Below are 52,947 nucleotides of genomic sequence, written 5' to 3' on the forward strand. Positions count from 1 at the left end.
AGTATACTGTTGCTATTTTAAAATGATAAAAAGGTGACAATTTTATGATTATCGCGCTTTTAAAAAACAAAAATGACAATTCGCATATTACGATTCAGCAAAAGCAAATCTTAAAATATGCCCATCACAACGATCTCAAAATCGATACGACCGAGATTGAAAATTCGAATCCGAATTTGGATTTGGAGGAACGCAAAGAGTTTAAGGGCTTTTTACGCTCTTTATCCCCCAATGATCATTTGATTATCTTTGACCTTTCAACGTTTTCGAGCAACGTCGAAGAACTCGTCAAAGTGTTAGAATGCCTTCTTACGCGCTCTATTTCGGTTCATATCGCCGATGAAAGTATGCGTATCGACCTCCAATCCAGTCCTTTAGCCTTATTACAGCTTTTGGTCAAACAACGAGAGCTCAACAAAAAGCTTGAAAAAGAAAAAATGCAAGGTCGCCCTAAAGGCAGGATGTCCAAATCCAAGTTCGATATGCATCGCCCGTATATTATCGAACTTTTAGAACAAAAAACCTCTATTAGCGAAATCTCAAAAATCTTACATGTAAGCCGTACCTCTTTAAAAGACTATGTCAATTCCAGAGGACTGAAAGATCTTGTAAAAGCTAAAATTTCATTGCTTAAAACACCCAAAAAGGAGACTCCGCCTTTAAAAAACACGCCGCTTAAAGAGTGTTCTTTGATTCAACAATCTGAATCTTAAAATATTTACTATAAGGAATTACATAATGAATTGCGATACGAATTCTTCCGTACAACCTGTTTATTACAGGTATAAACGCTATGTTGTTTTTGCCGTTATTACGCTGGTAGCGTTATCGTTACCGTTTATTCGCATTGACGGCAATCACTTTTTTCTACTCAGCTTTGATAAAAAGCAATTGCATCTCTTTTTTACGACGTTTGACATGCAAGAGCTTTATTTGATGCCTTTCGTCTTAATGCTCTTTTTCTTGAGTATTTTCTTTATTACGACGCTCGGAGGCCGTGTTTGGTGCGGTTGGTCCTGTCCGCAAACGATTTTTAGAATTATCTTTCGCGACTTTATCCAAACCAAACTACTCGGTATTCGTAAAAGTATCTCCAATAAACAAAAAGCACCTGAGGGCGATTTCTTCAAACGTTTTATCGCTGTTTTGATTTGGGCGTGTTTAGCACTTTTAGCCGCATCGAATTTTATGTGGTATTTCATTCCTCCGGAAGATTTTTTCGTCTACATACAAAATCCTGCGGAACATACCGTATTGTACGGTTTTCTTATTTGTGTTACGGCGTTTCTCGTTTACGACATCACTTCCTTAAAAGAGAACTTTTGTGTTTACATTTGTCCGTACTCTCGTATTCAATCCGCACTTTTTGACGAAAATACGATTCAAACCATTTACGATGAAAAACGCGGCGGTCAAATTTACGATAAAAAAGGCACTAAACTCGGAAGTAAACCGCCTTTGGCAACCGACGATTGTACCGGATGCGAAGCATGTGTTCGCGTCTGTCCGACACATATCGATATTCGTAAAGGTATGCAATTAGAGTGTATTAACTGTTTGGAATGTGCCGATGCTTGTACGCCGATTATGGCAAAACTCGGAAAACCTTCTCTGATTACGTGGACCAGTGCCAATGCAGTGGAAAAAGGCGATAGAACGCATTATTTCCGCTTTCGAACGATTGCCTATATGGTTGCATTGACGATCGTCTTAATCGGATTGTTTGTCATGGGCAGTAAAAAAGAGTATATGCTCTTAAACATTAACCGAACAAGCCAACTCTATAAGATGGCCGACGACGGTAAAACGGTTGAAAACGTTTATACGTTTCTTTTCCAAAACACCGATACCAAAGACCATGAATATTATTTCGATATTTCCAATAAAGAGATCAAAATCGATCAACCGAGCGAACCTTTTATGCTCAAAGCCGGTGCAAAGCTGAAAAAAGTCGTTATTCTTTCGTCTGCTCCGAAAGAACTCAAAGTGGAAGGAGAAGATTTACCGATTACGGTTAAAGCATACGCACTTGACGAAAAGAACAGAATCGTCGTTGATCGCAAAACTATCTTTATCTATCCTAAAAAAGGCGATATTCAGCCTTAATCTATCACCGTTATTCTCGGGTGCTACGCAACTTTTTTTGGTTGCGTAGCCTCTTTCTTAAGGAGCTTCACCGATGATTTTATCGGATCGTATCAAAAATTTTCCTATTATGATGTTTGCAATCGTGATGGGACTTTCGGGTTTGACTATCGTCTACCAAAAAGCCGCTTTATGGCTAGGATTTCCAGCATCGATCGCTACGTTATCGGTTGTAATCGTTACGGCTGTTTTTGCCGTTATCGTTACGCTGTACGGCCTTAAATGCCTCTTCTTTTTCGAAGAAGTCAAACACGAGTTTGCACATCCTATTCGAATTAATTTCTTTGCCGCTTTTTCGATCTCTTTATTGCTTCTTTCCATTGTGTATCACGATATACAGATCGAAGTAGCCCAAGACTTATGGTATGCGGGTGCGCTGATTCAAACGTTTCTGACATTTTATACGATTAGTTTTTGGATCACGAAAAATATGGAGATTACCCATTCCAATCCGGCATGGTTTATTCCTATCGTCGGTAATGTTATCGTTCCTATCGGAGGATTTGGATTTGTCGATTTGCATATCTTGATTTATTTCTTTTCGGTGGGAATTTTCTTTTGGATCATTTTACTACCGATTATCGTCAATCGTATTATTTTCCACCATCAATTGGCACAAAAGTTTCTACCGACGCTGTTTATTTTGATCGCGCCTCCCGCCGTCGGCGTTATTTCGTATCTCAAAATTACCGAGACATTTGATCTTTTCGCAAGTTTTCTTTACAGTATTGCCCTCTTTTTTTCATTTTTACTGCTTTTTATGATCAAAAATTTTCTCAAATTGCAATTTTTTATATCATGGTGGGCTTTTACTTTTCCGCTAGCCGCTATGACCATCGCTTCTTTGGCAGTTTTTCATACGACGCACATACCGTTCTACGGTATCATTGCTTCGTTTTTACTGATCGCTACGACGTTGGTTATTGCTTTTGTCGGCTACAAAACGCTCTATTATGTTTCCAAAAAAGAGATCTGTATTGCAGAATAATTTTCTGCAATACGTTTCGCTTGTGTTGATCTTTTCTTTCCTTATTGCTTGCGACGGTTCGCAACACTCTTTTTCCCGTAAAAACGATCCTGATTTCTACATGTCGCTCCATACGCCTTTGGCATTACAAAATCATACCGTCTTTTGCAAAACGATCGACGTTCAAAGGCTTTTCGAACAAGCAGGATTTATCCTAGACGCTTCTAAAAGAACCGGCATCATGCTTGAAAGCAATTTAGATGCAAATCTTACATGTACGCTCTCAAACATGCCGAAAGAATCTTATATTCGCCTCACGCTATATCAAGACCGACAAGAATTCTATAAACTTCAACTTAACAAAACCGGAACGATGAACTGCGAGGATATAGAAACATTAATTGCAAAATTGAAAAAGGAAGTATTTCAAAAAAAGTAGTGGCATTAAGACGGTTGTTTTTTAACCGTCTTAATGTTAAAAAAGTCTATTAAAGAGCTGCTTTTGCTTGTTTTACGACAACGGCAAACGCTTCAGGGTCATTCATAGCCATGTCGGCAAGAATTTTACGATCTAACTCGATATTGGCTTTATTAAGTGCATTGATAAAACGAGAATAACTAATATCGTTTAAGCGGCATGCCGCATTAATTCTAGTAATCCAAAGTCTTCTAAAATCTCTTTTTTTCTGTTTTCTATCGCGAAACGCGTATACGAGACTTCTTTCTAATTGCTCTTTCGCTTTTCTAAAGTGTTTTCTTCTTGCACTGTAGAAACCTCTCGCCATTTTTAAAATTTTCTTATGACGTCTTCTTCGGACAATACCTGTTTTTACTCTTGCCATTGTGTCTCCTTGACCAATATATTAATGTCGGTGTCTTGTATCAATACAAGAACTTGCCCTTGTTAGAGGGGTACGCTGCATATAAACGATGAATGACTTTTTGTCAAAAACTTTAGCTGTAAATTATGCTTGGCAAAGCATTAATTTAACGGATTTTTCGTCGCGAGCATCTACGGTTTTAGCCACTTTCAACCCACGCATTCTTTTGGTAGGTTTTTTCGTAAGAATATGACTTCTAAAAGCTGCGCCTCTTTTAATCTTATTTTTACTTGCTCTAAAACGTTTTGCGGCACCGCGTACCGTTTTCATTTTCGGCATGCTATCTCCTTAATATTGACTCTAAAAACGAGGAAAACCCCTCTATTTTCTAGAAACCGGCTATTTTAGCAAAAAATTTCTTAGAGGGGATTAAAATGGAAGAGAAAACGCTATTTCTTAGGAGCTTTCGGTGTTACCAACATATTAATATATCGACCTTCAAGCTTCGGTGTTTTTTCACGCTCGGCAATATCTTCAAGCAACGGCCAAAGGGTTTCTAAAACGTGCTCGCCGATTTCTGGATTGGACATTTCACGACCTTTAAGAAAAACTCTAAAACGTACGTGTTTACCTTCTTCAAGAAACTCCCTTGCATGTTTCACTTTATAGCTAATATCATTAGGAGCAATCTTGACCGAAAGCTTAATCTCTTTGATCTCAATGATCTTTTGATTCTTACGTGCTTCTTTAAGTTTTTTCTCTTGCTGGTATTTGAACTTACCGTAATTCATAATCTTGCAGACCGGCGGTTTCGCATCCGGTGCAATCAGAACCAGATCGAGTCCCAGTTCATCGGCTTTTGCAAGAGCCTCTTTACGAGAGATGATACCGTATTGCATACCATCGTCTCCAATACATCTAACCTCTGCTGCTCTTATCTCCTCGTTTAGTATAACCTCTTTGTCTTTACTCAAAAGTGTACCTCACTCAGTTTCTCCTTTAGGGTTTTAATCAATTCAACTTTGCTCATATTATACTGTGTTCTTTCTCTTCTGTCACGTACGGCTACACTTTGCGCTTCTACCTCCGCATCTCCGAGAACTAGAATCATCGGAACGCGCATTGTTTCCGCATTGCGAATACGTTTATTAAGGCTTTCGTTTTTTGATGAAATTTCCACATCGATTCCTTCATCGATCAACTCATTTGCCAAAGCTTTTGCGTAAGCGACATGTTGATCGGAAATCGGTACGATTACCACTTGTGTCGGTGCAACAAAAAACGGTAATTCACCGGACGTATGCTCAATTAAAATACCGATAAAGCGTTCAAACGAACCTAAAATCGCTCGGTGTAACATCACGGGGCGTGCATGCTCGTTGTTTGCATCGACATACGAAATATCAAAGCGCTCCGGCAAGTTAAAGTCAACTTGAATCGTTCCGCACTGCCATTTACGCTTTAGGGCATCGGTGATTTTAATATCGATTTTAGGGCCGTAGAATGCTCCGCCGCCTTCATCAATACCGTATTTGATACCGTTTTCATCCAATGCATTTTTTAAACCTTGCGTTGCCGCTTCCCAATATCGCTCATCGCCGATTGATTTTTCGGGACGTGTCGAAATTTCCATTTCGTAATGAAACCCAAACGTTTTCATAATAGAATCGACAAAACTCAAAATTTCTAAAACGTTTTCTTTAATTTGATCCGGTGTACAGAAAATATGCGCATCATCTTGCGTAAATTCACGCACGCGAAATAGTCCGTGTAATACACCGCTTTTTTCATGGCGGTGCACGACGCCGTATTCAAAAAATTTCAGCGGTAAGTCACGATAACTTCGAACTTCACTTTGAAAAACTTTAATATGGCCTAAACAGTTCATCGGCTTAATGCCGTATTCTGCTTCGTCAATCACGGTAAAATACATATTTTCGCCGTAATTTTGATAGTGACCGCTTATTTTCCATGCATCCGATTTCAAAATTTCAGGACCGCGTACGGGCTGATAACCGCGTTTTCGATGTGCCGTAAACAACAATTTCTCGAGTTTTGAACGAAGTCGTCCGCCGTTTGGCAACCAAATCGGAAGTCCTGCACCAACCTCATCATCAAAGGTAAAAAGTTTAAGTTCGTTACCGATTTTTCGATGATCCCGCTTCTTTGCCTCTTCGATCATGGTGACATAATCTTTAAGACTCTCTTTATCTGCAAACGCTATTCCGTAGATACGCGTTAACATTTCGCGTTTCTCATCACCGCCTAAATAGGCACCCGCTACTTTGATTAATTTGAAAAAACGTAAATATTTAGTATTGGGAACGTGAGGTCCGCGACAAAGGTCTTCAAAATCCCCTTGTTTATAGATGGAAACTTCACCCTCAGGGATACGAAGCAAGACTTCTTGCTTTAAGTCGTCATGGCTAAAATGCTTGAGTGCTTCCGTTTTGGTCGTATAAATCTTCTCTATCGGAAGTTTAGCATTGGCAAGTTCTGCCATTTTTTTCTCGATCTCTTTTAAATCGGCATCGCCGATCTTTTCATTGACGCGAAAATCGTAATAAAAGCCGTCTTCAATCACAGGTCCGACAAAAAATTGGGCATCTTTATAGAGTGCTTTAATCGCTTGTGCCATTAAATGCGCACAAGAGTGACGAATCACTTCGATTGCCTCTTTAGAGTTGTCAAATACGATTTTGTTTTCGTAGATTTTAGAAGAATTAGCAGCGGTTTGCGTGTCGATGATGAGAGCACCTTCTTTGTAGGCTATAACATCATTCATCATAGTAGATCCTTTACTTGTATGAACTCCCAAACCAACGGGAGAACAAAAAAATGGTGGCCACGAAAGGATTCGAACCTTCGACCACTACCATGTCAAGGTAGTGCTCTACCAACTGAGCTACGCGACCGACTCATTTAAGAGCTGAGATTATACCAAAAAAAATTAAAAATGCAACTCTTTTTTGAAAAAATCTTTTGAAACCTTATTATTTCGTAGAATTAGGGTGTTTCCACGTACGATACAAAATGCAAAGTACGCCCACGTCTATCATCACGTCGGCAAAATTAAAAACGGCAAAATTAAATCCGTAGTGCCAAAAAAAATAATCCACGACACCGCCGTGAATAAAACGATCGTAAATATTACTCAACGCCGCACCCGCGATCATACCGATCGCCGACGCATGCCCAAGGAGAACGTCACGGTGCATGGACAGATAGATTCCCAATACCGCGATTAATACGATTTGAAGGTATTTTAAATACTCCTCTAAAAAAGCAAACATCGAAAAAGCAACTCCCTTGTTAAACGTTAAGATGAGTGAAAAAAAATTGCCTTCCCAGCGAAAACCCTCCAAAAAAAGAAGCTTAATTGCCTGATCAACTCCAAAAACAAGGAGTCCCGCAGCACATAAAAAAATCCACGCTTTATTCATTTAATGCACTTTTGAAAAAGGCAACGGCTTTTTCCATGGATGCTTCCAAGACCTGTTCGTCTTTGCCTTCCAAAAGAATGCGCAAAAGATTTTCCGTTCCGGAATAACGAATCAATACCCGAAGTTGCTTACTTTGGAATTCTCGAATCAATGCATCATAGCCTTGGAGTTCTAAAAGCGGTATTTTGTTGTCGACTTTAAGATTGTGTTGTAACTGAGGATAGAGAATAAAAGGGTTGAAAAGTCGGCTGACTTTTTGTTTTTCCGTTAAAACACAGTGCATCACGGCAAGCGATGCGACGAGTGCATCGCCCGTTTTTGCAAAATCGGAAACGATAATATGCCCGCTTTGTTCACCGCCGAAGTTAATGTTTTGTCGATACAGACACTCTAAAACGTTTTTATCTCCCACATCGCAGCGATACGTTTTGATGTTCGATTTAGCCAAATAATCTTCTAACGCCTGATTACTCATAACGGTAACGCAAACACCGTGATTCGTCAACCTGTTTTGGCTTTGTAAAAATGTTGCCAGTTTGCCGAGTAGCATATCGCCGTGGATCGGATTGCCGTTTTCGTCTACGACGACCAAACGATCTGCATCGCCGTCAAACGCAAACCCGATGTCGGCACGAAGTCTACGTACTTCCTCGCCGAGTTCTTCAGGATGCAACGCACCGCAATTGAGATTGATATTGCTCCCGTTGGGGTCGTCGTTAATCATAATAACATCAGCCCCAAGCTCGCTAAAAACGGTCGGAGCGACTTTGTAAGCGGCTCCGTTGGCAGGATCTAGGACGATACGAAATCCTTTGAGCGTCAAGTGTTTTGGAAAAGAGTTTTTGATTTGAACGATGTAGCGTCCGATCACGTCATCGATCCGTTTGGATCTACCAATTTCAAATTCCGTTTTTTGGTTCTTTTCAATCAATTCGTCGTCAAAATAGATTTTTTCGATTTCTGCTTCTTCCGCCTCACCGAGTTTATTGCCGAGACTATCGAAAAATTTAATTCCGTTATCGGAAAACGGATTATGCGACGCACTAATCATGATACCCGCGTCACACCGCATATCTTCCGTTAAAAACGCGATCGCGGGCGTTGGCATCGGCCCGATTTGTCTTACGTCGTATCCCACTGCGGTCAGTCCGGACACAATCGCATTTTCGATCATATATCCACTACGTCTGGTATCTTTACCGACTAGGATTTTATTGGTAATCGAATTTTTACGAAAATAGATACCCGCCGCCATCGCTAAACGCATTGCTAAAAAAGCACTCAGTTTTTTTCCCGCTTTTCCCCGAACGCCGTCGGTTCCGAATAATTTCATAATGGATTCACCTTATACGATAAACTCTTAGGCGAATTGTAACAAAACTTTTTTAATCTTGACATGTAAACGGTATAATAACCCTATTACATTGGGAGAATAGGACACCACATGAACTTGGACAAAGTAATTTCCGGATTTTTTTTCATTCTGGCGATGACGCTCAATTTCGGATTTTTCTACGGCGATTTGTCGGATTTAGAACTGCATAGCAAATACGAACTCTTTGCGGCATTGGTCGTGAACATCATTGCGACAACGCTCAAAATCGGTGATAAAACGCAATTGGGTTCGGTAATGCTCGCTACGAGTCTGGTCGCGGATATTCAGCTGATTGCCTCGGCAACCGTTTGGACCATCGCGGTGTATGCGTATACGATCGATCGAGAAATCACTTCGATTATCGTCAGCTTAAGCGGCGGAGCTTTACTGGCCAACATAACCAGTGTTTTACTCTATATCGGCGATACGCTTAAATCCAAACGTTAAAGGGCTCTTTTTGAGAACCAGCTCCTTATGGCTTATTTTACAGCGTATGCGTACCCCTTTCCTCATTATTATTTTAACGTATACGATTTCTATTATCGGATTACTACTGATTGAGGGCGTCGACGCAGAGGGAAGAGCTTATCGGCTCTCTATTTTTGACGCATTTTATTTTATTAGCTATACCGCAACAACAATTGGGTTTGGCGAAACACCTTTCACGTTTACCTACCCTCAACGCATCTGGGTCTCAATGTCTATTTTTTTTACCGTCACGGGTTGGTTCTACAGTCTTGGATCCTTAGTCGCCCTCCTTCAAGACAAACTCTTTTTGGAAGAATTTGCGCGCGCAAAATTTAGGCGTAACATTGCTTATTTAAAAGAAAAATATATCATTATTCTCGGCTACAACTCCATTACCAGCGAAATTATTAAAAAAGCCAACGAATACGGATTGCGCTCCGTAGTGATCGAAAAAGACGAAAGTAAACGCAACCATCTTTTGTTGGAAAACTTCACGCCGCCCGTTTATTGTCTTAATGCGGACGTTCATAATCCCGAGGCACTGGAAACGGCAGGAATTAAATCCATTTATTGTCGTGCTATCGTGAGCCTCTTTGAAAACGACGCACTCAATCTTCGCATCGCGTTAACGTCTAAAATTCTCAATTCCAATATTACGATGGCGATTAAAGCGACGACGAAAAACCAAGCCGAAAATCTCCAAGATTTAGGCGTTCAAATTATTGAAAATCCGTTTGAAATTATCGCAACGCATATTCATTTAGCGATTAATGCCCCGCACTCTTTACGTCTGATTCGATGGCTATACGGTCTAGGGCATTTGCACGATCCTCTTCTACGCTTGCCGCGCGGGAAATACCTTGTATGCGGATACGGTCGTATGGGAAAAAGTATTTACGAAGTGCTTAAAGAGAACCATTTCGAAACCGTTTTTGCCGAAATCGATTCGCAGAAAAAAGAAGCGACGCCAAGCGAAGCACATCCAAAAATCGTTATCGGCGACGGCGATGATAAAGAGATGTTAAAAGCATTGGGTATCCAAGAGTGTGCCGCAATTATCGCCGGAACCAACGACGATACGACCAACCTTTCCATTTTGGCGACGGCCAAAAAACTAAACCCATCGATTATTACCATTGCGCGTGAAAATGAACTGGAAGATTTTTCGATTTTTCAAAACTCTAGCATCGATTCGGTTTTTATACCCGCAAAAATTTTAATCAACAAAACGGTACATGCCATCCTCAATCCGGCACTCGATCAGTTTATCAAACACATTTATGCATTAGACGAGACAGACATCATCGCTTTAACCAAAACGCTCTTAAACATCTCGATGCATCCGTCGATTTTTGCACTGAAAATCGACGCAACGCAAGCTCCGATGCTTTTCAAGCATACAAACAATACGCTTCCGCTCTCTTTGCTCAAAACGTCTCTTAAAAATAGACGCATCGATAACAATCTGATCGTGCTCATGCGTATACGGAACAAAGAAGTATCGCTTTTCCCTTCTTGGGACGAAACAATCGGCATCAATGATCTTTTTTTATTTGCAGGTGACGACAATGCTCAAGATCATCTCGAGTCGATTGCACAAAATTATTATGAGTTTTATTATGCTCTTGAGGGTAAAGAAAAAAGTATTTTCGGCAGATTACGCACGCCTTAGCCTTCAAAGCTCTTTGAAGGGATGATTTTAGAACAAATTTATTTTAAAATGCCCTTAAAATAAGTTGCGTTTAATATTAGTTTTTATATAATCTACGCCTAAATTTAAAACGAAAGGCTTATCTATGGCAAATCACAAGTCAGCAGAAAAGCGTATTAGACAAACCAAAAAACGCACCGAAAGAAATAGATTTTATAAAACTAGAATCAAAAATCTAACACGTGCCGTAAAAGAAGCTGTTGAGGCGGGTGATCAAGCAGCTGCCGCCGTTGCGTTGAAAAATGTAAACAAAAGCTTTCACTCTTATGCCGGCAAAGGTATTTTGACGAAAAATACGGCTGCTCGTCGCGTAAGCCGTCTTGCTCAACTTGTTAATACGCTAGGTAGTGTTGCTGCATAACCTGCGGCAACTCCCTCTTTATTTTTAGTTTCCCTTCATGTTAAACGAAAAACTTGTCCCCTTCGTCGAGCGCTATAATGAGCTTTCCGCTCTTCTTAGCGATCCTAATATCGCTAACGATATTAAAAAAATGACGGCTCTTTCCAAAGAGCAATCTTCTCTTGAAGAGATTAAAGACAAGTCGCTTGCCTATCTTACGACTTTAAACCAAATCGAAGAGAATAAACTCCTTTTAGACGACGAAGAACTCGGAGAGTTGGCAAAAGAAGAACTTAAAAGTTTAGAACTTCTTAAAGAGACGCTGGAAGAGGAAATTAAACTTCTTTTACTTCCCAAAGACCCTAACGACGAACGTAATATTTTCCTTGAAATTCGTGCAGGAACCGGCGGAGACGAAGCTGCCATTTTTTCGGCGGATTTATTTAAAGCTTATTTGCGTTATGCCGAAAACCGCGGGTGGAAAGTTGAAATCGTCTCGTTAAGCGAAGGGGTTTTAAACGGTTATAAAGAAGTCATCGCGTTGATTAAAGGGCAGGGTGCTTTTTCACGACTTAAATACGAAGGCGGCGTTCATCGTGTTCAACGTGTACCTTTAACCGAATCGCAAGGGAGAGTTCATACGTCTGCCGTGACGGTGGCCGTGATGCCCGAAGTCGATGACGTCGAAATCGATATTCAAGAAAAAGACCTTAAAATCGATGTCATGCGTTCTTCCGGAAACGGCGGACAATCGGTCAACACGACCGACAGTGCCGTACGCATTACGCACTTACCGACCGGGATAGTCGTCGTGAATCAAGACGGTAAATCTCAGCATAAGAACAAAGACGCCGCTATGAAAATCTTAAAAGCAAAGCTTTACGATATGGAGATGCAAGAGCGCAACGCCAAAGAGAGTGAAGCACGCAAACAACAAGTAGGCTCCGGTGACAGAAGCGCAAGAATTCGCACGTACAATTATCCTCAAAACCGCATTACCGATCACAGAGTAGGGCTCACGCTTTACCGTTTAGATGCCGTGATGGAAGGCGGACTTTTTGATGAGATTATCGAGCCTATTATCGCGAATTACCAAGCCGAGCTGATGAAAGAAGCTAACTTTTAATACCGCTTATTGATCGTAAATACTTAAATTGTTTTGCTCGATCATCTCTCGAATCATTTTAATGTACTCCTCTTTCAGTTCGGAATAATTAACCATCGTTTTTGCCGATTCCATACCGTTGAACGTTCGGCCTTCAAGAAAAGCTTGATAACGCCTTTCGCGAAATAGCGAATAGGCATCGTTGGTATTGAGGTTGAGCATATACGAAGTAACCGATTTTTGTAAAGAGCTAAAAACGCGAATCATATGTGTTTTGCCCGGTAATCGGTTCTGAGGCATTAAACCGATGCCAGAATACGTCCAGTGACCAAAAAGGTTATTGGCTTCCCGCGCGAACCGACTCTTTCCCCAACCGCTCTCCAATGCTGCTTGTGCAAGTGCCATCGAAACGGGAACCGTATTGATTCGTTTGTAATATTCGTCGCGATCGAAGAGGTTTTCGATCCCGTATTTATTGCGTAATGCGATCAGGTAACCGACATTTTTCTGATTTAGCCCCCGAAAAGCTCCCGGCATTGCCTTCGCAAAAAAGTCGGTAATAAACTCACGGTCTTTTTTAATTTCATCGTTACTTTTATCGACTAACGCTTTCATATGAAGAAAAAAAGCCTCTTTTTGTTTGGTATTGTCGTCAATTTGATAGTAGTCGTTCGGAAGTCCTCCGGCATAAAGCGGACCGGAGATACTTAAGAAAAAAGCGATAAAAGAGAAGAAAAAAATCTTCACGAATTTAGAGATCCAGCGTCGTTTCAAAGACCTTTTGTACGAGACCTTTGAAAAAAAGTTTGTTGCCTTCGATGCGCAATTGCAACTCCTCTTGACTCGTCGGATAGACTTTGGCGCAATCCTCTAGAAACTTTTCGCGATACGCACTGTAAAAACACGCCGCCATACCCGTTCCACACGCCAAGGTTTCATCCTCGACACCGCGCTCGTACGTTCTTACATGTAAGGCTTTTTCACGAATCATGGCGTAATTGACGTTGGCGTTGTATTTAAATCTCATTTGGCGTGCAATCGTTTTGTCAAAACAACCGATATCCTCCACAAACGTTACCAAATGCGGTACGCCCGTATCGCAAAAATACCATACCAAACCGTTTTCTTCAAACGAATCTCTCAATTTTTTCGGTTCGGTTAATTCCGTCTCTACGACGTCGCCCTCCACACAAGAATGAATCACGCCGGCACCTGTCATAAAACGCATTTGTGCGTCGCAGAGCCCGTTGGTATAAGCATAATGCGCGCATGCACGCGTTCCGTTGCCGCACATAGACGCAGCCGAGCCGTCGTTGTTGTAAAATTGCCATTTAAAGTCATGTTCGTTATCGGGCAACAAGACGATCAATCCGTCTGCACCGATTCCGCTTTGTCGATTGCATACTTTTTTGGCAAAATCGCTTCGATCTTTTTCGATAAACGTATGTAAAATAACAAAATCGTTTCCGCTAGCGTTATATTTTGCAATCTGCATATTTTCCTCTTACAAATTTGATAAATTTTTCAATTTCGCTCTCTAAAAATTTCATATCGAACGAGTTATTAATCAGAAAATCGGCCATCACCCTTTTTTCTTCAATGCTAATTTGCGCATCGATACGTTTTTGAGCCTCTTCTTTCGTAAAATCTTCACGTATCATAAGCCGTTTTCGCTGAACTTCAACCGGAGCATAAACAACGACGACGACCTTACACTGATACCCTTCGCTTTCAAAATAGAGCGGAATATCGATAATATAAGGTCTTTTTCGCTCCTCGAGTGCTTCGCTACGTTTGAAGATTTCGGCTCGAATCAACGGATGCAAAAAGGCATTCAGTTTTTCACGTTCCGCTTTATCGTTAAAAATCAGAGCACCCAACGCTTTACGGTCGATCGCACCCTCTTTGATCACGCGATCGCCGAAAATCGCTTCCACTTCTTTGACATGTAGAGGCAAAATTTCTTTGGCGATTTTATCGGCGTCAATGATCTCAAACCCTTGTGCGTGAAGCAAAGAAGAAACCGTACTTTTACCCGTTGCAATGCCGCCGGTTAGGACGATCGCGTGTTCGTATGCCATGAATTCTTTCAGACCTTCAGTTAGATTTTATAACGATTTTAACATACTTTTGTTAAAATCTTTTAAACAACCTCCTAAAGGCTTATTCATGAGTACAGTCAGCTACAAAGACGCCGGTGTCGACATCGATGCGGGAAACCAGTTTGTAGAAAATATCAAACCCATCGTAAAATCAACGTTTGACCGCAACGTGATCGGCGGAATCGGCTCTTTTGCCGGCGCGTACGAACTTCCTTCAGGCTATCGACAACCCGTCATTCTAGGTGCAACCGACGGTGTGGGTACTAAGCTTAAATTGGCTATCGATTCGGGTATTTACGATACGGTCGGTATCGATCTCGTCGCGATGTGTGCCAACGACCTTATTTGCAACTTCGGAACACCGCTTTTCTTTTTGGATTATTACGCGATGAGTAAACTCGAGATCGACGCATCGGTCAGCATCGTTAAAGGTATCGCCGAAGGTTGTCTCCAAGCCGAATGCTCTCTCATCGGCGGTGAAACGGCGGAAATGCCCGGAATGTACCACGGTAAAGATTTTGATCTTGCCGGATTTGCGGTCGGAATTGCCGAAAAAGACGAGATGAATCGTTTGCCGCATGTGAAAGCGGGCGATATTTTAATTGCACTTCCCAGCTCGGGTGTGCATTCCAACGGTTTTTCCTTGGTAAGAAAGCTCTTTTTTGATAAACTCGGTTATACGTTCGAAACGGAATTTAACGGTAAAGCGTTGATTGAAACGCTTTTAACGCCGACACGCCTCTACGTCAAACTTTTTAAAGCACTCAAATCGCACATTAACGCTTTGGCGCATATTACCGGCGGCGGTATCGTCGAAAACCTTCCGCGCGTTCTTCCCGAAGGCTTGCAAGCACATGTCTACATGTCAAAAATCAAAACATTGCCGATTTTTGATTTTATGAGCCGATACGTCGACGAAAGCGAAATGCACCGAACGTTCAATATGGGTGTAGGTATGATCTTGGTCGTGAGCCCCGAAAACGTCGATACGGTCTTAAACAACAGCGACGGCTATGTGATCGGCGAACTTAAAACCGGCACGCGATGTGCACTTATGCTTCCATGAGCAGCGTTTATATCGTTTCTAAACTCTTTACGTACCTGTTTTTGCCGCCGGGTATTTTTGCTCTCCTTTTTGTCGGCGTAGCGTTTTTCGTCAAACGCTTTCGCCTTTTTTTCTTTGCCAACGGTATTATTCTATATTTTTTAAGCACGCCTTACGTTGCCGATTGGCTTTTAACGCCTTTGGAAGCACCTTACAATACCTCCGTCGAAAAAAGAGCCGTAGATGCGGTTATCGTACTGGGAGGAGGGCATACGCAAGGCGTTGCCAACCTACCGCTTAGCAGCGACGCTTATAAACGTATGATGTGGGGGCTTATGGTTGCCAAATCCAACAACCTTCCGCTCCTATTTAGCGGCGGCGGCAATCAAAAAGAGTATCTGGAAAGCGATGCTTTTTTGGATAGCCTTAAAGAGATCAAATCGTATCTCGACATCCAACCGCCAAGTTCCAAAAGCCTTGCTAGCAAAGAATTTTCTTTACATGTAGAAGATAAAAGCATCGATACCTACCAAAATGCGCTCTTTAGCAAACAGGCTTTTCAAGCGGTAGGTATCTCTGAGCCGACCGTTTATCTGGTAACTTCGGCGTATCATATGAGGCGTGCCGTGATGCTTTACGAGCATTTCGGTTTCCACGTGATTCCTGCGGCAACCAATTTTAAAATTAACCATCGAGCCCGAGATATGTGGGATTATTTTCCCAATGCGCATGCTTTTTATAAAAGCTTCATTGCACTCCATGAATATGCCGGATTGCTCAGCTTGAAAATCAGAGGCATTTAAGCGTTATTTACGTTTATCGTTCGTAATTTTATAAATAAAACTAAAGACTTCCGCCACGGCTTTATAGAGCATCGGCGGAATCTCTTTATTGATTTCTATCTTCGAGAGCAACTCGACCAAATCAGCGTCTTTTTTAATAAGAATATCGTGTTCTTTTGCAAGTTTGATAATATGCTCTGCAACATTTCCTTTACCGGAAGCGACGACTTTAGGAGCGTTATGCTTTTCGCGTTCGTACTTGAGTGCGACGGCTTTTTGAATTTTCGGCTTTGGATCGTTCATATTTTTAGGTTAATCCCGAATTCAATTTGCTCACCGCTAAAATAATCGTTTTTAACGGCTGAAACATCTTTGTATTCCAACATTTTTATCATACCCGTTATCAACCCGACTTCATTCAAAGCTCGTTTGAGTTTTGGAAGTTGATCGCCGATTTTCTTTTTGAGCTCGCTTTTTTGTACGGCAACGTTCATATCTACGTATTTATCGTTCGATAGAACCAACATCATATTGATTTTACCGTAATATTCCAAATCCAGATCGATTTGGCAATGAAAGCTCTCTTGCGTACTTTGTTTCATCATCATAGAGCCGTTTTTCATCCCTTCCCAACTAAAAGGAATATACACGTGCGTCGAACTGCTTACGTAAGAAAAGAGCTGATGGTATTCGATTTGCGTTAACAGGCGATTTGTAATTTCATATGCTTCTTTATTCTGAGGCGACGTCGCAAACGCTTCGTTGAGCTTCGTTAAGACCCCTTTTATATCACTCAAGAGTTCTACGTCGCTTGGATCGAGTTGGAGTTTTTGCGCCAATGTTTTACCGACGAAGAGTTCCGGCTTAATCAACGCGTGAATCGTCTGATCCAACGTACTGCTTTTGGCGTTAAACTCGGCTTGACGTACGGTCTGAGGATCGATCACTTCGATTTGCTGTTTAATACGATTGGCAAGCATTTTTAAAGCTTCTTCAACGCTTTGAGGCATTGCGGAAGAGGAGGGCAGAGGCATCGCCGTAACCGAGGAATTTTGTACCGAAGAAGCTATGACCTCTTGATCGCTCATCGGCTCCTCTACCGTATGCTTTTGAAGTAATGCACCTTCTTGCATTGCCGATACGGGAGTTTTCGGCATAGACATCGTATTTGCGGCATCCAGGAGTGAAGATTTGGGCGACTTGACGATTTCTTGGAGAAAGTTTCCTTTCAGAAGTAATTCATCGATCTGAGGCTCAAGATCGTTTAAACCGAGCACGCTTAAATTTTCTTTGAGCTGTTCTACTAAAACTTGGACTTGCGTATTAAAATGTTCCTCGACTTTCATCGATGCGGGATAATTTTCGACTTTAGACGCAATTAAATCGGTTTGTTTGATTGCATATTCAAGCTTTTGCACCGTTTGATACGCTTCTTTAAACATAGAAGGCTCTGCTAAGACTTGCTTAACGCCTTGCCGAAAAAGATCGAGTAGGGTTTTTAGGTTACCTTGCGCCTCTTTAGATGAGAGATCCTGTGACGTCGCCAATAAATCCAAAACGGCAGAGATCTCTTTGGTAATCGGCGACGATTGAAGCAACGGCGTGTCTAAATGCGTTTGAATATGCGTACGAAGTGCCTCCAACGTATCCGATGCGCCTTGTATCTTAAGCGTGTTTGCCAATTTCGATTCAAAGAAAATACCGGAATTTTGTATTTGCGTTTGGAGCATCTTCGTATCGATTTGATCGATATTTTTTGTAAACAATTGCAATAAAGCCATCGGTTGAGCTATCGTAGAATCGAGCTTAACCGTTGTCGTTAAGGTTTTAATATCATCGGCAAAATTACCCATATTTTTAAAAAGTTGGCTCTTTTGTAAAACCTCATAAATTGCACTTTTCGATTTTGCCTCGCTGATCGCACTTCCTAGAAGTTGTGCTACAACCTCTTTTGCATCACTCGGCGTTTTCGCATACGCTGTTTTTTCGCTACTTAGTTCTAACGGTAATTGCGCACTTTTTTGTATAAGCGCATCGGCTTGCCGTGTGAGTGTCTCTTTAGTCTCAAGCGACGTTTTCGTATCGAGCGTTTGCAGTTGATTGGCAAGAAGCGAAGCCGTATTGACGTCCATAATGCATCACCTTATAGGGTAAATAATTCGTATGTTAACGGTGAACCGATTTGATTTTTTCCAACCACTCGTTTAAAGTCTTTTCAAACCCTATCGGCAAATTTCGATAAAAATGAAGCGGTTTTTCACTGTAGCTTTGCTCGACCCAACCGCCGAAATCGTGCGGATACAAATACCCTTTAGGTGAAGGACTTTTAAGATGTTCCGGAACCGTTAACGCCTTTTCGTTTTTGACATACGATAACGCATCGTTAATCGCCTGATAGGCACTGTTCGATTTAGGACTACATGCAAGGTAGATCAAGCATTGCGATAAAATAATACGCGCCTCGGGATAACCGATCTTACTCACGGCCGTTAGCGTACTGGCAGCGAGATTTAAAGCGTTAGGATTAGCGTTACCAATATCTTCGCTTGCAAGAATGATCAATCTCCGCGCAATAAAGTCGGGACTTTCCCCGCCGTCTATTAAACGTGCTAGATAATAAAGTGCCGCATCGACGTCTGAACCTCTCACGCTTTTAATCATAGCACTAATGAGATTATAATGTGTGTTATCTGAGCTCACGCCGTCTTTGAGCGCACTCGGTCGCAACGATTTTAGCGTTTCAAGGCTGACATGTAAATCGACTTTCAGTGCAAATTCCAAAAGGTTTAAAAGCGATCTGCTATCGCCGGCACTGGAACTTACGAGGTAATTCAACGCATCTTCGTCAATCGTACATGTCACGACATTTCGTACGCGCTCGACGATAGCACACAAATCCGATTCTTCTAACGGATAAAACTCAAATAACATCATCCGTGAGCGAATACCCGAGCTTAGGACGAAGTATGGATTTTCGGTTGATGCTCCGATAAGAATCATCTCGTGATTCTCCATCGGCAATAACAAAACCTCTTGCTGTGTTTTAGAAAGACGATGAATTTCATCGATAAAAATTAACGGTTTTTGCAAAGCGTTTTTATACTGTGAAAGAATTTTACGAATCTCTTCGACTTTAATACTGGTGGCGTCGAGCTCAAAAAAAGGCAAATCCAACTCATTCGCGACGATACGCGCTAAGGTCGTTTTCCCTACTCCTGCCGGACCGAAGAAGAGAGCATGGCTCATCGATCCTGCTTTTAACAGTTTGAAAAAAGGGCTGTTTTTTGCACTTAAGTGTTTTTGTCCGGCTAACTCTTCAATGCGTTTCGGGCGAAAGAAGAGGGCAAAGTTATTGATCATCGCCCTTGGTATCCTGTTTCACGTATTCAAGATAATCGCGTAAAGCATTATACTCGCTTGCATTAAAAAAACGATGTTTTCCCGGCTTCAACGTTCCTAAGTCGACTTTGCCGTAACTCACGCGTTTGAGATCTACGACATCCACGTCGAAATATCCGAAAAAGCGTCTCAGTTCTCTGTTTTTTCCTTCGTTAATCGTCACTTTAAGCGTCGAAAACGTCGGCGAATTTTTAATAATACGATACGCTAAAAACGGCGCAAACTCCATGGAATGAATCTCACTCTTGGCATGCCCGCCTTTTCGAGCATCGTCCAATTTCAATCCCTCTTGCATCGCTTTTTCCATCGCTAACGTAATCGCTCCGTTGATTTTAACGTAATAAACCCGCTCCAAATCGCCGTGCATTAACGCCGAAACCACGGTAGGAGAATCACACAGAAGCAAAAGTCCTTCACTGGCAAAATCAAGTCTTCCGACGCTTAAATAATGCCCGAATTTCGACGGAAGCGAATCATAAACCGTCTTGCGTCCGCGATCGTCTTTTTTACTTACCAATTCACCTTTGGGTTTATGGTATACGATAACCGAATAGCCGTGCTTTTCAAAAAGCGCATTACCTTTAATTTCAATCTTGTTTTTAAAGCTCACTTGCATCGAAAGATCGTCTACGACTTTACCGTCAACTTTTACTAAGCCGTCTTTGATCAATTGATCTGCTTCGCGTCGCGAGTAGTGCGTGTTGTGGGAAATCATCTTATTGAGTCGCATTAATTCTATCATTTTATCCCCGCTTCTACCAATTGGTGAATGTGCAATACGCCCTCTAGCTTACCTTGTTTATCGGTAATCGCAAGCAATTGTATTTTGTATTTTTCGATCAATGCCAACGCATCGCTTGCAAGGATCGCCGCATCGTCGATCGTTTTAGGCTGCTTCGTTGCATATTCGTACGCATACGCATCCATACGGAAATCGTCTCGCATTAAAGCACGTCGTAAATCACCGTCGCTTAAAACGGCTAACAACGTATGGTCGCAATCCGTAATCAGTACATTGCCTAGACGTCCTTCGCTCATAGCAATAATCGCCTCTTTCAATTTTGTTTTTTCAGAAATAACGGGTAACTCACTCGTGAGCATCAAATCTTTCACTTTGACAAACAAACGTTTGCCGAGACTTCCGCCCGGATGAAACGACGCAAAATCCTCTTTTTTAAAATTTTTCTGTTTCATAAGGCAAACGGCTAACGCATCTCCTAGCGCTAACGTCAGCGTTGTCGAACATGTAGGAGCGGCATCGAGAGGACATGCTTCTTTTTCGATGTGTAATGGGATAAAAATATCGCTGTAACGTCCCAATGACGACTCTTTTGAGCGCGCCATACCGATCAGGGGAATTTCGAAACGTTTGATATGCGGCAAAATTTTAATCAATTCTTCACTCTCACCGCTATAACTGATGGCTAACACGGCATCTTCTTTACCGATCATACCCAAATCTCCATGCATGGCTTCGGTCGGATGTAAAAAGAAACTGCTCGTTCCCGTACTCGCAAGTGTTGCGGCAATTTTTGCACCGATCAATCCACTTTTTCCAACCCCCGTTACGATCAGCTTTCCTTTAATCTTCGCTATCGCAGACGTTGCTTCATTGATCTCTGTCCCGATATGCGCGGCCGTGTTTAAAAGCTCTTTGGCTTCCAATTCTAATACTTCTTTGGCTATCGCTTGAAAATCTTGCATCGGCGATCCTACATCATGAAAATCGTCGGAACGATTGTCGGGTATTTTTTCATCTGGCGATAGATATGTTTGCGAACGACTTGTCGTACTTCGTTTTCAAGGGCGCGCGCATTTTCCAGTAGCTCTTTTTTGGCATTGGCAATAAATTGATCGATCACACCTTCCATCTCTATCGAGAAAGCTTTATCGTCTTTATCCGGCACAAGTCCGTAACTGATAATTTTCGGCTTTGCAATCAGTTTGTGCTCGCTTTTATCGATTTGAATGACGAGCATCACGAGTCCGGCTTCCGCTAACTTTTGTCGATCGATAACGACATCATCGGCAATTTGCTCATTGACTTGGTTATCGATAAAGACCTTACCCGTTTTAATCGTTTTGATTTTTTTCATATATTTGCCGCACAATTCCACTTGATCGCCGTCACTCATCAAATAGATATTACGCTCCGGAATACCGCATTGCATTGCCGTTTCTTTGTGTTTGGTAATATGATTGTATTCGCCGTGAACCGGAAGGAAAAACTTCGGTTTGACCAAGCGGAGAATCAATTTTTGCTCTTCTTGCGCAGCATGTCCGCTCACGTGAATTTCGCTAAAATCTTGGTATGCTACGTTTGCACCGCTTTTTAATAAAAAGTTTAACACCTTAGAGACGCTGCCTTCGTTACCGGGAATCGCTTTAGCGGAGATAATAATTTGATCGGTCGGTTTAATCTTTACATGTCGATGTTCATCCGTCGCCATACGATACAAGGCACTCATCGTCTCGCCTTGGCTTCCCGTCGTAACGATTAAAACGTCTTTATCGTTATGCTTATTCACTTCATGCGGATCGATAAAAATACTTTTATCCAACTGAATATACCCTAAATCAATCGCGGTAAAGAGGTTTCGTTCCATCGATCTTCCGATCACGCAGACTTTACGTCCGTATTTTAAACCGTAATCAATTGCTTGATAAACCCTATGGATATTCGATGAGAAGGTAGACATAATCACCCGTCCCTTGGACTTTGCAAAGATAGAATCAAATGTTTTCCCGACCGTACTCTCGCTACGCGTAATACCTTCTTTATAAGAGTTGGTACTATCGCTCATTAAGCACAATACGCCTTTTTCGCCGTATGCCGCAAAACGGTTCAAATCGGTTACATACCCGTCAATCGGAGTATGATCGATTTTAAAGTCTCCCGTATGAATAATCGTTCCGGCTTCTGTCGTAATTGCCAATGCGGAAGCGTCGATAATCGAGTGCGTAATATGGATCCATTCGATTTCGAATTCGCCGATTTTATAGAGTTTACGCTTTTCGACCGGACGAAAATACTTCTTATACGCTTTTAAACCGTGTTCGTCAAATTTGTTTGAAATCATTCCCAACGGCAACGGCGTTGCGTAAAGTGGAAACTGCATCTCTTTAAAAAGATACGATATGGCTCCGATATGATCTTCGTGCGCATGTGAAATAATAATTCCGGCTATTTTTTTCTTAATTTGTCTCAAATAACTAAAATCGGGTACCAAAATATCTACGCCGTGCATATCTTCACTGGGAAAACTCATACCGACATCCAGTACGATTGCTGAAGTGTCGGTCTCAAAGACGCAAATATTGCCGCCGATTTCGCCGAGGCCTCCCAACGGAGTGATTTTGATCTTTCCTTTGGAGTTTTGCTCAACGATAGAGGCTTTATTCAAGCGCTCTTTGTGCATTTTTTGATTTGCTTCAATCGCTTTTTTTATATCGCGCTGCCACGGTTCGTTACCGTCGATCGAAGGCGTTTGCGTTTTCGCTTTATTACGTCTACGGTTATTGGTCTTCGGTTTGCTCTCGCCGACATTCGGCTGTGCGCTACCATTTTCGGTTTGCTCTACTGCCGTTTGGTCTTGCCCTGAATGCGGTTGCGCCGCTTTCGATTTCGAACGTCGTCGTCTGTTTTTATTGGGTTTTGGCGGCGTTGCCGCATTGGATTGTTCGTTATTCGTGGATGGAATCTCGTTTTCTTGCATCATTCAACCTTAAATGTTTAAATAGTAGATGATGAGACGAGACGCTGAGTTCATGAGGTCGAATCGTTACGGGAATAGCATGAATTTGCATCACTTTTTCAACAAATTCTCTATTATATTCACTTGAAATATTTTTTAACCACGTTTTACGTGGACTTTGAAAAGAGCATCGCAAATACTTTTTAAATTTTTGCAGAGTCTTTTCGTCTTCAAATATTCCAAGAAATTTATCCTGTATAAATTCTTGTTTTTTGTCGATTCTCAGAATAGAAGATGTCACTTTCGGTTGCGGCTCAAACGATGTCGGAGCTACGTCAAAAAGCAGTGTTGCCGTTGCGATACTTTGCGCTAGAATAGCCAAAGAGCTAAACTCTTTCGTTTTCGGTACGGCCGCAAACTTCTCTGCGACTTCCTTTTGCACCATTACCGTCATTGATCGACAGTAAGGATCTTCTAGAGCGTTCAAAATAATCGTCGTCGCAATGTAATAGGGTAAATTCGCCACTAAATCATAAGGCTCGTTTTGCAACGAACCGTTGTTAAACTGATCAAGCACATCGGTATGCACCAATGTTAAGCTTCCCTCTTCTATCTCTTTTGAGAACTTCTCTCTCAAATAAACGCACAAGTCTTCATCGACCTCATATGCTACTAAAGGCTTTACCTTAAGTAGTTCTTGCGTCAAATCACCTAAGCCAGGTCCTATTTCAATAAGTTTAAACTCATTACGGGGCATCGCTTGGATGATTTTGTATAGAATATTTCTATCTTTTAAAAAATTTTGGCCAAATTTCTTCTTCGCCTCTATCAATTTGACTCACTCTTTTTAAAATTTTATTGATTTTACTCAATTTTTACTTACAAAATTGTTAGGAGCTACAATAAGCAGGTTTTTCAGAAGTTTTTTTCAATACTTTTGCTATCATAGACACTCAATATTTCCCTTCTAAAGAGACTTTTATGGACTACTTTGCCAAACGTATTATCCCATGCCTTGACGTTAAAAACGGTCGTGTTGTTAAAGGCGTTAATTTTGTCGGCTTAAAAGATGCCGGCGATCCCGTTGAAATTGCCAAACGTTACAATGAAGAGGGTGCGGATGAAATTGCTTTTTTAGATATTACGGCAAGTCATGAAGGTCGGGGAACTATCGTCGAAATTGTAGAAAAAGTTGCACGTGAAGTTTTTATTCCGCTCACGGTCGGCGGAGGGATTCGTACTTTAGAAGATATTTACCGCCTTCTCAATGTAGGATGCGATAAAGTCAGCATCAATTCTCCAGCCATTGCAAACCCTCATTTCATCGACGAATCGTCCAAACGTTTCGGTTCTCAATGTATTGTCGTCGCTATCGACGTCAAACGCACGAACGATAGATGGAACGTTTTTATTAACGGCGGACGTATCGATACGGGCATTGATGCTATAAATTGGGCAAAAGAAGCAGCGGATAGAGGTGCCGGTGAAATTCTTTTAACATCTATGGATTGTGACGGTGCAAAAAACGGTTATGATCTTTCCATTACCTCACAAATCAGCTCTCTGCTTGATATTCCTGTCATCGCAAGCGGTGGAGCAGGGACGATGGAACATATTAAAGATGCTTTTACAAGCGGTGCCGATGCGGCGTTAGCCGCTTCTATTTTTCACTTTAAAGAAATCGAGATCATGGCACTCAAACACTACCTTAAACGTCAGGGAATAGCGGTTCGCTTATGATACTTTGTGCTGGCAACAACGAACATTTTGATTTTGCTCAACCCATTGGCGTCGGGCTTATACAAAGTGCTATACGGCTTACCCGATACATTCTAGAGCAAAAACCTTCTTTTGTGTTTTTTGTAGGAACGGCTGGCAGTTATGGACGATATAAGCCGTTCGATCTTGTTTTGAGCTATAGTGCCGCCAATGTAGAACTTAGTTTGCTCCAAAATCAAAGTTATACGCCGATTCAAAATACCATTCATGCAAAACATCATTATAATGTTTCACGTGGAACAAATTATCCTTTTGAAACCGTCAATTCTAGCAATTATATTACAACGGATTTTCAGCTATCGCACTCTTTCAATGAGAAAAATATTGCTTTAGAAAATATGGAATTCTTCTCCGTTATACAAGTAGCCAATACCTTTGATCTTCCATGCCTTGGTTTGTTTGTCGTTACCAACTATTGCAATGAAAATGCCCATCGTGATTTTGTCTCCAATCATGCGAAAGCCAAAGAGTTAATTACCTTACATGTAGAAAAAAATATGAAAATTTGAGGGCATATGGAACAAATAAATATACTGGATTTGTCAAAAGAAGAGTTGTCAAACGCGATAAAACCTGCTTTTCGAGCAAAACAAATTTATCAATGGCTGTATCAAAAATACGTTACGTCTTTTGAAGAAATGAAAAATCTACCGAAAGAACTTCAATTGGCGTTAAAAGAAACTTACTATCTTGATCCTTTACGCATCGTCAAAATCGAACTCAGTAAAGACGGTAGCAAAAAATATCTTTTTGAATTGAAAGATAAGAATACGGTTGAGTCGGTTCTTTTACCCATGAAGCAAGAACAAGTCGACGAAGAGGGCAAACGTGTGCATCATACACGTTATACCATCTGCATTTCGTCGCAAGTGGGTTGTAAAATTGGCTGTGCTTTTTGCCTTACCGGTAAAAGCGGATTCAAACGTAACCTCTCTGCCGGAGAGATAACATCACAAGTTTTAATGATTAAAAGGGATAATGCTATTGCCGAAAATAGACGCGTTAACATCGTTTTTATGGGTATGGGCGAGCCACTCGACAATTTAACTAACGTGAGTAAAGCCGTTCATATTTTCAGCGATATAGACGGCCTTTCTATTTCAACGCGACGCCAAACCATCTCAACGAGTGGACTTAGTTCACAAATCGAAAAATTAGGGCAACTTGACTTGGGCGTTTTATTGGCGATTTCACTTCATGCTGTCGATGATACTTTACGCCAAAAACTAATGCCGATCAATAAAGCTTACAACATTGAGTCTATTATGAATGCCGTACGTGCTTTTCCTATCGATGCACGCAAACGCGTTATGTTTGAATATCTTGTGATGAAGGGTATCAACGATGATCAAAGCAATGCCAAGAAACTGGTCAAACTTCTTCACGGCATTAAGGCGAAAGTTAACTTAATCTATTTTAATCCGCATCACGGAAGCGATTTTGATCGTCCGAGTGAGAAAGACATGTTAGCGTTTCAGCAATATCTCGTTGATCACGGAGTATTGTGTACGATTCGTCAATCCAAAGGTATCGACATCAGTGCAGCTTGTGGACAATTACACGATAAGGAAAAACATGACATCGCTTGATATGGTACAATTAGGCTTTTTAATCATTGTCGTCATTGTGGGCGTAGGCGGAATGATTAACGTTTTATTTAGAAAAAAGTAAAGAGCTTCTCGCTGCTCTTTACTGCACAATCCACTCTTGCGATACGATTTCTTTTGAACCGATAAAAATTTTTCCGATAAATTTATCGTTACGATGAAACGTTCCGACGCCTTTTGGAGTTCCCGTCATAACAATATCGTTATCTTCCAAAGTGCAAAAAGTCTCAATTTCTTCAAGGATAGCAAGCGGTTTATAAATCATCAAATCACTATTTCCTTCTTGCACTAACACATCGTTAATCCATAATTGCATCGCAACTTTATGCACATCTGAAGGTTCGATACCGACAAACGTACTCATAACCGCAGCCCCGTTAAAAGCCTTTGCACGTTCCCACGGTAAGCCTTTTGCTTTCAACTCACTCTGCAATGTTCGGTTAGTTAAATCTAAACCGAAACCGACTCCGCAAATTGTTTTATTTCGGATAAGAAATGAAATTTCTCCCTCATAGTGTAATGTTGTTTGTGATTGTGTCGTTAGCGTATGTGTAATAGCAGAATTGGGTTTCATAAAAAGAACCATTGATGTAGGAAGTTCATTATGAAGCTCATAAATATGCTCTACATAATTACGACCGACACAGACGACTTTACTTGGCACAATGCCTTCGCCGTTAAAATGGATTGTATTCATTCATTGACCTTTTCTTGGAGTAAGTTATAAAATTCACTTTTGGCATTAAAAGTAGATTCTATTGCATAGTCAATCCCTTTATAACAAAATGCCAAAGATTGTGCATGCAATAACAATCGCGGGCTCAAGGTTTTACGCGTTTGTTCTTCATGTGTCATACTTCCGTCTAAAAACCTTTCGGTATCTACTTCGTCGATACCGTAAATCGGATCACCGACGATCGGATGTTTCACGTGGAACAAATGGGCTCTAATTTGATGTTGTCTTCCGGTATAAGGAATTGCCTCAATCAGCGTTGCATGTTTATCTTCAAAATAGCATACGGGAATGACTCGCGTCTGGGAAGGTTTTCCCGTTTCATCAACATGTACTTTCAAACGTATTTGACTTGTTGCAACATCACGCTTGAGCTTAGCATCTATCAAAAGTTCATCGGCAATTTTTCCACGCACCAAGGCAAAGTATCGTTTATGTACTTTACGCGCGGCAAAGATAGCTTTTAACTCAATTTCCGCTTTTTTATTTTTTCCTATCAAAACGAGTCCGCTTGTACTTTTGTCGATACGATGCGCGGCATTAGCATCTTTGCCGTAACGCGATTTAATTTCATCGTTGAGAGTATAACCGTCTGAGCGTTTACGAGGATGGATCATGACGCCGCTAGGTTTATCGTAAACTGCAAAATCTTCCGTTTCAAAAACAGGGATAAGTCCTTTGGAAGTTCCTTCAAAAACAACTACGGCAATTTCTCCGGAAATGCGAGCCGATTTTCGCGTCAATAGATCATCGTTCACGTAAACACGCTTCCGATCAATCGTTTTTTGTGCCTCGCTCATCGTCATACCGAAAGTATCCATTAAAAAACGAAATGCAAGAACGGGTGTTTCTACCGTAAATTTCTTAGTCGTATAAGACAAGTTTCAACCCTTTTTTAGTCCTATTTTGTTAAAATTTTATCTTCAAAAATAGAATCCATTTTAGATAATTTCATCGTATTTTATCATAGAAAAATCATAAACGAAGAAGGAAGAAGATGGTAGAGCGCTACGCTAGAGAAGAGATGAAAAAGCATTGGACGATCGAGGCCAAATACAACGCTTGGCTTAAAGTGGAAAAGGCGGCGACCAAAGCGTGGAACAAACTCGGACTTATTCCGGACGACGATTGTGAAAAAATCTTAACAAATGCAAAATTCGATATTGATCGTATCGATGAAATCGAGAAAGTTACCCGACACGACGTTATCGCTTTTCTTACGAGCGTCGCGGATAGCTTAGGCGATGAGAGCAGGTGGGTTCATTACGGTATGACCAGCTCTGATTGTATTGACACGGCCGTTGCACTACAGATGCGCGATTCCTTACATGTCATTATTGAAGACGTCAAAGTTTTAATGGAATCGCTCAAAAAAAGAGCAATGGAACACAAAATGACTTTGATGGTCGGCCGCAGTCACGGTATTCACGGCGAACCGATTACCTTCGGGTTAGTGCTTGCCATTTGGTACGAAGAAATTAAACGAAGTCTTAAAAATCTTGAAAACGTCATGGAAGTGATCTCCGTAGGGCAGATTAGCGGTGCGATGGGAAATATGGCACACTCACCGATCGAACTCGAAGAACTTGTATGTGAAGAATTAGGACTTAAACCGGCTCCCGTGTCTAATCAAGTCATTCAACGCGATCGTTATGCCGCACTGATGAACGCACTTGCGCTTTTGGCTTCCAGTTGCGAAAAAATTGCCGTTGCAATTCGACATTACCAACGAACCGAAGTCTATGAATGCGAAGAGTTTTTTGAAAAAGGGCAAAAAGGAAGTTCGGCAATGCCGCACAAACGCAATCCCGTTTTAAGCGAAAACATTACGGGTCTTTGTCGAATGATTCGCTCGTACGCTATCCCCGCTATGGAAAACGTTGCATTATGGCATGAAAGAGACATTAGCCACAGCTCGGTCGAACGCTTTATTTTACCGGACGGTTTCATTACCGCCGATTTTATGCTAACCCGTTTAAATAGCGTTATTTCCAAATTAGTCGTCTATCCCGAAAACATGATGAAAAACCTCAATCTTACGGGCGGACTGGTTTTTTCACAACGTATTTTGCTCGAGTTACCTTTATGCGGCGTTTCACGTGAAGATGCTTACAAAATCGTCCAAAGAAATGCCATGAAAGTCTGGGAAGATTTACAGCAGGGCAAAGCGGCTCTCAACGCCAAAGGCGAAAGCCTCTATCTTCAAAATCTCCTTAGCGATGAAGATTTAAGAGCGAACCTCAGCGAAGCGCAAATAAGAGAATGCTTTAATTACGATTACTATACAAAAAACGTCGATAAAATCTTCCAAAGGGTATTCAAATAATGCTAACCGTTCAAAAGCGTAATGGTCGTACCGAGCCGCTCGATATTTCAAAAATACAAAAATACACAAGTTCTGCTATCAAAGGCTTGGAGAATGTGTCGCAAAGCGAACTGGAAGTCGATGCAAAAATTCAATTTCGCGATCAAATTACGACCGAAGAAATTCAAAAAACATTGATTAAAACCGCAGTCGATAAAATCGATATCGATCGACCGAACTGGACCTATGTCGCCGCGCGTCTTTTTTTATACGACTTGTACCATAAGGTCAACGGTTTTACGGGATACGGTAACTTCGGCGAATATCTCGAACGAGGCGAAAAAGCGGGACGTATTGCCTTAGGACTTAAGGAAAAATACGACCTTAAAGAATTGGAAGCGTACATTCAACCCGAGCGCGATTTGCAATTTACCTACCTTGGGATCAAAACTTTGCACGATCGCTACTTGATTAAGGACAAACAAGGAAAACCGATCGAATTGCCGCAACATATGTTTATGGCAATCGCAATGTTTTTGGCACAAAATGAACTCAACTCGATGGATTGGGCAAAAAAATTCTACGATGTTATCAGCAAATTCGAAGTTATGTTGGCCACGCCGACGCTTTCCAATGCACGAACAACACGCCATCAGCTAAGCTCGTGTTATATCGGCAGTACACCCGATAATATCGAAGGCATTTTCGATTCCTACAAAGAGATGTCGCTTCTAAGTAAATTCGGCGGCGGAATCGGATGGGATTGGAACTTGGTTCGCTCGATGGGAGGTATGATCGACGGGCATAAAAATGCCGCAGGCGGTATTATCCCGTTCCTCAAAATCACCAACGATATCGCGATCGCCGTCGATCAACTCGGTACACGTAAAGGTGCTATCGCCGTTTATATCGAACCGTGGCATATGGACGTATCCGACTTTTTGGATTTGAAGAAAAACTCAGGAGAAGAGCGTCGTCGTGCCCATGATCTTTTCCCCGCCTTGTGGATTAACGATCTGTTTATGAAACGCGTCGAAGCAAATGCTATTTGGACGCTTTTCGATCCTGCGGAAACATCCGATCTTTCCGAGGTCTACGGAGAAGAATTTGAACGTCGCTATCTAGCCTATGAGCAAAACGAGTCCATCTCCAAAGAACATATTCCGGCAAAAGAGCTGTGGAAAAAGATTTTAACGAGCTATTTTGAGAGCGGAAGTCCGTTTCTTTGCTTCAAAGACAACGCCAATAAAGTCAATCCAAACGACCACGTCGGCATTATTCGCAGCTCCAATCTCTGTACGGAAATCTTTCAGAACACCGCACCGAACCATTATAAAATCAAAGTCGTTTACAATGACGGCAGCATCGATACGTTTGAAGAGACCGACAGAGTAACGGTCGATAGCGGACTTAGCAAAGAAGCAAAAAAAATTACGGCACTCGATTCAATTAACGGAAAAGATATTTTTATCGTTGAGAAAGAGATGGTCGAAGGTAAAACCGCCGTGTGCAATTTGGCGAGCGTCAACCTTTCCAAAATTCATACGAAAGAAGATATCGAGCGAACGATCCCCATTGCGATTCGTATGCTCGATAACGTGATCGATCTCAATTTCTACCCGCACGCTAAAGTGAAACATACGAATATGAAATCACGTGCCATAGGATTAGGAGTTATGGGCGAAGCGCAAATGCTTGCCGAAGCACATATCGCATGGGGAAGCTACGATCATTTTAGCAAGATAGACGAAGTGATGGAAGCCATTAGCTATAACGCCATTCTCGCCTCATCCAATCTGGCTATCGAAAAAGGGGTTTATCCGGAATTTCAGGGATCGAAATGGAGCAGGGGAATTTTCCCTATCGACACGGCAAACGAAGAGGCAAAAAAGCTGGTTGATCGCGGAGGCTTATTCGGTTACATGTACGATTGGGAAAGCCTGAGAGAGCGCGTGAAGAAAAACGGTATGCGTAACGGTTACCTCATGGCCATTGCACCGACGAGCTCGATCTCCATTTTGGTCGGAACGACACAAACGATCGAACCCGTTTACAAACGCAAATGGTTTGAAGAAAACCTATCGGGCATGATTCCGGTCGTCGTACCCAACCTCAGCCCAGAAACATGGGGATTTTATACGCCGGCATACGATTTGGATCAAAAAGTCCTCATCAAAGCGGGAGCCATTCGACAAAAATGGATCGACCAAGGGCAAAGCCTCAATATCTTTATGACCTTAGATAAAGCCAGCGGAAAATACCTAAACGATATTTACATGTTAGGCTGGAAACTCGGTATTAAATCAACCTACTATCTCCGATCGCAATCGCCGGAGAGTAAAATTGAAGTTGCCGATCGCAGTATCGAATGTGAAGGATGTCAATAGACGTGATACCGCAACGTTCGTAGAAAAAGGTATTTTACGCAACGTTGCATTTTGCACTAAAAGGATTTAACATGAAAACCATCGGTTTAATCGGCGGTATGAGTTGGGAATCGACCCTGTTGTATTATAAACTTCTAAACGAAGGGGTCAAAGAACGTTTGGGAGGGCTTCACAGCGCACAAATTATTTTACATTCCGTGGATTTTGCCCCGATCGCTCGTATGCAAAATGAAGGACGCTGGGATGAGGCGAGCATTACATTGACGCAAGCCGCTCTTTCATTGGAACATGCCGGAGCGGACGTCATTTTACTCTGCACCAATACCATGCATAAAATGGCACCGTTTATCACACCGTATCTTAAAACGCCTTTTTTGCATATCGCGGAAGCGACGGCCAATACACTGAAAAAAAACCGCGTCAAAAAAGCACTTTTATTCGGAACCAAATTTACGATGCAAGAAAGTTTTTACAAAGATATTTTGCACTTCCACGGTATTGACGTACTCATACCGAATGAAGAGGAAATTCAAACGATCAATCAGATTATTTTTTCCGAATTGTGTGTCGGCAAAATTGAAACACCCTCTTTGAACTTTTTTGTAACACTGATTCAAAACTATCAAAAAGAACATGCCGATTTAGATGCGGTCATCTTAGGATGTACGGAAATCGGTCTGCTCCTTCATCAAAAAGACTCGATGCTACCGCTTTTTAATACGACGACTATCCATGTCGACGAAGCGTTAGAATACGCTTTGAAATCTTGAAATATAAATAAATTATATTAATTTATTTTTTTAATATAAAATAGGGAAAAGTCCTTTTAAAAGCTTATATAAAGGACTTTTATCTTATTAAGAAATAATGGCATAAAAATTCATTTTTTAGAGTGTGACATATTTGTCGCAGGTTAATTATTAAGTTTTTTTAAATTTTATACTTACTATAATCTTCCATACTTTATTCTACTTAGGACAACCATGCTAACCAAAGTACTCAAACGTGACGGCACAACCGAAGAGTTCCTCCCTTTTAAGATTGAAGATGCCATCAAAAAAGCATTTAAAAGCGAAGGGGTTACCTACGATCAATCTATTTTCGACGAAATTATCAAACGTATCGAGAAAAAACGCGTTGCGGCGGTTGAAGACTTTCAAGATATGATTGAGCAGGAACTCTATAAAGCACGTTACTTTGACGTTATGCGCTCTTTTATGCTTTACCGCCATACGCATAAAATGCAACGAGAGCACATCTACGGACTCAGCGAAGATACGACGTACGTCAATTCGAGCCAAACGATTGAAGAGTACATCGGTAAAAGCGACTGGAGGATCAAAGCCAATTCCAATACGGGATATTCTAACGCCGGACTCGTCAATAATACCGCGGGTAAAGTTATCGCCAATTACTGGCTCGATAAAATCTATTCCAAAGAAGAGGGATTGGCACACCGAAACGGCGACTATCACATTCACGATCTTGATTGTTTGACCGCGTATTGCGCGGGTTGGAGTTTGCGCGTTCTTTTGGATGAGGGCTTTAACGGCGTACGCGGACGCGTAGAGAGTCGACCTCCTCAACATTTTCGCGAAGCTTTAGGGCAAATGGCAAACTTTTTAGGAATCCTTCAAAGCGAGTGGGCCGGTGCACAGGCGTTTAGCTCGTTTGATACGTATTTAGCACCGTATGCGTTTAAAGATAAAATTTCGTTCAAAGAGATTAAAAAAGCGATTCGTAGTTTTATTTATAACCTAAACGTTCCGGCGCGTTGGGGACAAAGTCCTTTTACGAATATTACGATCGATTGGACCGTCCCGAAAGATTTGGCGGATCAAATTCCGACTTCGAGCCAAACACATCTGTTTAAAGGCATTAACGACGCCGAACTTTTAAGCGAAGCAAAAAAAAGGGGCGTAAACTCTTTGGAAGCAATGACGTACAAACACTTTCAAGCGGAAATGAACCTTATTAACAAGGCTTACTACGAAGTTATGACGGAAGGCGATAAAACGGGTCAACCGTTTACGTTTCCGATTCCGACCGTTAACATTACCGAAGATTTCGACTGGGACGGAGAAAATACCGATTTACTTTTTGAAAATACGGCTAAAATCGGCTCTTCTTACTTCCAAAATTTTATCGGAAGTCAATACGTGCGAGATGAAAACGGAAAGCTCGTCGAAAATCCTAAAGCGTATAAACCCGGACATGTACGCTCCATGTGTTGCAGACTCCAATTGGATTTAAGAGAGCTTTTAAAACGAGGCGGAGGGCTTTTCGGAAGTGCCGAAATGACGGGAAGCATCGGTGTCGTTACGTTAAATATGGCACGTTTGGGGTATCTCTATAAAGGTGATAAAGAGACCTTAATGGAACGCTTCGAATACCTAATGGATTTAGCCAAATCGACGTTAGAGAAAAAACGGGTTTTTGTCCAAGAGATGTACAATCGCGGACTCTATCCGTATACGGCACGCTATTTACCGGGATTTAACAGCCATTTTTCGACCATCGGCGTAAACGGCATTAATGAGATGATTCGTAACTTTACGGGCGACAAGCATAACATAACCGATGAATTCGGAATGAAATTTGCTCATGAAATTTTAGAGTTTATGCGCGCAAAAATGGTTCAGTATCAAGAAGAAACCGGCAACCTTTACAACCTTGAAGCCACGCCGGCGGAGGGGACGACGTACCGCTTTGCGAAAGAAGATAAAAAAAGATTTGCCGATATTATTCAAGCAGGTTCGGGAAAGAACGTTTACTATACGAACTCTTCTCAATTGCCTGCCAATTTTACCGACGATCCGTTTGAAGCACTCGATATGCAAGACGATTTGCAGTGCTCTTACACCGGCGGTACGGTTTTACACCTTTACATGAAAGAGCGCATTAGCTCTAGCGAAGCATGCAAAAAATTGGTTAAAAACATTATTACCAATTATCGTATGCCGTATTTGACGATTACGCCGGTTTTCTCGGTTTGCGAAAAACACGGTTATATCAGCGGGGAACATGAGTTTTGTCCAAAATGCGACGAAGAATTATTAGAGCAATACCACAAAGAGGAGGGTGAAGCAGCGTCATGAGTAAAACGGAAATTTTAGAGAAATTACGGGAAAAACGAACGAAATGTATCGTTTATACACGCGTTATGGGCTATCACAGACCCGTAGAGAGTTTCAACGTAGGTAAATTAGGCGAACACAAAGAACGTGTCCAATTTGTTGAAAAATGTGCTTGCCGATAAGGCGATCCACAGTATCACGAAATTTACGACGCTGGATTTTCCCAATCGTCTAGCGTCGATTTTTTGGTTTGCCAAATGCAATATGGCATGTCCTTACTGCTACAATCCGCAAATCGTACGGGGAGAGGGTCTCGTTAGCCTCGAAGAAGCCCTGAATTTCTTACAATCCCGACAAAACAGACTGGACGGTGTTGTCTTAAGCGGAGGCGAATGCACGCTTTACCCGCACCTTGAGGCCTTGACATGTGAAATCAAACGACTAGGTTTTCAAATCAAAATCGATACCAACGGTTCCAATCCGACATTATTGGAGCGATTGATCGAAAATGAAATGATCGACTACGTTGCACTCGATTACAAAGCACCGTTAGAAAAATACGAAGCACTCGTTCATTATCGACATGTCGAACGCTTTGAACACAGCTTAGAGCTTTTGATACGCTCCGAAATACCTTTTGAAGTCAGGACGACGCTTCACAACGATCTTTTAAGCGTCGAAGACATTAATGCCGTAATTCAAGACTTACATGTCAAAGGTTACCGCGGTACGTATTACCTGCAACGCTACTTACATGTCGAAGAGACGATGGGAAATACGATGCCGCCTCGAAACGTTTTCGACCGTACGAAACTTTCAAACTTACTTCCGATTAGCTTTCGAAATTAAGTCGATCGAAACGCTTCGAATCGTTAAAATCGCTCTTGCGATCGGTACGATTCCCGCCACAAAAAAGAGGCTTTAATACATTTTAAAATCGGTTTGGGTATAATCCTCAGTTCTACTAGATTATGAAACATAAAGGACATCTCAAATGACCACCGTTTTATTGGTTTTACAATTTGTTTTAACCGGTATATTAACCGTTGCCGTATTACTTCAAAAAAGCTCTTCTATCGGACTTGGCGCGTATAGCGGCAGTAACGAATCGCTTTTCGGAGCAAAAGGACCAGCCGGATTTATGGCAAAATTTACGTTTGTCGTCGGTATTCTTTTTATCGCCAATACGCTTGCGTTAGGCTATTTTTACAATCAAGATAAAAAAGTTTCGATTGCCGAAGATATCAAAATCGAAAAAAGCGTCGTTCCGAGCACTCCGGCACCGATGCCCTCAGCTCCAAGCGCACCTGAAGCTCCCAGCACCAAATAATCGATGAAATTTTTTTGGTCGTTTTTGCTTCTTAGCGTAACGGTATGGGCGGATGCCCATATCTTTATCTATCATCGCTTTAACGATGATCGCTATCCCAGTACCAATACGTCGTTGCAAGAGCTACGATATGAATTTGAGTACTTTAAACGCAACGGGTACGAAGTCGTTCCGCTTGAAAAACTCGTTCAAGCACTCCGAGCAAAAGAAACGATTCCCGACAACTGGGTCGTTCTTACGATCGACGACAATTATAAAAGTTTTTATCGACACGGACTTGCACTCTTCAAAGAGTACGGTTATGCGTTTACGATGTTTGTTTACGTCGATGCTACGGAGCAAAAATACGGCGATTATATGAGTTGGGACGAACTCAAAGAGCTTGCGAAATACGGCTCTTTAGAGTTTCACTCCATGCACCATCCGCATATGACCGAACTGAGCGACGACGCTCTTAAAAAAGATTTCGACGAAGGATTGGCTTTATTTGAAAAACGTTTGGGCATCAAACCGCGCTACTTCTCGTATCCTTTCGGAGAGTTTAGTCCGCGCGTTAAAGCCATTGCCCAAAGCTACGGCTTCGAAGCGATTTTAAACCAAAACATGGGGGCGGTTGCTTCCTTTAGCGATCCCTTGGATTTAGACCGTTCGGCACTTGTAGGCAAAAGCGATTTAAACGCCTTTTTAAAATACAAAGCCTTGGAAGCGACATGGATCGAACCTCAATACCTTCTCAAAGACGCTAAAGTCGATACCTTACATGTCAAAGCCAACACGAGTGCTACCAAAGGCGGTTTGTATATTAGCGGTTTTGGCTATCAAGAACTTGAACTTCAAGACGGTGTTTTTCAAGCGAATATCACTAAAATTTTGACCAAAGAGCGCACGAGACTCATCGTCTCCGTGGGCAATAAAATTTCAACGAAACTACTCGTAAAGGATAACTATGGAACTAAGTAAAGTATATGCCGAACAAAAAGAGCATATGGAAAAATGCATCTCTGCCCTTAAACGCGACTTTATGACGATTCGTAGCGGAAAAGTCGCTATCTCGATCTTAGATAACATTCACGTCGATTACTACGGAACGCCGACGGCTTTAAATCAAGTCGCAACCGTTTTAGCAAGCGACGCTACGACGATTAGCATTACGCCGTGGGAAAAAAAAATGTTACGCGAAATCGAAAAGGCAATCATGCAAGCCAATATCGGCGTCAACCCGAATAACGACGGCGAGAGCGTCAAACTCTTCTTCCCTCCGATGACGAGTGAACAGCGAAAAGAGAGTGCAAAACAAGCCAAAATCATGGGCGATAAAGCCAAAGTTGCCGCACGTAATGTACGTAAAGATGCTAACGACCAAGTGAAAAAGCTCGAAAAAGATAAGCTGATCACCGAAGATCAATCCAAAAAAGCGCAAGACGAGGTTCAAAAAATTACCGATGCGACGGTCGCGAAAATAGACGACTTGGTCAAAGACAAAGAAGCTGAATTGCTCAAAATTTAAGGGTTCGTATGCAAATCGAAAACATTTATAAAGAAGCTAACGCGCTTTTAGAAGGACATTTTTTACTTAGTAGCGGTAAACATTCTCGTTTTTACCTTCAAAGTGCCAAAGTTTTAGAAGACCCTAAAGTCGCCGAAGAGCTTGCCGTTGCACTCGCAAAAATGATTCAAGCCTACGGACTGGAAATCGACACCGTCTGTTCTCCCGCTCTTGGCGGCGTATTGGCGGGATATGAGTTAGCACGGGCACTGGGCAAACGTTTTATTTTTGCCGAACGCGTCGGCGGAGAGATGACGATTCGTCGCGGTTTTGACGTGAAAAAAGGCGAGAAAATCTTGGTCTGCGAAGATATTATCACGACAGGCGGTTCCGCACTTGAAGCGGCAAACGTCGCTCAAAGTATGGGCGGTATTATCGTCGGATTTGCGGCCCTTGCCAATCGCGGTTTTTGCAAACGCGTCGGAAGCGATTTGGAAGCAAAACCGACATGTAAGCTTCCAAATGACGCACCGTTTTTTGCTTTGGCCGATTTTGAGTTTGACATCTACGATCCAAGCGATTGCCCTTTGTGCAAAGAAGGAAGCATCGCATACAAACCCGGCAGTCGAGGAAACTAAGCATTGATGCGATGGCGTGAGGCGAAAAAAGGCGGCTTAAAAGCACCGATTGCGAAACGGTCAACCGATCGTATCGCACCTTTTTCCAAGCGCGCCAAGGCATTTATCGTCGATTCGTTTATGCTTCTCATGCCGATTCTTTACGTTGTATTCTATCTCGTTTTCGGTTCACGCGAAGGCTTTGCGCAACACTGGGGATTAGGATGGCTGCTCGTCTTAGTTCCGTACGGCCTCGTAACGACGCTCTTTTTTTCCAAAACGGCGCAAACACCCGGTTTTAAAGCTTATGATATCGAGCTTAAAGACCCTCAAACGCTTCGTACGCCGTCTCTTGCGATGTTGCTGATACGCTATCTTACGGCACTGCTTACATGTATAACGCTCATCGGACTTTTGCTCCCTTTGCTACGCAAAGACCGCCGTACGCTTTACGATCTTCTTAGCCGTAGCGTACCTCTTTGCAAGTAAGCCCGTGATTTTTACTAAAATTTCGAGTTTCTTCTTTTTCTATTTCGTCGTGACCGGCGTGTATGTCATTTTTATGCCTAAAATGCTTCAAACCATCGGCTATAACGCTTTTCAAATCGGTGCCGTCTTTGCGCTCGCCCCGTTGATGCGTTTCATCGTTCCGTTTTTTTTCCTAAAACATTTTGAACTCTCTCGCAAGGTCTTTTATACCGCTTTACTCGGTGCGATCGGTGCCATAGTACTTTTTTATCCTACAATCGAACATTTTTACCTTTTCATGCTTCCCAATATGCTTTTAGGAGCGTGTTTGGGTATGATCTTGCCTTACGTTGAGACGTACGCAATGGAACATCTTAAAAAAGAGCGTTTCGGCCGTGCTCGACTTTTCGGCTCGATCGGCTTCATGGCAATCGGTATCATTCTTGCGCGTCGCTTGGAGCATTTCGACAACGCTTTGCACTACCTTTTGGCGGCGATCGTACTTACGGCGGCATCGGCATATTGGCTTACGCGCCGTAACGCTCTTTTATCGGCACCTGCCGTTTCAAATACGACTTTCCGATTTTCGCATGCTACGTTTTTGTGGATCAGTTTTTTTCTGATGCAAGTAAGTTTCGGCGCGTTTTACAACTTTTTTACCATTTACGAAACCGCTCACGGTATCAGTTTAGAGACAACCAGCTATTTGTGGGCTTTTGGCGTCATTTGCGAAATTATTCTGTTTTATTTTCAAGCACCGCTTCTCAAACGTTTTACGCTTTTAAGCCTTCTGAAATTCGGCGTTTTAAGTGCCGCCGTTCGATGGTTCTTGCTTTTTTTATTTCCCTCGTCGCTTTTGGCTTCTTACGCAACGCAATCCTTGCATGCATTTAGTTTTGCACTGCACCATACCGCAGCTTTGAGCTTACTCTATACGCTCTACGCACACAAAAAGCTTGCGGCACAGTTTTATTACGGGCTTTCTTTCGGATTGGGAGGATTTGCGGGTGCATTGATCGCAGGTAATTTTTACGGTCCAAGGCTTTACATGTACGCCGGTTTGATAGCGTTACTTTCGCTTGGAAGCCTTTTCTTTTTCAAGGAGAAAGAATAAAATTCTTAAGATAAATCGTCTCGACTTCGTACCCGAAATTCTCTTCTAGCATACCTATTAATTCGCTTTTTAAACGCTCTTTTCCTTCTAAGGTATCCAACCCGTTGGAGTCCATCGTATTGAGGTACTGCAAAACGGCGTTTCGAACGTTTTCCATATTGCCTTTAAGGGCTTTTTTGCCGTTAGCGTTTTTCATAATCAGGGCAATATCGGCTTTCATTATTTTGAATTTTTGCGAGCGGATATTGATATAAATCGTATCCAAGTTGACCTCATTGGCATCAGTGCTGACGTTCGTCGCTTTGGTTGTTGAAGCAACGTTTTCGTATGAAGAAACCGATGAATCTTCTTTGAGCATATAGCGAATCGTCCAAAAACCGATACCGATGAGCAAAATGATAAATCCCAACGTAATTTTGAGCAATTTTTCATTGAGCATTAGCGTTTACTCCATAATTTTTCATTGAGTTTGAGTTCTTCAACGATCCCGACGACCGTATTGAGAAGTTGAAAGTACTCTTTAATATACGAAAATTCCAATAACGAACGTGTTAATATCGGCTCAAAAAGAGATTTTGTGTAGGCAATAGCAATATAAATTCGCGAAGCGACGAAAGAGAGATAGATCGGTCGGTTAATTTTTCGTTGAAGAAGCACGATTTTTTCCATGAAGGAATGTGAAAGAATATAGCGGCTCTCTATCGGATCGTCCCCGTAAACGACGAAAATCTTTTCGAATTCGGCATGATCGAGCTTCATCAGTGATCCTCTAGCGACGTTCATGCGCTGAACCCATGTTCCTAAAACGCCCAAAGTTCGCTCCGCCGTGTCGGGTAAAACCACCGTTTTGCCTTTAAAAGCTTTATTGAAGTCGGCGCAAAAGAACAGCCCTTGAAAAATCGTTTCCCACCGTTCTCTTCCTTTGCTATCGCGCTCTTTTTGTTGCGTATGCAAAAAACTGAACCGCACCTCGACTTTCGCAATCGAACCGCTTACCAGATCGCTTCCTTCAAATCGATCGTAATCTTCCAAAAAAAGCTCGCTTTTTCGGTACGCTTCTTCATCGATGGCACTTTCTTTGCGATACGAAAGCGATGCATCGATTTGATAAAGCAGCTTTTCGATCACCTGATCTTTAAAGAGTGCCGTAAAACCCGCTTTTTCGTGACGGTAGACAAACATAAAAATCAAAAAGCCGCTCATAGCACTGAGTAAGCCTGCCTGCAAAGGTGCAAAATGCATGTGTTGATGTAAAACGGTAAAAAAAACGACCGCTCCTATGCTCATAAAAAGAGCGACCGTTTGGAGCTTTTTGACGATGCGCTTGCGCTCCTCTTCCAAAGGGAAGAGTGCTTCTTGCATCGTTTCGTAGTAGTATTCAAGCAGCGATGAAAGCGTCGCCATGATACGAAGGGGGCGTTAACTAACGAAAAAGATTTTTGACGTTGACGTTCTCACGCTCCGCAACGTCAATACGCAACACTTCTTTTTTTTCCAAGTGCATAAAACCCGCAAGTACATTGGTAGGGAACATCTCAAGCGCATTATTATAATCGGTAACGCTTTGATTATAAGCACGACGTGCGGCGGAGATTTGCTCTTCGACCTCATGAAGCGTATGTTGAAGATGTAGAAAATTTTCGTTTGCCTTGAGTATCGGATAGTTTTCAACCGTTACCATCAGTGATCCCAACGTGGACGAGAGTTCTTTGTCCAATGCCATCTTTTCCTGGGCATTAAGGCTCGGTTGAAGGGCTTGAGAACGTAAAGAAGTGATTTTTTCTAAAGTTCCCGCTTCGTGAAGCATATACTCTTTGAGCGTCGCGACAAGATTGGGAATCAGATCGTAACGTTTTTTCAAAACCGCGTCGAGTCCCGCAAAGATATTATCGACTTGATTTTTTTTAGAAATTAACGTGTTGTACAAAACGATAAAAATGAAAAGCAGTGCACCGCCGATGATCAAAAACGTTTCCACGATAAACCTCCTTATGACATGGGCTCTGTCGAGTCTACATGTAGATTCGGCAGAGCCATCGATCAAGCCGTATTAACGACTCATACGTTTACGTTGCGTCGGATCTAAGTATTTTTTACGAATGCGAATATTTAAAGGCGTCACTTCGACGAGTTCATCGTTTTCAATCCACTCAAGTGCTAGCTCAAGGTTCATTTTTCGAGGCGGAACCAGTTTAATCGCTTCATCGGCACCGCTACTTCTAACGTTGCTTTGCGGCTTGCCTTTAATCGGATTGACGTCCAAATCGTTCGGACGTGAATGTTCACCGATAATCATACCCGAGTAGACTTTAACCTGTGCATCGATAAACAAAACGCCTCTTTCTTGCAAGCTAAAGAGTGAATAACCCATCGCCGTACCCGTTTCCATAGAGGTCAATGCACCGTTTTTACGGTGTTCGACTTCGCCGCTCAGCGGACGGAATTCTAAAAATGAATGGTTCATAACGCCTTCGCCTTTAGTATCGGTCAAAAACTGTCCGCGAAAGCCGATAAGACCGCGCGCGGGAATTTCAAACTCGATTCTCGTCTGTCCGTCGCCCGTCGGATTCATCGTCTTCATTTCCGCTTTTTTGCGGCCGAGTTTTTCGATAACCGTTCCGGTAAATTCGTCAGGCACGTCAATGACCAAGTGCTCGTAAGGTTCCATTTTGACGCCGTTTTCTTCCCTGATGATAACTTCGGGACGACCAAGGGAAAACTCATACCCTTCGCGACGCATATTTTCCGCTAAGATCGTAATTTGCAACTCGCCGCGGCCGGAAACTTTAAATTTACCTTCGCCCTCGGACTCGTATTTCATCGCAATATTGGTTTTCATCTCGGATTCTAAACGCTCGGATAGTTTATTGGAAGTAACGTATTTGCCGTCAAGTCCCGCAAACGGAGAGTCGTTAACCGCAAAAACAACCGAAAGCGTAGGCTCTTCGATATGTAAAGGATCAAGCGGCATCGGATTATTCGGATCAACGATACTATCGCCGACGTCGAGCGTCTCAAAACCGGCAACCGCAACGATATCGCCGCTTTCGGCTTCGTTAATATCGATACGATCCAAACCGTGAAAACCGATCAATTTAGAGATACGTCCACGCGTTTGTTCTCCGCTCGCTTTGGCAAGCATTACGGTTTCGTTCTTTTTAATCGTACCGTTAAAAATACGCGCAATACCGATTTTACCGACATAATTATCGTAATCAAGGGTAAATACCTGTAGTTGAAGCGGATTTTCGGGTTTACCCGAAGGTGCGGGGACATGTTTGATAATCGTCTCAAACAAAGGTTCTAAGTTTTTGTTTTCGTCGCTCATATCGTACTTGGCGTAACCGTCGCGCGCCGCGGCGTAAACGATGGGAAATTCCAACTGCTGCTCGTTCGCACCGAGCGCAACGAGAAGATCGAACACTTCATCGACAACGCGATCGGGATCGGCGGCAGGTTTGTCGATTTTATTAACGACGACGATCGGACACAAGCCCAAACTTAACGCTTTTTTAACGACAAACTTGGTCTGAGGCATAACGCCCTCTTGTGCATCGACTAACAATAAAACGCCGTCGACCATTTTTAAAACACGCTCAACTTCACCACCGAAATCCGCGTGGCCCGGAGTGTCGATAATGTTGATTTTCGTCTCTTTATAGCGAATCGCCGTATTTTTAGAAAGGATGGTAATGCCGCGTTCTTTCTCAAGATCGTTGCTATCCATCGCTCTTTCTTCGACTTTTTGGTGTGCGCTAAAGGTCCCCGATTGTTTCAACAACTCGTCGACCAAAGTAGTTTTGCCGTGGTCAACGTGCGCGATTACGGCAATATTTCTAAACTCTTGCAAAAAATTCTCCTCGTTATCTTAGCTTTTACATCTCTTAATAAAACATACGTGGCAGGTGTAGTTCGAAGAAGTAATATGTTTCATTATACCATTTTCTCGCTAAATTTACATGTAAAGCTTTGTTACCGATGTGGAATGAAGATTGCTTGTTAAAAGCGTGGAATTATCTAAAATTTGAGTATAAGGCAATGAACATGCAAGACCTTTTCTCTTTTGTTCAAACCAAAAGCAGCCCTTTATCTACAGCGTCTAATAGCGTTAACACCGACGTTTCTGGTACGCAAACGCCTGCGCAAGAAGGAGCGTTTGCCGAAAGTTTTTTTGCAATTATTTTGGGAAAATTGACGCAAGAAGAAAACCCTCAAACGATTGAAGAACTTCCGATCGATACGACGACTTCTGCCGCTACGGAGAACCTTTTGACGACGAGCAATACGGATGAAGCAAAACCTATCGACGAACATCTTTTAGAAGATCTTTTAAGCATCGTCAATACCTTGCAACAAGATTCACAAACAACGAATTTCCCAACGTTAAAAGCGTCTTCAAATCTTGAAAAGATTCTTAACAATGAAACGGCTCGCCAAGATTTTGCCAATGTTAAAAACGTTAGCGACTTGCTTGAACTCTCCAAAAAATACGACTTAGGACTCGAAAAACTCTCGATTTCAAAAGAGAGCGTCGAAAGTTTACAAACCAAATTCCCGAAGCTAACGCAAAATAATTTTTTCGACGAGATTACGACAGCACTCAAGCAAATGCAAACCGAACCTCGACCAACGGCGCAACAAACAACGATTCCGACCCAAGTAGGGCTCATGAATCTTTTGGATAACCAACAGCCCAAAACCCAACCCGTGCCGCAGACGCAATCCATTTTGGGTGAGTTAATTGCCAAAGAGAGCTCTAGCGAAGCAACGCATGCGCAACAACCCATCCCAACGTCGTCTAATCCTTTAGAAGAGACGTCAATCGTAAACGAAAAGCAACAAACGTTAACGCAAAAAATAGTAAACAACGCCGCATCGGAAACTAAAATTACCGACGCTTCTATGCAACAAACGAATGATCCACACACCGACGATGCGGTAAAATCTTCTATCGAAGTATTAACAAAACCGTTGGAAACCGTTATTCAAAAAGCATTGCACGACGTCAAACAAGAAATAAAAAAATCTGAAGTTCCGACACAAGCAATTAACGATAACGACGCAACAACGCAAGAAACTCCGATAGTAAAAACCAATGACCTCAAAGCAGAAGCTATTCAAAAAAGCGATGCTAAAAATGACGAATCGTTGGTAAAACCTTTGAAACAAGAAAAAACAATCGACGTGTCAAACGATGAACTTTCTTCCGTACAGACGACAAAGCCGCTCGTATCGGAAGAGGTAAAGTCATCGAGCGAAGATATACAATCAACACCCGATATTAAAACCGATAGCACCGTAAAACTAACAACAAAACAAGATTTTAACACGACGAATAAACCGACTACGACCAAAGAGAGCCTCTCACAGTTTGCCAGCGATTTAAAAGAGCAGATCGAAACTTACAAACCGCCCATTATGAAAGTGGAACTCTCCTTAAGTCCAAAAAGCTTAGGCGATGTCGACGTAACATTATTGACGCGAGGCAATAATCTACATGTCAACATTTCATCCAATGCTACGACCATGAGCCTCTTCACCCAAAATCAAGACGAAGTCAAGAATGCTTTGGTCAATATGGGTTTTACCAACCTTGAAATGAACTTTAGCGATCAACGTAACAGTGAACAATCGCAACACAACCAAAAACAAAGCGGCGGAAACTTTAAAGAGTTCGGCGCGGAACAAACCGAGGACGATACGGCACTCTTAGAAATCGTCATTCCTCAATACGTTTAAAAAGGATACAACATGGCAACAGGATATGAAAATCTTATTAAAACGGGAAGCTCTACAACCACTAGCGGTACAAGTTCAAGCACGAGTACGGCAAAAACAGGCTCTGCCGATAGCTTAAATAAAGATGATTTTTTACAGCTTTTGCTCGTTGAGCTACAACATCAAGATCCGACCGATCCAATGGATAGCGATAAAATCTTGACCCAAACATCACAATTAGCAACCCTTGAAGCTTCCGAAAACACCAATAAAGCTTTGGAAGATTTAGCGGCACAACTGAAACAAAGCGTGAGTGCCGGAGCAACTTCGGTTATCGGTAAAATGGCAAGCCTCGGCTATAACGCTATCACGTTAAAAGACGGCGAAGCGGCGTATGAAGTCTATTTTCCAAATGAGATTAAAGACGGAACGCTTACGATTAAAGACGCTAACAAAAATACCGTGCAAACCATCGACCTTGGAGACGTTGCCGCCGGTAAAAGCGGCGTAGTCGCCTTTAAATGGGACGGTACGAACCAATACGGCGATAAAGTTAAAGACGGATATTACAGCGTTACGGCGGATTACGTCGATGCAAACGGTAAATCGCAAACAACGCAATTCGGTGTTTATCCCGTAGAATCCATTCGTTACGAAGACGGCGAAACTTATGTCAAACTCGGTTCAACTTATTATCCGATGGGTGACGTAACCGAGTTTTACGAACAATCTTTAATTTCATAAGAAACGGCGATGAACAGTTCATTATACAATAGCGTCTCGGGCGTTAAATCGTTTCAGTTCGCGATGGACGTCCAATCCAACAACATCGCTAACATCAATACCATCGGATTTAAAGGAAGCACTCCGGAAATTTCATCGCTTTTTTCAACGACGCTGGCAGGTACCTATGCCGCATATGCTAATGACGACAGTTTAGGTGCTTCTAGCCAAACGACGGCGTTTAATATGAACCAAGGTATCCTTCAAAACACCGATAATGCCTTTGATTTGGCGATCGGCGGAGAAGGCTGGTTTGGGGTTCAAGGGCTTAACGAAAAAACCTATTTTACGCGAGCAGGACAATTTTCAATCGATTCTAACGGCGATCTAGTCGATATAAACGGCAATTATCTTCTAGCAACGTCGGGAGACAATATCACTCCGACAACGCTTGATGAAACAACCCTCTCCAAATTCGGTACGTATTACAAAAGCACCGCAAAAACACCTGCGCAACCGTACGCAATTAGTGCTACGGGAGATGTGCCTCTTGGAAGCGTCGGGAAACAAACAAAAGTGCATTTACCCGATTTATTGTACTATCCTCCGACGGCAACAACGAGTGTTTCTTACAGTGCCAGCTTAAATCCAAAGGTCACGACAGGTTCCGTTAGCGTTCCTCTGAACAGCGATGACTACACGCAAACCGTTACCGCCGCTTCCGGAAAAATAAGCCTAAACGGAACGACGACACATACGAGCGCACTTCAAAATCCTCAACCGGGGGATCAAGTGCTCGTTACCGTTACGGATAACGCCGGTAAAAAATTAACGACTACTACCCAATTAGATGCGTCAAATCAATGGAGCATTTCCAATGTTAATGTCAGCGAACTCGATACGAGTAGCCCTTTAAACGTTTCGGTCTCCGTGACTTCCAACCAAGAAGTTGCCAATCAAGACCATGCATCGATCGGTATTATTGGTCCAGACGGCGATAAAGATACGCTTGATATGACTTTTACGAAAAGAGTTCCTCAAGCCGCTTCGGGAACGACATGGGATGTTACCGCCAATATTTACAGCTTTTATGAAAATTACGACAGTACAAAGACCTATGATCCTTCACTCTATTACGTTGACCAAAAAGACGCCAAAGTCTATGAAATCGTCGACACCCAAACGGGTACCTTAGAATTTGACGGAGCCGGTAGACTTCTTAGCAACTCTTTGCCCGCACTTTCCAACGGAGGGACGACTCTAAACGTCAATCTGGGAACACTTAATAGTTTTGACGGACTTGTTTCCAGTACCAGTATTACTAAAACGAGCAGTTATCAAACAAACGGTACCGTCGAAGGGTTTTTAAAAAACTACGGAATGGACGGCAACGGCAATATTATTGCCGAATTCGATAACGGAAAAAGCTCCGCTATTGCTAAAGTTGCCGTATACCACTTTCAAAACGACCAAGGTTTAACGTCTGCATCTTCAAACCTCTTTGAAGAGTCTTCCAACAGCGGAAAAGCTATTTTTTATACCGATAAAGACGGAAATGCTTTTTTAGGCTCCAATGTTTTAAATCACCGACTGGAAGGAAGTAACGTTAGTATGGCAACGGCATTGACCGAACTGATCGTGATACAAAAAGCATTTACCGCAAGTTCTAAAGGCATTACGACCAGCGATGAGTTGCTCCAAAATGCTATCAATATGAAACAATAGTTTTTGACATTATATGGAATAAAAATTGCTTTTGATTTTAAACACTATTCATTACACTAAAAAGTAACTTTAAAAAGGATACGCTATGATGAGATCACTTTGGGCCGGCGTTACCGGATTACAAGCGCACCAAATTGCTATGGACGTTGAAGGTAATAACATTGCAAACGTTAATACTACCGGCTTTAAATATTCTCGTGCGAATTTTTCCGATCTTCTCAATCAAACGGCCAAAATCGCTACGGCTCCGCAAGGAGAGCTCGGCGGTAAAAACTCAATGCAAATAGGTCTTGGAACGCAAGTCAGTTCCGTTACGAAGATTTTTAAACAAGGTTCTATCGAAACCACCGATAAAAATACCGATCTTGCCATCAGCGGAGACGGTTTTTTCGTTATTTCTCCAGACGGCGGAAATACCTACAAATACTCCCGAAACGGAGATTTTTCATTTGACGCAAACGGTAACTTCGTCGATGCAAACGGCTATATTGCACAAGGTTGGGTCAGAGACGATACTACCGGCGAAATCGACGCAACGGCTCCGATTCGAAATATCACTATTCCTCCCGGATTGACCACGCCGGCTAACGATACGGGATACATTACGCTTAAAGCCAATCTTAACTCCGGTGATTCTACCAAAAATAAAAGTGCTATTTATGCATTAGATCAATATAAAGGTTGGTACGATAAGGACAATAACAATACCAAATCGACAACGGAAAAACATGATGAAAACGATGCTTCGTTAAACTCTTTCAATACCGATAATGAATTGGTCGAACGCGGTGTCGATATGGGTGTTCTCTTTAATGCCTCGGGTGAAGCGTTTAACCTAAGAGAAGGGCAGGGTATCTGGATGAGTTATGCCGATGCCGTCGCCAAACCGCAAAGCATCACGGCGAGCAATTCAACGTCGTCGTTAAAAATTACCGTTAACGGCGTTAGTATCAGCGGCGAATTGACAAAAGCCGCAAAAGCGACTCCGACAAGTGAAGAAAATATTCTTGTCGCTAACGAAATCGCAAACCTCATTAACCAAAAAACAAGCGAAACGGGTGTTGTTGCAACCGTTGAAAACGGCAATCATCTGGTTCTTAAAAATACTAATAAAATAGGAACCGATGAGCAACATAAAAATATTAACCTTGACGTTACCTCTCCAACAACAATCGGTTTAACGTCAACACAAGTCATTACCGCTTATCAATACGCTTATTCGACTTCTTCCGTCTCGGCATCACACGATTACGATGCGAGCGTCGTTAGAAAATTTCATACGACGGAAGATTTACGAAATGCTATGCAAGTAGATGCACGTTTATGGACAAATTACTTAGGTAGCGTCGTTGATCCAAACGGTGCCGATAATAAAGCCAATACAACAAACGACAACATTCCTTGGTCAACCGTTAGTTCCTTAAATAAAAATGACGGTGTGCAGGTTTTAGTCAACGAAGAGGGAAAATTTGTACTTAAAAACCCTACGGGAGATGCACCGGATGTTTATACCGGAGCTATGAGCGGTTTTACGATCAACTCCGTTTTATCTTCACAAGACGTTACGTTTCCTGCCGGAACAACATTTGAAAATGCAATCACTTTACCTACGGGTACGACCGTAACCTTAAGCGGAAAAATTCCCGGAGATGCCACTTACGGAACGGAAGGAGATTATACGTTCATCGGAACGGTCCCTGCCGGCTTTGTTTTAAGTGCAGATGCTACGTTACCTCAAGGAACGACTTTTCCTCAATTTAGTGCAACGATTAACGATCCGCTTGACGTGACCGCAGACGATAGAACCATCGATATTGCGCTTACAACGGCGGCCGTTGCCGGACAAACGTATTCTATTACTATCGGCGGTACAACCTATACTACCGCAGCCGCAGCCGGCGGAGAAACCGCAGCAACCGTAGCGGGCACATTGTATAACCTTATTAAAGCCGACTATGCCGACGCAACACTCGACGGTACGACGATTACTTTACCGACCAATGCCGGTACGACGACGATTAATCCTCCTACCTCAAGCGTAGCAGGAACGATTTCGGCAACGATTAGTGCGGCACTTGCGGCAACGGATGACGACCGTACGATCAATTTAGCCGGTACATCCAATTCCATTGCGGGACAAACGTATTCTATCACTATCGGCGGTACGACCTATACCTATACTCCTGCTGCTGCCGGAGAAAATGCAGCTACCATAGCGAGCGGTTTACGAGCCCTCATAGAAGCCGATGCCGCTTATACAGGACACACGTCCGTTGTAGGATCCGTTATTACCATTGATCAAGGTGCGGGAACGGAAAATATCGTCGCTTCAACCAATATCGATGCCGTCGATGTTACGGATGTCGGTATTACGGATAAAGACGGTGACGGTAAAAAAGACGATCAAGCTATTTACGTTTCTATTACGGGATTAACAAACGCAAGCAATAACGTCAGTGAAAATACCAAATTTACCACATCGTTTTCCGCGCTTCAAGGTTCACTCCCCTCAGGTACGTCTGAAAGATCGACTCAAAATATCTATATGGCAAGCCATGCTTCCAGTATCGACGTATACGACTCTTTAGGGTCTAAACATACCGTTCGTTTTGAATTTAGAAAAATCGGACAAACCGATAACGGCGGTACTGAATGGTCCATGCTGATTACCGTACCGGAACCGGGTCAAATTAATTATGCGGCTGGAAATTTACCCGAAAATATTATCACGGGTTCTATTGCGTTCAATAGCGACGGATCACTCGCAACTTTTACACCGACAAACTTGACGTATACTGCCAATAACGGTTCATCACCGAATCAAAATATAGAGCTTCATTTTGGTACGCTGGGTCAATTTGACGGTATGACTTCATTTGATAAAGAATCCAATACTTCGGGTATTTCGCAAGACGGTTATCCGGGCGGCGATCTTTCGGGTATTCGCGTCGACGAAACGGGAACGCTGATCGGAAGCTTTACCAACGGACGAAGTTTCGGTCTTGCACAAGTTGCCATGGCAAAATTTACCAATAACGAAGGTTTGGAAAGCGACGGCGGAAATACTTTTATTCAGACGTCAAACTCCGGCGATCCCGTTATCGGTCAAGCATCCGTCGGCGGTAGGGGAGCCATACAAGCAAGCTCGCTCGAAATGAGTAACGTGGATCTTTCACGCTCCTTAACGCAATTGATCGTTATCCAAAGAGGATACCAAGCAAACTCCAAAACGATCACAACTTCGGATGAAATGCTCAATACGCTTCTTCAATTAAAATAGATTTTTTTAGCTTACATGTACTACAATGAGTCCCAAAAAACTTGGGACTCAACACATGAAAATTACACTGAATCACTACACTCCGTTACTTATTTGTGCAGACGCTATTCGTACATGTTGGCAAAGTTTTGATAAAAGCGATAACGGCGGCGAAAAGGATAAAGAGCTGATCGATCGCGTCGGCAATAAATTTAAACACGCTTCAACGTTGGAACATCTGGTTTACAATTTTTACATCGAAGGCGTTTCCAGAGCCTTGCTTCAAGAACTTGCGCGCCATCGTATGGCTTCGCTTTCGGTAAAATCCACGCGTTATACGCTAAAAGAACTCAAAAACGAAGCACTCTTTACATGTAAGGATTTTGAGCGCGCCCAAAAGTACCTTGTCCTAACAGGCGTCGAAATGGTAGACGAAATGAGCGTTAAAGCACTTGAAAACTTGCGTTTGGTACTCAACGAAGGCATTAGCAACGATAAAGCCAAATACTGCCTTCCGGAGAGCTATAAAACCGAACTTACGTGGACGATTAACGCGCGAAGCCTTCAAAACTTTTTAACGCTTCGAAGCGATAAAAGTGCTCTATGGGAAATTCAAAATTTAGCCCATGCCCTTTACGAAGCACTTCCCGAAGAACACCGATACCTCTTTAGCCTCAAAGAAAACGTATCACTTTAAGCCTTACATGTCAAGACTGACATGTAAGCTTTTAGCGTCAAAAAACCGATTAGTATTGATTAAAGCCTTTGCGCATGCGTAATCGCTATTGCTATGGCATCGGTAATATCCAAAGGCTTAATTTCTTGTTGAATGCCTAAAATCTTCTTCACCATAAACGACACTTGTTCTTTTTGCGCTTTACCGTTTCCCGTAACCGCTTTTTTAACCTGCAAAGGAGTGTATTCGCTAAAGTTGCCCTTGAGTTGCAAAATTTTAAGACTTAACGCTCCTCGAAATTGAGCCAATTTTAGCACCGTTTTGGGGTTGTACGCATAGAAAATATCTTCAATTGCCACTTCGTCTATCACATGGGATCGAAAGATCGTATCAAGTCCTTCGACCAATTCCACAATCTGATGCTGTAAAATTTTTTCCTTAATTTTGATCAGTCCGGCTTCCACTAAAATAAGTTTGCTTTTTTCTTTATGGAGCACGCTGTAACCGCAGTTTCGAGTACCTGGATCTATACCTAAAATCACCAT

General features: G+C 42.2%; 53 protein-coding genes and 1 tRNA gene. 30 read left to right on the forward strand and 24 right to left on the reverse strand.

Going from position 1 to position 52,947, the window contains the following annotated elements; all coding sequences use genetic code 11:
• The first annotated feature begins 44 nt into the window (after window positions 1–44).
• The 4 genes from UCH003_RS13305 to UCH003_RS13320 all read left to right on the forward strand — a co-directional run bounded on the left by UCH003_RS13305 (window position 45) and on the right by UCH003_RS13320 (window position 3,551).
• On the forward strand, window positions 45–713 hold the full coding sequence (locus UCH003_RS13305; protein WP_060826860.1) for a recombinase family protein: 669 nt from the start codon (window positions 45–47) through the stop codon (window positions 711–713).
• 25 nt (window positions 714–738) lie between these two features.
• A complete protein-coding gene (gene ccoG / locus UCH003_RS13310; RefSeq protein WP_060826861.1) occupies window positions 739–2,106 on the forward strand; it encodes a cytochrome c oxidase accessory protein CcoG in 1,368 nt (455 codons plus the stop codon).
• Window positions 2,107–2,179: 73 nt separating this feature from the next.
• Window positions 2,180–3,133, forward strand: coding sequence for an SLAC1 anion channel family protein (locus tag UCH003_RS13315; protein ID WP_060826862.1), 954 nt, complete (start codon window positions 2,180–2,182; stop codon window positions 3,131–3,133).
• Window positions 3,123–3,551 (forward strand): hypothetical protein, encoded by a 429-nt coding sequence (locus UCH003_RS13320; RefSeq protein WP_060826863.1) that lies wholly within the window; start codon window positions 3,123–3,125, stop codon window positions 3,549–3,551. The genes UCH003_RS13315 and UCH003_RS13320 overlap by 11 nt, the downstream gene beginning before the upstream one ends.
• Before the next feature lie 49 nt (window positions 3,552–3,600).
• Here UCH003_RS13320 and rplT read toward each other — a convergent pair whose 3' ends face one another.
• From rplT to glmM, 7 genes are all read right to left on the reverse strand, one after another.
• A complete protein-coding gene (gene rplT / locus UCH003_RS13325) occupies window positions 3,601–3,954 on the reverse strand; it encodes a 50S ribosomal protein L20 (protein WP_039671847.1) in 354 nt (117 codons plus the stop codon).
• Between the two features lie 123 nt (window positions 3,955–4,077).
• Window positions 4,078–4,272 (reverse strand): 50S ribosomal protein L35, encoded by a 195-nt coding sequence (gene rpmI, locus UCH003_RS13330; RefSeq protein ID WP_039671846.1) that lies wholly within the window; start codon window positions 4,270–4,272, stop codon window positions 4,078–4,080.
• A 110-nt stretch (window positions 4,273–4,382) separates the two neighbouring features.
• Window positions 4,383–4,907 carry a translation initiation factor IF-3 gene (gene infC, locus UCH003_RS13335; RefSeq protein ID WP_039671845.1) on the reverse strand — a complete coding sequence of 175 codons (525 nt, stop codon included), beginning with the start codon at window positions 4,905–4,907 and terminating at the stop codon, window positions 4,383–4,385.
• Window positions 4,904–6,721 (reverse strand): threonine--tRNA ligase, encoded by a 1,818-nt coding sequence (gene thrS / locus UCH003_RS13340; RefSeq protein WP_082709209.1) that lies wholly within the window; start codon window positions 6,719–6,721, stop codon window positions 4,904–4,906. The genes infC and thrS overlap by 4 nt, the downstream gene beginning before the upstream one ends.
• 51 nt (window positions 6,722–6,772) lie before the next feature.
• A tRNA-Val gene (locus UCH003_RS13345) sits at window positions 6,773–6,848 on the reverse strand.
• 78 nt (window positions 6,849–6,926) lie between these two features.
• The gene (gene lspA, locus UCH003_RS13350) at window positions 6,927–7,376 is read right to left on the reverse strand and encodes a signal peptidase II (protein WP_060826864.1); all 450 of its coding nucleotides are present in this window, start codon (window positions 7,374–7,376) and stop codon (window positions 6,927–6,929) included.
• Window positions 7,369–8,709 carry a phosphoglucosamine mutase gene (gene glmM / locus UCH003_RS13355; protein WP_060826865.1) on the reverse strand — a complete coding sequence of 447 codons (1,341 nt, stop codon included), beginning with the start codon at window positions 8,707–8,709 and terminating at the stop codon, window positions 7,369–7,371. The genes lspA and glmM overlap by 8 nt, the downstream gene beginning before the upstream one ends.
• A 111-nt stretch (window positions 8,710–8,820) precedes the next feature.
• On the opposite strand from glmM, the gene UCH003_RS13360 reads away from it, so the two are divergent.
• The 4 genes from UCH003_RS13360 (at window position 8,821) to prfA (ending at window position 12,396) form a co-directional block, all read left to right on the forward strand.
• Window positions 8,821–9,198, forward strand: a complete 378-nt coding sequence (locus tag UCH003_RS13360) for a DUF6394 family protein (protein ID WP_060826866.1) — start codon at window positions 8,821–8,823, stop codon at window positions 9,196–9,198.
• A 10-nt stretch (window positions 9,199–9,208) separates the two neighbouring features.
• Entirely contained in the window at window positions 9,209–10,891 is a 1,683-nt protein-coding gene (locus UCH003_RS13365) for a potassium channel family protein (protein WP_060826867.1), read from the forward strand.
• Between the two features lie 124 nt (window positions 10,892–11,015).
• A complete protein-coding gene (gene rpsT, locus UCH003_RS13370; protein WP_039671840.1) occupies window positions 11,016–11,291 on the forward strand; it encodes a 30S ribosomal protein S20 in 276 nt (91 codons plus the stop codon).
• Window positions 11,292–11,328: 37 nt separating this feature from the next.
• A complete protein-coding gene (prfA, locus tag UCH003_RS13375; RefSeq protein WP_060826868.1) occupies window positions 11,329–12,396 on the forward strand; it encodes a peptide chain release factor 1 in 1,068 nt (355 codons plus the stop codon).
• A 6-nt stretch (window positions 12,397–12,402) separates the two neighbouring features.
• Here prfA and UCH003_RS13380 read toward each other — a convergent pair whose 3' ends face one another.
• Genes UCH003_RS13380 through coaE form a run of 3 tightly spaced genes read right to left on the reverse strand, consistent with a single transcriptional unit; the run spans window position 12,403 to window position 14,456 of the window.
• Window positions 12,403–13,149, reverse strand: coding sequence for a glucosaminidase domain-containing protein (locus UCH003_RS13380; protein WP_231964786.1), 747 nt, complete (start codon window positions 13,147–13,149; stop codon window positions 12,403–12,405).
• On the reverse strand, window positions 13,127–13,870 hold the full coding sequence (gene dapF, locus UCH003_RS13385) for a diaminopimelate epimerase (protein WP_060826870.1): 744 nt from the start codon (window positions 13,868–13,870) through the stop codon (window positions 13,127–13,129). Before dapF ends, UCH003_RS13380 begins: the two co-directional genes overlap by 23 nt.
• Window positions 13,851–14,456 carry a dephospho-CoA kinase gene (gene coaE, locus UCH003_RS13390; RefSeq protein ID WP_060826871.1) on the reverse strand — a complete coding sequence of 202 codons (606 nt, stop codon included), beginning with the start codon at window positions 14,454–14,456 and terminating at the stop codon, window positions 13,851–13,853. The genes dapF and coaE overlap by 20 nt, the downstream gene beginning before the upstream one ends.
• An 88-nt stretch (window positions 14,457–14,544) precedes the next feature.
• Between coaE and purM the strand changes: the two genes are divergently transcribed.
• The gene (gene purM, locus UCH003_RS13395; protein ID WP_060826872.1) at window positions 14,545–15,543 is read left to right on the forward strand and encodes a phosphoribosylformylglycinamidine cyclo-ligase; all 999 of its coding nucleotides are present in this window, start codon (window positions 14,545–14,547) and stop codon (window positions 15,541–15,543) included.
• Window positions 15,540–16,325 carry a YdcF family protein gene (locus UCH003_RS13400; RefSeq protein ID WP_060826873.1) on the forward strand — a complete coding sequence of 262 codons (786 nt, stop codon included), beginning with the start codon at window positions 15,540–15,542 and terminating at the stop codon, window positions 16,323–16,325. Before purM ends, UCH003_RS13400 begins: the two co-directional genes overlap by 4 nt.
• A 3-nt stretch (window positions 16,326–16,328) precedes the next feature.
• Here the strand turns inward: UCH003_RS13400 and UCH003_RS13405 are convergent, their stop codons facing one another.
• The 7 genes from UCH003_RS13405 to rsmA are packed head-to-tail and all read right to left on the reverse strand — an operon-like array spanning window position 16,329 to window position 24,230.
• A complete protein-coding gene (locus UCH003_RS13405) occupies window positions 16,329–16,607 on the reverse strand; it encodes an EscU/YscU/HrcU family type III secretion system export apparatus switch protein (RefSeq protein WP_039671833.1) in 279 nt (92 codons plus the stop codon).
• Complete coding sequence (locus tag UCH003_RS13410) at window positions 16,604–18,436, reverse strand: flagellar hook-length control protein FliK (protein ID WP_060826874.1); 1,833 nt, start codon at window positions 18,434–18,436, stop codon at window positions 16,604–16,606. Before UCH003_RS13410 ends, UCH003_RS13405 begins: the two co-directional genes overlap by 4 nt.
• Before the next feature lie 34 nt (window positions 18,437–18,470).
• Window positions 18,471–19,664, reverse strand: a complete 1,194-nt coding sequence (locus UCH003_RS13415; protein WP_060826875.1) for a replication-associated recombination protein A — start codon at window positions 19,662–19,664, stop codon at window positions 18,471–18,473.
• Window positions 19,654–20,433, reverse strand: coding sequence for a pseudouridine synthase (locus UCH003_RS13420; protein WP_231964845.1), 780 nt, complete (start codon window positions 20,431–20,433; stop codon window positions 19,654–19,656). The genes UCH003_RS13415 and UCH003_RS13420 overlap by 11 nt, the downstream gene beginning before the upstream one ends.
• A gap of 8 nt (window positions 20,434–20,441) precedes the next feature.
• Window positions 20,442–21,407, reverse strand: a complete 966-nt coding sequence (locus tag UCH003_RS13425; protein ID WP_060826876.1) for a KpsF/GutQ family sugar-phosphate isomerase — start codon at window positions 21,405–21,407, stop codon at window positions 20,442–20,444.
• Between the two features lie 8 nt (window positions 21,408–21,415).
• On the reverse strand, window positions 21,416–23,422 hold the full coding sequence (locus tag UCH003_RS13430) for a ribonuclease J (RefSeq protein WP_144441020.1): 2,007 nt from the start codon (window positions 23,420–23,422) through the stop codon (window positions 21,416–21,418).
• Entirely contained in the window at window positions 23,388–24,230 is an 843-nt protein-coding gene (gene rsmA, locus UCH003_RS13435; RefSeq protein WP_060826878.1) for a 16S rRNA (adenine(1518)-N(6)/adenine(1519)-N(6))-dimethyltransferase RsmA, read from the reverse strand. Before rsmA ends, UCH003_RS13430 begins: the two co-directional genes overlap by 35 nt.
• Window positions 24,231–24,379: 149 nt before the next feature.
• On the opposite strand from rsmA, the gene hisF reads away from it, so the two are divergent.
• From hisF to rlmN, 3 genes are read left to right on the forward strand one after another with little or no spacing between them, the layout of a single operon-like run.
• Window positions 24,380–25,138: an imidazole glycerol phosphate synthase subunit HisF gene (gene hisF, locus UCH003_RS13440; RefSeq protein ID WP_039671827.1), complete on the forward strand. Its 759-nt coding sequence runs from the start codon at window positions 24,380–24,382 to the stop codon at window positions 25,136–25,138.
• Window positions 25,135–25,686, forward strand: a complete 552-nt coding sequence (locus UCH003_RS13445) for a purine-nucleoside phosphorylase (protein WP_060826879.1) — start codon at window positions 25,135–25,137, stop codon at window positions 25,684–25,686. The genes hisF and UCH003_RS13445 overlap by 4 nt, the downstream gene beginning before the upstream one ends.
• A 6-nt stretch (window positions 25,687–25,692) precedes the next feature.
• Entirely contained in the window at window positions 25,693–26,766 is a 1,074-nt protein-coding gene (rlmN, locus tag UCH003_RS13450) for a 23S rRNA (adenine(2503)-C(2))-methyltransferase RlmN (protein ID WP_060826880.1), read from the forward strand.
• 100 nt (window positions 26,767–26,866) lie between these two features.
• Here rlmN and UCH003_RS13455 read toward each other — a convergent pair whose 3' ends face one another.
• Together UCH003_RS13455 and UCH003_RS13460 are read right to left on the reverse strand one after the other, a co-directional pair.
• A complete protein-coding gene (locus UCH003_RS13455) occupies window positions 26,867–27,481 on the reverse strand; it encodes a fumarylacetoacetate hydrolase family protein (RefSeq protein ID WP_060826881.1) in 615 nt (204 codons plus the stop codon).
• Window positions 27,478–28,398, reverse strand: coding sequence for an RluA family pseudouridine synthase (locus UCH003_RS13460; RefSeq protein ID WP_060826882.1), 921 nt, complete (start codon window positions 28,396–28,398; stop codon window positions 27,478–27,480). Before UCH003_RS13460 ends, UCH003_RS13455 begins: the two co-directional genes overlap by 4 nt.
• Window positions 28,399–28,514: 116 nt before the next feature.
• On the opposite strand from UCH003_RS13460, the gene purB reads away from it, so the two are divergent.
• From purB to UCH003_RS13515, 12 genes are all read left to right on the forward strand, one after another.
• Window positions 28,515–29,843, forward strand: coding sequence for an adenylosuccinate lyase (purB, locus tag UCH003_RS13465; RefSeq protein ID WP_039671822.1), 1,329 nt, complete (start codon window positions 28,515–28,517; stop codon window positions 29,841–29,843).
• Window positions 29,843–32,209, forward strand: a complete 2,367-nt coding sequence (locus UCH003_RS13470) for a ribonucleoside-diphosphate reductase subunit alpha (RefSeq protein WP_060826883.1) — start codon at window positions 29,843–29,845, stop codon at window positions 32,207–32,209. The genes purB and UCH003_RS13470 overlap by 1 nt, the downstream gene beginning before the upstream one ends.
• A 71-nt stretch (window positions 32,210–32,280) precedes the next feature.
• Window positions 32,281–32,979: an aspartate/glutamate racemase family protein gene (locus UCH003_RS13475; protein ID WP_060826884.1), complete on the forward strand. Its 699-nt coding sequence runs from the start codon at window positions 32,281–32,283 to the stop codon at window positions 32,977–32,979.
• A 213-nt stretch (window positions 32,980–33,192) separates the two neighbouring features.
• Window positions 33,193–35,307 carry a ribonucleoside triphosphate reductase gene (locus tag UCH003_RS13480; protein ID WP_060826885.1) on the forward strand — a complete coding sequence of 705 codons (2,115 nt, stop codon included), beginning with the start codon at window positions 33,193–33,195 and terminating at the stop codon, window positions 35,305–35,307.
• On the forward strand, window positions 35,304–35,468 hold the full coding sequence (gene nrdD, locus UCH003_RS13975) for an anaerobic ribonucleoside-triphosphate reductase (protein WP_041962765.1): 165 nt from the start codon (window positions 35,304–35,306) through the stop codon (window positions 35,466–35,468). Before UCH003_RS13480 ends, nrdD begins: the two co-directional genes overlap by 4 nt.
• Window positions 35,434–36,135 carry an anaerobic ribonucleoside-triphosphate reductase activating protein gene (locus UCH003_RS13485; RefSeq protein ID WP_231964787.1) on the forward strand — a complete coding sequence of 234 codons (702 nt, stop codon included), beginning with the start codon at window positions 35,434–35,436 and terminating at the stop codon, window positions 36,133–36,135. Before nrdD ends, UCH003_RS13485 begins: the two co-directional genes overlap by 35 nt.
• A gap of 145 nt (window positions 36,136–36,280) precedes the next feature.
• A complete protein-coding gene (gene secG, locus UCH003_RS13490; protein WP_039671816.1) occupies window positions 36,281–36,616 on the forward strand; it encodes a preprotein translocase subunit SecG in 336 nt (111 codons plus the stop codon).
• 3 nt (window positions 36,617–36,619) lie between these two features.
• Window positions 36,620–37,576: a polysaccharide deacetylase family protein gene (locus UCH003_RS13495; RefSeq protein ID WP_060826887.1), complete on the forward strand. Its 957-nt coding sequence runs from the start codon at window positions 36,620–36,622 to the stop codon at window positions 37,574–37,576.
• Entirely contained in the window at window positions 37,563–38,123 is a 561-nt protein-coding gene (frr, locus tag UCH003_RS13500) for a ribosome recycling factor (protein WP_060826888.1), read from the forward strand. The genes UCH003_RS13495 and frr overlap by 14 nt, the downstream gene beginning before the upstream one ends.
• An 8-nt stretch (window positions 38,124–38,131) precedes the next feature.
• Entirely contained in the window at window positions 38,132–38,740 is a 609-nt protein-coding gene (pyrE, locus tag UCH003_RS13505; protein WP_060826889.1) for an orotate phosphoribosyltransferase, read from the forward strand.
• Between the two features lie 6 nt (window positions 38,741–38,746).
• Window positions 38,747–39,208, forward strand: a complete 462-nt coding sequence (locus UCH003_RS13510) for an RDD family protein (protein WP_060826890.1) — start codon at window positions 38,747–38,749, stop codon at window positions 39,206–39,208.
• A 4-nt stretch (window positions 39,209–39,212) separates the two neighbouring features.
• The gene (locus UCH003_RS13515) at window positions 39,213–40,301 is read left to right on the forward strand and encodes an MFS transporter (RefSeq protein WP_060826891.1); all 1,089 of its coding nucleotides are present in this window, start codon (window positions 39,213–39,215) and stop codon (window positions 40,299–40,301) included.
• Here the strand turns inward: UCH003_RS13515 and UCH003_RS13520 are convergent.
• The 4 genes from UCH003_RS13520 to typA all read right to left on the reverse strand — a co-directional run bounded on the left by UCH003_RS13520 (window position 40,285) and on the right by typA (window position 44,151).
• The gene (locus UCH003_RS13520; RefSeq protein WP_039671811.1) at window positions 40,285–40,740 is read right to left on the reverse strand and encodes a flagellar basal body-associated FliL family protein; all 456 of its coding nucleotides are present in this window, start codon (window positions 40,738–40,740) and stop codon (window positions 40,285–40,287) included. The genes UCH003_RS13515 and UCH003_RS13520 overlap by 17 nt on opposite strands.
• Window positions 40,740–41,705, reverse strand: a complete 966-nt coding sequence (locus UCH003_RS13525) for a DUF3137 domain-containing protein (RefSeq protein WP_060826892.1) — start codon at window positions 41,703–41,705, stop codon at window positions 40,740–40,742. Before UCH003_RS13525 ends, UCH003_RS13520 begins: the two co-directional genes overlap by 1 nt.
• A 19-nt stretch (window positions 41,706–41,724) precedes the next feature.
• Window positions 41,725–42,279, reverse strand: a complete 555-nt coding sequence (locus UCH003_RS13530) for a LemA family protein (protein WP_060826893.1) — start codon at window positions 42,277–42,279, stop codon at window positions 41,725–41,727.
• Window positions 42,280–42,351: 72 nt separating this feature from the next.
• On the reverse strand, window positions 42,352–44,151 hold the full coding sequence (gene typA / locus UCH003_RS13535) for a translational GTPase TypA (protein WP_039671808.1): 1,800 nt from the start codon (window positions 44,149–44,151) through the stop codon (window positions 42,352–42,354).
• A 194-nt stretch (window positions 44,152–44,345) separates the two neighbouring features.
• Here typA and UCH003_RS13540 point away from each other — a divergent pair, with 194 nt between their 5' ends.
• From UCH003_RS13540 to thyX, 5 genes are all read left to right on the forward strand, one after another.
• Complete coding sequence (locus UCH003_RS13540) at window positions 44,346–46,040, forward strand: flagellar hook-length control protein FliK (protein ID WP_060826894.1); 1,695 nt, start codon at window positions 44,346–44,348, stop codon at window positions 46,038–46,040.
• Window positions 46,041–46,052: 12 nt separating this feature from the next.
• A complete protein-coding gene (locus UCH003_RS13545) occupies window positions 46,053–46,763 on the forward strand; it encodes a flagellar hook capping FlgD N-terminal domain-containing protein (RefSeq protein ID WP_041962775.1) in 711 nt (236 codons plus the stop codon).
• Window positions 46,764–46,772: 9 nt separating this feature from the next.
• Window positions 46,773–48,467: a flagellar hook-basal body complex protein gene (locus UCH003_RS13550; RefSeq protein WP_060826895.1), complete on the forward strand. Its 1,695-nt coding sequence runs from the start codon at window positions 46,773–46,775 to the stop codon at window positions 48,465–48,467.
• Between the two features lie 85 nt (window positions 48,468–48,552).
• A complete protein-coding gene (locus tag UCH003_RS13870; protein WP_060826896.1) occupies window positions 48,553–51,747 on the forward strand; it encodes a flagellar hook-basal body complex protein in 3,195 nt (1,064 codons plus the stop codon).
• Window positions 51,748–51,802: 55 nt separating this feature from the next.
• Window positions 51,803–52,423 (forward strand): FAD-dependent thymidylate synthase, encoded by a 621-nt coding sequence (gene thyX, locus UCH003_RS13560; protein WP_041962778.1) that lies wholly within the window; start codon window positions 51,803–51,805, stop codon window positions 52,421–52,423.
• Between the two features lie 59 nt (window positions 52,424–52,482).
• On the opposite strand, the gene ruvC is transcribed toward thyX, so the two are convergent.
• Window positions 52,483–52,947, reverse strand: a complete 465-nt coding sequence (gene ruvC / locus UCH003_RS13565; protein ID WP_060826897.1) for a crossover junction endodeoxyribonuclease RuvC — start codon at window positions 52,945–52,947, stop codon at window positions 52,483–52,485.

Source organism: Sulfurospirillum cavolei (assembly GCF_001548055.1).
GTDB lineage: Bacteria > Campylobacterota > Campylobacteria > Campylobacterales > Sulfurospirillaceae > Sulfurospirillum.

What these genes read in the sequence shown, in the direction of transcription:
- UCH003_RS13445 (WP_060826879.1), top strand. Translation starts at nt 25,135, where the DNA reads ATGATACTTTGTGCTGGCAACAACGAACATTTTGATTTTGCTCAACCC.
- UCH003_RS13545 (WP_041962775.1), top strand. Translation starts at nt 46,053, where the DNA reads ATGGCAACAGGATATGAAAATCTTATTAAAACGGGAAGCTCTACAACC.
- UCH003_RS13315 (WP_060826862.1), top strand. Translation starts at nt 2,180, where the DNA reads ATGATTTTATCGGATCGTATCAAAAATTTTCCTATTATGATGTTTGCA.
- UCH003_RS13870 (WP_060826896.1), top strand. Translation starts at nt 48,553, where the DNA reads ATGATGAGATCACTTTGGGCCGGCGTTACCGGATTACAAGCGCACCAA.
- UCH003_RS13495 (WP_060826887.1), top strand. Translation starts at nt 36,620, where the DNA reads ATGAAATTTTTTTGGTCGTTTTTGCTTCTTAGCGTAACGGTATGGGCG.
- thrS (WP_082709209.1), bottom strand. Translation starts at nt 6,721, where the DNA reads ATGATGAATGATGTTATAGCCTACAAAGAAGGTGCTCTCATCATCGAC.
- frr (WP_060826888.1), top strand. Translation starts at nt 37,563, where the DNA reads ATGGAACTAAGTAAAGTATATGCCGAACAAAAAGAGCATATGGAAAAA.
- purM (WP_060826872.1), top strand. Translation starts at nt 14,545, where the DNA reads ATGAGTACAGTCAGCTACAAAGACGCCGGTGTCGACATCGATGCGGGA.
- UCH003_RS13430 (WP_144441020.1), bottom strand. Translation starts at nt 23,422, where the DNA reads ATGATGCAAGAAAACGAGATTCCATCCACGAATAACGAACAATCCAAT.
- UCH003_RS13410 (WP_060826874.1), bottom strand. Translation starts at nt 18,436, where the DNA reads ATGGACGTCAATACGGCTTCGCTTCTTGCCAATCAACTGCAAACGCTC.
- ccoG (WP_060826861.1), top strand. Translation starts at nt 739, where the DNA reads ATGAATTGCGATACGAATTCTTCCGTACAACCTGTTTATTACAGGTAT.
- UCH003_RS13525 (WP_060826892.1), bottom strand. Translation starts at nt 41,705, where the DNA reads ATGGCGACGCTTTCATCGCTGCTTGAATACTACTACGAAACGATGCAA.
- UCH003_RS13475 (WP_060826884.1), top strand. Translation starts at nt 32,281, where the DNA reads ATGAAAACCATCGGTTTAATCGGCGGTATGAGTTGGGAATCGACCCTG.
- UCH003_RS13360 (WP_060826866.1), top strand. Translation starts at nt 8,821, where the DNA reads ATGAACTTGGACAAAGTAATTTCCGGATTTTTTTTCATTCTGGCGATG.
- lspA (WP_060826864.1), bottom strand. Translation starts at nt 7,376, where the DNA reads ATGAATAAAGCGTGGATTTTTTTATGTGCTGCGGGACTCCTTGTTTTT.
- UCH003_RS13420 (WP_231964845.1), bottom strand. Translation starts at nt 20,433, where the DNA reads ATGCGACTCAATAAGATGATTTCCCACAACACGCACTACTCGCGACGC.
- UCH003_RS13510 (WP_060826890.1), top strand. Translation starts at nt 38,747, where the DNA reads ATGCGATGGCGTGAGGCGAAAAAAGGCGGCTTAAAAGCACCGATTGCG.
- UCH003_RS13550 (WP_060826895.1), top strand. Translation starts at nt 46,773, where the DNA reads ATGAACAGTTCATTATACAATAGCGTCTCGGGCGTTAAATCGTTTCAG.
- UCH003_RS13520 (WP_039671811.1), bottom strand. Translation starts at nt 40,740, where the DNA reads ATGCTCAATGAAAAATTGCTCAAAATTACGTTGGGATTTATCATTTTG.
- prfA (WP_060826868.1), top strand. Translation starts at nt 11,329, where the DNA reads ATGTTAAACGAAAAACTTGTCCCCTTCGTCGAGCGCTATAATGAGCTT.
- UCH003_RS13425 (WP_060826876.1), bottom strand. Translation starts at nt 21,407, where the DNA reads ATGCAAGATTTTCAAGCGATAGCCAAAGAAGTATTAGAATTGGAAGCC.
- glmM (WP_060826865.1), bottom strand. Translation starts at nt 8,709, where the DNA reads ATGAAATTATTCGGAACCGACGGCGTTCGGGGAAAAGCGGGAAAAAAA.
- rplT (WP_039671847.1), bottom strand. Translation starts at nt 3,954, where the DNA reads ATGGCAAGAGTAAAAACAGGTATTGTCCGAAGAAGACGTCATAAGAAA.
- UCH003_RS13405 (WP_039671833.1), bottom strand. Translation starts at nt 16,607, where the DNA reads ATGAACGATCCAAAGCCGAAAATTCAAAAAGCCGTCGCACTCAAGTAC.
- UCH003_RS13540 (WP_060826894.1), top strand. Translation starts at nt 44,346, where the DNA reads ATGCAAGACCTTTTCTCTTTTGTTCAAACCAAAAGCAGCCCTTTATCT.
- rlmN (WP_060826880.1), top strand. Translation starts at nt 25,693, where the DNA reads ATGGAACAAATAAATATACTGGATTTGTCAAAAGAAGAGTTGTCAAAC.
- UCH003_RS13415 (WP_060826875.1), bottom strand. Translation starts at nt 19,664, where the DNA reads ATGATCAATAACTTTGCCCTCTTCTTTCGCCCGAAACGCATTGAAGAG.
- pyrE (WP_060826889.1), top strand. Translation starts at nt 38,132, where the DNA reads ATGCAAATCGAAAACATTTATAAAGAAGCTAACGCGCTTTTAGAAGGA.
- hisF (WP_039671827.1), top strand. Translation starts at nt 24,380, where the DNA reads ATGGACTACTTTGCCAAACGTATTATCCCATGCCTTGACGTTAAAAAC.
- purB (WP_039671822.1), top strand. Translation starts at nt 28,515, where the DNA reads ATGGTAGAGCGCTACGCTAGAGAAGAGATGAAAAAGCATTGGACGATC.
- ruvC (WP_060826897.1), bottom strand. Translation starts at nt 52,947, where the DNA reads ATGGTGATTTTAGGTATAGATCCAGGTACTCGAAACTGCGGTTACAGC.
- coaE (WP_060826871.1), bottom strand. Translation starts at nt 14,456, where the DNA reads ATGGCATACGAACACGCGATCGTCCTAACCGGCGGCATTGCAACGGGT.
- rpmI (WP_039671846.1), bottom strand. Translation starts at nt 4,272, where the DNA reads ATGCCGAAAATGAAAACGGTACGCGGTGCCGCAAAACGTTTTAGAGCA.
- UCH003_RS13470 (WP_060826883.1), top strand. Translation starts at nt 29,843, where the DNA reads ATGCTAACCGTTCAAAAGCGTAATGGTCGTACCGAGCCGCTCGATATT.
- UCH003_RS13400 (WP_060826873.1), top strand. Translation starts at nt 15,540, where the DNA reads ATGAGCAGCGTTTATATCGTTTCTAAACTCTTTACGTACCTGTTTTTG.
- UCH003_RS13480 (WP_060826885.1), top strand. Translation starts at nt 33,193, where the DNA reads ATGCTAACCAAAGTACTCAAACGTGACGGCACAACCGAAGAGTTCCTC.
- secG (WP_039671816.1), top strand. Translation starts at nt 36,281, where the DNA reads ATGACCACCGTTTTATTGGTTTTACAATTTGTTTTAACCGGTATATTA.
- UCH003_RS13455 (WP_060826881.1), bottom strand. Translation starts at nt 27,481, where the DNA reads ATGAATACAATCCATTTTAACGGCGAAGGCATTGTGCCAAGTAAAGTC.
- rpsT (WP_039671840.1), top strand. Translation starts at nt 11,016, where the DNA reads ATGGCAAATCACAAGTCAGCAGAAAAGCGTATTAGACAAACCAAAAAA.
- UCH003_RS13305 (WP_060826860.1), top strand. Translation starts at nt 45, where the DNA reads ATGATTATCGCGCTTTTAAAAAACAAAAATGACAATTCGCATATTACG.
- thyX (WP_041962778.1), top strand. Translation starts at nt 51,803, where the DNA reads ATGAAAATTACACTGAATCACTACACTCCGTTACTTATTTGTGCAGAC.
- dapF (WP_060826870.1), bottom strand. Translation starts at nt 13,870, where the DNA reads ATGCAGATTGCAAAATATAACGCTAGCGGAAACGATTTTGTTATTTTA.
- nrdD (WP_041962765.1), top strand. Translation starts at nt 35,304, where the DNA reads ATGAGTAAAACGGAAATTTTAGAGAAATTACGGGAAAAACGAACGAAA.